At 62.0% G+C, this 54,215-nt stretch carries 60 protein-coding genes and 1 pseudogene (2 of these 61 cut by a window edge); 29 read left to right on the top strand and 32 right to left on the bottom strand.

The annotated features are described in order from the left end of the window. The 6 genes from K3759_RS01945 to lpxK form a co-directional block, all read left to right on the top strand. Nucleotides 1–445, top strand: the end of a protein-coding gene (locus K3759_RS01945; protein ID WP_259984038.1) for a DUF2125 domain-containing protein. Its footprint begins 1,085 nt before the window's first position; 445 of the gene's 1,530 nt are visible here — the last part of the coding sequence; the start codon falls outside the window, past its left edge; its stop codon occupies nt 443–445. 111 nt (nt 446–556) lie between these two features. Then, on the top strand, nt 557–1,903 hold the full coding sequence (locus K3759_RS01940; RefSeq protein ID WP_259984036.1) for a TldD/PmbA family protein: 1,347 nt from the start codon (nt 557–559) through the stop codon (nt 1,901–1,903). Next, on the top strand, nt 1,896–2,672 hold the full coding sequence (locus K3759_RS01935; protein ID WP_259985536.1) for a 3'(2'),5'-bisphosphate nucleotidase CysQ: 777 nt from the start codon (nt 1,896–1,898) through the stop codon (nt 2,670–2,672). Before K3759_RS01940 ends, K3759_RS01935 begins: the two co-directional genes overlap by 8 nt. Before the next feature lie 63 nt (nt 2,673–2,735). Next, nucleotides 2,736–2,978: a DUF4170 domain-containing protein gene (locus tag K3759_RS01930; protein ID WP_067262181.1), complete on the top strand. Its 243-nt coding sequence runs from the start codon at nt 2,736–2,738 to the stop codon at nt 2,976–2,978. Between the two features lie 6 nt (nt 2,979–2,984). Then, the gene (locus K3759_RS01925) at nt 2,985–4,229 is read left to right on the top strand and encodes a 3-deoxy-D-manno-octulosonic acid transferase (RefSeq protein WP_259984033.1); all 1,245 of its coding nucleotides are present in this window, start codon (nt 2,985–2,987) and stop codon (nt 4,227–4,229) included. Beyond that, nucleotides 4,216–5,202, top strand: coding sequence for a tetraacyldisaccharide 4'-kinase (gene lpxK, locus K3759_RS01920; RefSeq protein WP_259984031.1), 987 nt, complete (start codon nt 4,216–4,218; stop codon nt 5,200–5,202). Before K3759_RS01925 ends, lpxK begins: the two co-directional genes overlap by 14 nt. Here lpxK and K3759_RS01915 read toward each other — a convergent pair. The 3 genes from K3759_RS01915 to K3759_RS01905 are packed head-to-tail and all read right to left on the bottom strand — an operon-like array spanning nt 5,199 to nt 7,551. Next, nucleotides 5,199–6,317, bottom strand: a complete 1,119-nt coding sequence (locus K3759_RS01915) for a CaiB/BaiF CoA-transferase family protein (protein ID WP_259984029.1) — start codon at nt 6,315–6,317, stop codon at nt 5,199–5,201. The two genes, lpxK and K3759_RS01915, sit on opposite strands and share 4 nt — an antisense overlap. Continuing rightward, nucleotides 6,317–7,003, bottom strand: a complete 687-nt coding sequence (locus K3759_RS01910; protein ID WP_259984028.1) for a DsbA family protein — start codon at nt 7,001–7,003, stop codon at nt 6,317–6,319. Before K3759_RS01910 ends, K3759_RS01915 begins: the two co-directional genes overlap by 1 nt. Nucleotides 7,004–7,041: 38 nt before the next feature. After that, nucleotides 7,042–7,551, bottom strand: a complete 510-nt coding sequence (locus tag K3759_RS01905; protein WP_259984026.1) for a DUF721 domain-containing protein — start codon at nt 7,549–7,551, stop codon at nt 7,042–7,044. Between the two features lie 82 nt (nt 7,552–7,633). Here K3759_RS01905 and mutY point away from each other — a divergent pair, with 82 nt between their 5' ends. From mutY to K3759_RS01890, 3 genes are all read left to right on the top strand, one after another. Next, complete coding sequence (gene mutY, locus K3759_RS01900) at nt 7,634–8,698, top strand: A/G-specific adenine glycosylase (protein WP_259984025.1); 1,065 nt, start codon at nt 7,634–7,636, stop codon at nt 8,696–8,698. A 66-nt stretch (nt 8,699–8,764) separates the two neighbouring features. After that, nucleotides 8,765–9,913, top strand: coding sequence for an alkane 1-monooxygenase (locus K3759_RS01895; protein ID WP_259984023.1), 1,149 nt, complete (start codon nt 8,765–8,767; stop codon nt 9,911–9,913). 68 nt (nt 9,914–9,981) lie between these two features. Then, nucleotides 9,982–10,407 (top strand): response regulator, encoded by a 426-nt coding sequence (locus K3759_RS01890; RefSeq protein WP_259984021.1) that lies wholly within the window; start codon nt 9,982–9,984, stop codon nt 10,405–10,407. Between the two features lie 113 nt (nt 10,408–10,520). Here K3759_RS01890 and K3759_RS01885 read toward each other — a convergent pair whose 3' ends face one another. From K3759_RS01885 to K3759_RS01875, 3 genes are all read right to left on the bottom strand, one after another. Then, nucleotides 10,521–11,621, bottom strand: a complete 1,101-nt coding sequence (locus K3759_RS01885; protein ID WP_259984019.1) for a site-specific DNA-methyltransferase — start codon at nt 11,619–11,621, stop codon at nt 10,521–10,523. An 88-nt stretch (nt 11,622–11,709) separates the two neighbouring features. Further along, nucleotides 11,710–12,339, bottom strand: coding sequence for a ribonuclease HII (locus K3759_RS01880; protein WP_259984017.1), 630 nt, complete (start codon nt 12,337–12,339; stop codon nt 11,710–11,712). Between the two features lie 124 nt (nt 12,340–12,463). Beyond that, a complete protein-coding gene (locus tag K3759_RS01875; protein WP_259984015.1) occupies nt 12,464–13,021 on the bottom strand; it encodes a hypothetical protein in 558 nt (185 codons plus the stop codon). A 216-nt stretch (nt 13,022–13,237) separates the two neighbouring features. On the opposite strand from K3759_RS01875, the gene K3759_RS01870 reads away from it, so the two are divergent. The 3 genes from K3759_RS01870 to K3759_RS01860 all read left to right on the top strand — a co-directional run bounded on the left by K3759_RS01870 (nt 13,238) and on the right by K3759_RS01860 (nt 15,338). Continuing rightward, complete coding sequence (locus tag K3759_RS01870; RefSeq protein ID WP_259984013.1) at nt 13,238–13,531, top strand: hypothetical protein; 294 nt, start codon at nt 13,238–13,240, stop codon at nt 13,529–13,531. A gap of 1 nt (nt 13,532) precedes the next feature. Next, entirely contained in the window at nt 13,533–14,207 is a 675-nt protein-coding gene (locus tag K3759_RS01865) for a hypothetical protein (protein ID WP_259985535.1), read from the top strand. A 108-nt stretch (nt 14,208–14,315) separates the two neighbouring features. Further along, complete coding sequence (locus tag K3759_RS01860; protein WP_259984011.1) at nt 14,316–15,338, top strand: aspartate-semialdehyde dehydrogenase; 1,023 nt, start codon at nt 14,316–14,318, stop codon at nt 15,336–15,338. 78 nt (nt 15,339–15,416) lie between these two features. On the opposite strand, the gene K3759_RS01855 is transcribed toward K3759_RS01860, so the two are convergent. After that, nucleotides 15,417–16,067, bottom strand: a complete 651-nt coding sequence (locus K3759_RS01855) for a carbonic anhydrase (RefSeq protein ID WP_259984009.1) — start codon at nt 16,065–16,067, stop codon at nt 15,417–15,419. Between the two features lie 155 nt (nt 16,068–16,222). Between K3759_RS01855 and K3759_RS01850 the strand changes: the two genes are divergently transcribed. The 3 genes from K3759_RS01850 (at nt 16,223) to K3759_RS01840 (ending at nt 18,825) form a co-directional block, all read left to right on the top strand. Next, the gene (locus K3759_RS01850) at nt 16,223–16,600 is read left to right on the top strand and encodes a hypothetical protein (protein ID WP_259984007.1); all 378 of its coding nucleotides are present in this window, start codon (nt 16,223–16,225) and stop codon (nt 16,598–16,600) included. A 63-nt stretch (nt 16,601–16,663) separates the two neighbouring features. Next, entirely contained in the window at nt 16,664–18,046 is a 1,383-nt protein-coding gene (locus tag K3759_RS01845) for a M17 family metallopeptidase (RefSeq protein ID WP_259984006.1), read from the top strand. Next, nucleotides 18,043–18,825: a C40 family peptidase gene (locus K3759_RS01840; protein WP_259984004.1), complete on the top strand. Its 783-nt coding sequence runs from the start codon at nt 18,043–18,045 to the stop codon at nt 18,823–18,825. The genes K3759_RS01845 and K3759_RS01840 overlap by 4 nt, the downstream gene beginning before the upstream one ends. Here the strand turns inward: K3759_RS01840 and K3759_RS01835 are convergent. After that, the gene (locus K3759_RS01835; RefSeq protein WP_259984003.1) at nt 18,822–19,169 is read right to left on the bottom strand and encodes a DUF2794 domain-containing protein; all 348 of its coding nucleotides are present in this window, start codon (nt 19,167–19,169) and stop codon (nt 18,822–18,824) included. The genes K3759_RS01840 and K3759_RS01835 overlap by 4 nt on opposite strands. 130 nt (nt 19,170–19,299) lie before the next feature. Here K3759_RS01835 and paaI point away from each other — a divergent pair, with 130 nt between their 5' ends. Next, nucleotides 19,300–19,737 carry a hydroxyphenylacetyl-CoA thioesterase PaaI gene (paaI, locus tag K3759_RS01830; protein WP_259984002.1) on the top strand — a complete coding sequence of 146 codons (438 nt, stop codon included), beginning with the start codon at nt 19,300–19,302 and terminating at the stop codon, nt 19,735–19,737. Beyond that, nucleotides 19,737–21,047, top strand: a complete 1,311-nt coding sequence (gene paaK / locus K3759_RS01825) for a phenylacetate--CoA ligase PaaK (RefSeq protein WP_259984000.1) — start codon at nt 19,737–19,739, stop codon at nt 21,045–21,047. Before paaI ends, paaK begins: the two co-directional genes overlap by 1 nt. Nucleotides 21,048–21,057: 10 nt before the next feature. Here paaK and K3759_RS01820 read toward each other — a convergent pair whose 3' ends face one another. Beyond that, nucleotides 21,058–21,537, bottom strand: a complete 480-nt coding sequence (locus K3759_RS01820; protein ID WP_259983999.1) for an I78 family peptidase inhibitor — start codon at nt 21,535–21,537, stop codon at nt 21,058–21,060. Between the two features lie 154 nt (nt 21,538–21,691). Between K3759_RS01820 and mbfA the strand changes: the two genes are divergently transcribed. The 6 genes from mbfA to K3759_RS01790 are packed head-to-tail and all read left to right on the top strand — an operon-like array spanning nt 21,692 to nt 26,531. Then, nucleotides 21,692–22,666, top strand: coding sequence for an iron exporter MbfA (gene mbfA / locus K3759_RS01815; RefSeq protein WP_259983998.1), 975 nt, complete (start codon nt 21,692–21,694; stop codon nt 22,664–22,666). A 54-nt stretch (nt 22,667–22,720) separates the two neighbouring features. Further along, nucleotides 22,721–23,650 carry an AEC family transporter gene (locus K3759_RS01810; protein WP_243262095.1) on the top strand — a complete coding sequence of 310 codons (930 nt, stop codon included), beginning with the start codon at nt 22,721–22,723 and terminating at the stop codon, nt 23,648–23,650. 28 nt (nt 23,651–23,678) lie between these two features. After that, a complete protein-coding gene (gene fghA, locus K3759_RS01805; RefSeq protein ID WP_259983996.1) occupies nt 23,679–24,512 on the top strand; it encodes an S-formylglutathione hydrolase in 834 nt (277 codons plus the stop codon). Between the two features lie 3 nt (nt 24,513–24,515). After that, nucleotides 24,516–24,968 carry a YaiI/YqxD family protein gene (locus K3759_RS01800; RefSeq protein WP_259983994.1) on the top strand — a complete coding sequence of 151 codons (453 nt, stop codon included), beginning with the start codon at nt 24,516–24,518 and terminating at the stop codon, nt 24,966–24,968. Between the two features lie 31 nt (nt 24,969–24,999). Beyond that, a complete protein-coding gene (locus K3759_RS01795) occupies nt 25,000–25,620 on the top strand; it encodes an HAD family phosphatase (protein WP_259983993.1) in 621 nt (206 codons plus the stop codon). Next, the gene (locus K3759_RS01790) at nt 25,617–26,531 is read left to right on the top strand and encodes an ornithine cyclodeaminase family protein (protein ID WP_259983991.1); all 915 of its coding nucleotides are present in this window, start codon (nt 25,617–25,619) and stop codon (nt 26,529–26,531) included. Before K3759_RS01795 ends, K3759_RS01790 begins: the two co-directional genes overlap by 4 nt. Here the strand turns inward: K3759_RS01790 and K3759_RS01785 are convergent. Further along, on the bottom strand, nt 26,528–27,769 hold the full coding sequence (locus tag K3759_RS01785; RefSeq protein WP_243262087.1) for an MFS transporter: 1,242 nt from the start codon (nt 27,767–27,769) through the stop codon (nt 26,528–26,530). The genes K3759_RS01790 and K3759_RS01785 overlap by 4 nt on opposite strands. Nucleotides 27,770–27,898: 129 nt before the next feature. On the opposite strand from K3759_RS01785, the gene K3759_RS01780 reads away from it, so the two are divergent. Then, nucleotides 27,899–28,330 (top strand): Lrp/AsnC family transcriptional regulator, encoded by a 432-nt coding sequence (locus tag K3759_RS01780; protein ID WP_243262086.1) that lies wholly within the window; start codon nt 27,899–27,901, stop codon nt 28,328–28,330. Between the two features lies 1 nt (nt 28,331). Here the strand turns inward: K3759_RS01780 and K3759_RS01775 are convergent, their stop codons facing one another. Genes K3759_RS01775 through K3759_RS01760 form a run of 4 tightly spaced genes read right to left on the bottom strand, consistent with a single transcriptional unit; the run spans nt 28,332 to nt 31,295 of the window. Next, nucleotides 28,332–29,285 (bottom strand): OmpA family protein, encoded by a 954-nt coding sequence (locus K3759_RS01775; protein ID WP_259983988.1) that lies wholly within the window; start codon nt 29,283–29,285, stop codon nt 28,332–28,334. Further along, a complete protein-coding gene (locus tag K3759_RS01770; RefSeq protein WP_259983987.1) occupies nt 29,282–29,851 on the bottom strand; it encodes a peroxidase-related enzyme in 570 nt (189 codons plus the stop codon). The genes K3759_RS01775 and K3759_RS01770 overlap by 4 nt, the downstream gene beginning before the upstream one ends. Before the next feature lie 11 nt (nt 29,852–29,862). After that, nucleotides 29,863–30,579, bottom strand: a complete 717-nt coding sequence (locus tag K3759_RS01765; protein ID WP_259983985.1) for a GNAT family N-acetyltransferase — start codon at nt 30,577–30,579, stop codon at nt 29,863–29,865. Continuing rightward, complete coding sequence (locus tag K3759_RS01760; RefSeq protein WP_259983983.1) at nt 30,576–31,295, bottom strand: molybdopterin-binding protein; 720 nt, start codon at nt 31,293–31,295, stop codon at nt 30,576–30,578. Before K3759_RS01760 ends, K3759_RS01765 begins: the two co-directional genes overlap by 4 nt. A 47-nt stretch (nt 31,296–31,342) precedes the next feature. Between K3759_RS01760 and sfsA the strand changes: the two genes are divergently transcribed. Together sfsA and map are read left to right on the top strand one after the other, a co-directional pair. Beyond that, entirely contained in the window at nt 31,343–32,050 is a 708-nt protein-coding gene (gene sfsA, locus K3759_RS01755; protein WP_259983981.1) for a DNA/RNA nuclease SfsA, read from the top strand. Between the two features lie 51 nt (nt 32,051–32,101). Continuing rightward, nucleotides 32,102–32,932, top strand: coding sequence for a type I methionyl aminopeptidase (gene map / locus K3759_RS01750; RefSeq protein ID WP_259983979.1), 831 nt, complete (start codon nt 32,102–32,104; stop codon nt 32,930–32,932). 29 nt (nt 32,933–32,961) lie between these two features. Here the strand turns inward: map and K3759_RS01745 are convergent, their stop codons facing one another. The 6 genes from K3759_RS01745 to K3759_RS01720 all read right to left on the bottom strand — a co-directional run bounded on the left by K3759_RS01745 (nt 32,962) and on the right by K3759_RS01720 (nt 39,817). After that, complete coding sequence (locus K3759_RS01745) at nt 32,962–34,038, bottom strand: DUF1513 domain-containing protein (protein ID WP_259983977.1); 1,077 nt, start codon at nt 34,036–34,038, stop codon at nt 32,962–32,964. Then, entirely contained in the window at nt 34,038–35,024 is a 987-nt protein-coding gene (locus tag K3759_RS01740) for an imelysin family protein (protein ID WP_259983975.1), read from the bottom strand. Before K3759_RS01740 ends, K3759_RS01745 begins: the two co-directional genes overlap by 1 nt. After that, entirely contained in the window at nt 35,024–36,565 is a 1,542-nt protein-coding gene (locus K3759_RS01735; protein ID WP_259983974.1) for a di-heme oxidoredictase family protein, read from the bottom strand. The genes K3759_RS01740 and K3759_RS01735 overlap by 1 nt, the downstream gene beginning before the upstream one ends. A 99-nt stretch (nt 36,566–36,664) precedes the next feature. Further along, a complete protein-coding gene (locus K3759_RS01730) occupies nt 36,665–37,927 on the bottom strand; it encodes an imelysin family protein (protein WP_259983972.1) in 1,263 nt (420 codons plus the stop codon). A gap of 130 nt (nt 37,928–38,057) precedes the next feature. Next, nucleotides 38,058–38,615: a 16S rRNA (guanine(966)-N(2))-methyltransferase RsmD gene (gene rsmD, locus K3759_RS01725; RefSeq protein ID WP_259983971.1), complete on the bottom strand. Its 558-nt coding sequence runs from the start codon at nt 38,613–38,615 to the stop codon at nt 38,058–38,060. After that, complete coding sequence (locus tag K3759_RS01720; RefSeq protein WP_259983969.1) at nt 38,612–39,817, bottom strand: NAD(P)/FAD-dependent oxidoreductase; 1,206 nt, start codon at nt 39,815–39,817, stop codon at nt 38,612–38,614. Before K3759_RS01720 ends, rsmD begins: the two co-directional genes overlap by 4 nt. Nucleotides 39,818–39,905: 88 nt before the next feature. Between K3759_RS01720 and K3759_RS01715 the strand changes: the two genes are divergently transcribed. Beyond that, entirely contained in the window at nt 39,906–40,394 is a 489-nt protein-coding gene (locus K3759_RS01715) for a peroxiredoxin (RefSeq protein WP_259983968.1), read from the top strand. 135 nt (nt 40,395–40,529) lie between these two features. On the opposite strand, the gene K3759_RS01710 is transcribed toward K3759_RS01715, so the two are convergent. From K3759_RS01710 to K3759_RS01685, 6 genes are all read right to left on the bottom strand, one after another. Next, a complete protein-coding gene (locus tag K3759_RS01710) occupies nt 40,530–41,375 on the bottom strand; it encodes a mechanosensitive ion channel family protein (protein WP_259983965.1) in 846 nt (281 codons plus the stop codon). 12 nt (nt 41,376–41,387) lie between these two features. Then, nucleotides 41,388–41,696: a 4a-hydroxytetrahydrobiopterin dehydratase gene (locus tag K3759_RS01705; protein ID WP_259983964.1), complete on the bottom strand. Its 309-nt coding sequence runs from the start codon at nt 41,694–41,696 to the stop codon at nt 41,388–41,390. After that, nucleotides 41,693–42,880, bottom strand: a complete 1,188-nt coding sequence (locus K3759_RS01700; RefSeq protein ID WP_259983963.1) for a GNAT family N-acetyltransferase — start codon at nt 42,878–42,880, stop codon at nt 41,693–41,695. Before K3759_RS01700 ends, K3759_RS01705 begins: the two co-directional genes overlap by 4 nt. 48 nt (nt 42,881–42,928) lie before the next feature. Further along, entirely contained in the window at nt 42,929–43,690 is a 762-nt protein-coding gene (locus K3759_RS01695) for a glycerophosphodiester phosphodiesterase family protein (protein ID WP_259983962.1), read from the bottom strand. Further along, nucleotides 43,687–44,145, bottom strand: coding sequence for a RidA family protein (locus K3759_RS01690; RefSeq protein WP_259983961.1), 459 nt, complete (start codon nt 44,143–44,145; stop codon nt 43,687–43,689). The genes K3759_RS01695 and K3759_RS01690 overlap by 4 nt, the downstream gene beginning before the upstream one ends. Nucleotides 44,146–44,393: 248 nt before the next feature. Beyond that, nucleotides 44,394–46,646, bottom strand: coding sequence for a transglycosylase domain-containing protein (locus K3759_RS01685; RefSeq protein WP_259983960.1), 2,253 nt, complete (start codon nt 46,644–46,646; stop codon nt 44,394–44,396). A 271-nt stretch (nt 46,647–46,917) separates the two neighbouring features. Here K3759_RS01685 and amt point away from each other — a divergent pair, with 271 nt between their 5' ends. After that, nucleotides 46,918–48,225: an ammonium transporter gene (amt, locus tag K3759_RS01680; RefSeq protein ID WP_259983959.1), complete on the top strand. Its 1,308-nt coding sequence runs from the start codon at nt 46,918–46,920 to the stop codon at nt 48,223–48,225. Between the two features lie 59 nt (nt 48,226–48,284). On the opposite strand, the gene K3759_RS20270 is transcribed toward amt, so the two are convergent. From K3759_RS20270 to K3759_RS01655, 6 genes and pseudogenes are all read right to left on the bottom strand, one after another. Continuing rightward, on the bottom strand, nt 48,285–48,620 hold the full coding sequence (locus tag K3759_RS20270; RefSeq protein ID WP_409202499.1) for a sensor histidine kinase: 336 nt from the start codon (nt 48,618–48,620) through the stop codon (nt 48,285–48,287). A 208-nt stretch (nt 48,621–48,828) separates the two neighbouring features. After that, nucleotides 48,829–50,124, bottom strand: a pseudogene (locus K3759_RS01675) (histidine kinase N-terminal 7TM domain-containing protein); the annotation flags it as partial. 84 nt (nt 50,125–50,208) lie between these two features. Beyond that, nucleotides 50,209–51,390: an amino acid aminotransferase gene (locus K3759_RS01670; protein ID WP_259983955.1), complete on the bottom strand. Its 1,182-nt coding sequence runs from the start codon at nt 51,388–51,390 to the stop codon at nt 50,209–50,211. A gap of 33 nt (nt 51,391–51,423) precedes the next feature. Further along, nucleotides 51,424–52,278: a 3-mercaptopyruvate sulfurtransferase gene (gene sseA / locus K3759_RS01665; RefSeq protein WP_243262064.1), complete on the bottom strand. Its 855-nt coding sequence runs from the start codon at nt 52,276–52,278 to the stop codon at nt 51,424–51,426. A 251-nt stretch (nt 52,279–52,529) separates the two neighbouring features. Beyond that, complete coding sequence (gene smpB, locus K3759_RS01660; protein WP_243262063.1) at nt 52,530–53,018, bottom strand: SsrA-binding protein SmpB; 489 nt, start codon at nt 53,016–53,018, stop codon at nt 52,530–52,532. A gap of 47 nt (nt 53,019–53,065) precedes the next feature. After that, nucleotides 53,066–53,884, bottom strand: coding sequence for a sulfotransferase family protein (locus K3759_RS01655; protein ID WP_243262061.1), 819 nt, complete (start codon nt 53,882–53,884; stop codon nt 53,066–53,068). Between the two features lie 170 nt (nt 53,885–54,054). Here K3759_RS01655 and K3759_RS01650 point away from each other — a divergent pair, with 170 nt between their 5' ends. Beyond that, nucleotides 54,055–54,215: the start of a beta-1,6-N-acetylglucosaminyltransferase gene (locus K3759_RS01650; RefSeq protein WP_259983951.1), read on the top strand. It continues 1,417 nt past the right edge of the window; only the first 161 of its 1,578 coding nucleotides appear in the window; it begins with the start codon at nt 54,055–54,057; the stop codon falls past the right edge of the window.

Below are 54,215 nucleotides of genomic sequence, written 5' to 3'. Positions count from 1 at the left end.
GTTGGCCCGCGACCCTGCCACCTTGGTTGTGGACCTGTCGGGCAAGGCCAAACTGCTATTTGAACTGATGGACCCCGAAGTCGCCGCCACCATGGGCGAGGAGGTACCGGGCGAAATTCATCAGTTGAACGTGAATGAAGTTACGCTCGACGTGGCGGGTGCCGAGTTCGATGCCACAGGCGCGATCACCTTCGACAACGACGATCTGGAAACCGTGCCCGGCATGCCGAAACCTGTCGGCGCGCTGGACCTGTCGCTGATCGGTGGCGTGGCCCTCCTCGACAAATTGGTGACGATGGGTCTGGTCCCGCAAGAACAGGCATTGGGTGCCCGGATGATGATGGGTCTCTTTACCGTGCCGGGCGAGGGCGAAGACTCCCTGACCTCCAAAATCGAGTTCACCGAAGAGGGCGGCATCCTCGCCAACGGTCAGCAGATCAAATAACAATTCGCGCGGCCCTGTTCCGCGCCCTCACAACTGGGAAAATACAGTGTTGCCCTTGCCCCTTTCGGGGCGGGGGATTACCCCTTTCCCGACCCCAACCGGAGCCAGACCATGCCAGAAGCCCTTGATGCATTGACCAAGTCCCTCCTTCATGCGGCTGCCAAGGCCGGTGCGGATGCGGCCGATGCCATGGCGATCAAGGCAAGCTCTGTCTCTATCGAAGTGCGCGGCGGGGCGTTGGAACAGGCCGAACGCTCGGAAGGGACGGACATCGGCTTACGGGTTTTCGTCGGCCAGCGCGCGGCCAATGTCTCGGCCTCCGACACGTCATCGCGCACGATTGAAGAGATGGCCGAACGCGCCGTTGCCATGGCCCGCGAAGCGCCCGAAGACCCCTATTCGGGGCTGGCCGATTCGGATCAACTCTCTGCCCGCCGCGATGCGGAAGGGCTCGAGCTTTATGACGCAACGCCCGAGCCCTCCCCCGAAACCCTGCAAGATGACGCTGCCCGCGCCGAAGCTGCTGCACTTGCCGTGAAAGGCGTCAGTCAGGTGCAATCGGCGGGCGCTGGCTATGGGGCGCAGAAAATCTACCTCGCCGCGACCAACGGCTTTGAGGGCGGCTATGCCCGCAGTGAACGCGGGCTGTCCTGCGTCGCCATCGCCGGTAGCGGCACAGGGATGGAGCGCGACTACGACGGCGACAGCCGCATCTTTCAGGCTGATCTGCGGGATGCCGGGGACATCGGTACACGTGCAGGCGAACGCGCGCTGGCGCGGCTGGATGCGCGCAAACCGCCCACCGGCAGCTATCCGGTGTTGTTTGACGAACGCATCGCTGCCTCGCTGATCGGCCATCTGCTGGGCGCGATCAACGGTCAGGCGATTTCGCGCGGGGCGTCTTTCTTGCGCGATGCGATGGGGGAGCAGGTGCTGCCCGAAGGCCTTTCGCTGATCGAAGACCCAACCCGCATCCGCGCAACCGGCTCCCGTCCCTTCGACGCCGAAGGGCTGCCGACCCAGCAGCGTGCCATCGTCGACAAGGGCATTCTGCAAGGTTGGACGCTCGACTTGGCGACAGCCCGCAAGCTGGCGCTTGCCCCCACCGGCAACGCCGCGCGCGGTCCAAGCTCCGGCCCACAGCCGTCGAACTGGAACATCGCGCTGACTCAGGGGGAGGCCAGCCGCGACGATCTGATCCGTGAGATGGGCACCGGGCTGTTGGTGACTTCGATGATCGGCAGCACGATCAACCCCAACACGGGCGACTATTCGCGGGGGGCCTCGGGCCTCTGGGTCGAGAATGGGGAGATCACCCATGCGATCAACGAATGCACCATCGCGGGCAACCTGCGCGACATGCTGCGGGCGATGATCCCCGCCAATGACGCGCGCACTCATCTCAGCCGGGTTGTGCCCTCGCTGCTGGTGCCGGGAATGACCCTTGCCGGTGCCTGAGGAGGACCTCGCCCTTTTGATCGACGCGGCCCGCAAGGCGGGTGCTGTGGCGCGCGGCTTTGTCGGGGCCACGGCAAAACGCTGGGACAAGCCCGATAACGCCGGTCCGGTAACCGAGGCCGATCTGGCGGTGAACGATCTGCTGCTGTCGGACCTGCGCGGCGCGCGGCCCGGCTATGGCTGGCTGTCCGAGGAAACCGAGGACAACACTGACCGGCTGGGGCATGACAAGGTCTTCATCATTGACCCGATCGACGGCACCCGCAGCTTTGTCGAAGGCTCCGACACATGGGCGCATTCACTGGCCGTGGCTGAGCACGGTGAAGTGACAGCGGCGGTGGTCTATCTGCCGATGCGCAATATGCTCTATGCCGCGAGCCGGGGCGCTGGCGCCACGCTGAATGGCGCGCCGATCCGCACATCTAAGATCAGCGATCTGGCCGAGGCGACTGTGCTCGCCGCGCGGCCCGCGCTGGTGGCCGAACGCTGGCACGGAGGCGCACCGCCCGTCTTCAAACGCAGCTACCGCCCCTCGCTTGCCTACCGCATGGCGCTTGTGGCCGATGCGTCTTTTGACGCCATGATCACCCTGCGCCGTACATGGGAATGGGACATCGCCGCAGGGACGCTGATCGTGGCTGAAGCGGGCGGCACCTGCGCCACCACCAAGGGCGCGCCGCTCAGGTTCAACAACCCCGACCCGCGTGTCGATGGCATCGTTGCGGGTGGTTCTATGGTGCAGCGCGCGCTGATTGACGCCCTTGCGTGACCGGCCCCATCTGCTAGGCACTATGCGCAGCACCGCAGCTTTGACAGATCAAAGGACAGCTCCATGACCCAACGCCTGCACCTTGTTTTCGGTGGCGAACTTGTCGACCCGACCAAGAACGCGTTCAAGAATGTCGACGACATCCATATCGTCGGGATCTTCCCCAACTACGCCAGCGCCTATGACGCATGGAAATCCGAAGCGCACCGAACCGTGGATAACGCCCATATGCGCTATTACATCGCCCATCTGCACCGCCTGCGCGATGAGGAGACCTCGGCCTCGCCCACCGAAGAGCTGGAATAAACCACCATGGCGGCGCGGTCGCTGGGGCTTGCAGCCTATCGCGCCCTTGTGCGCCGGGGCGGGGCCGAAGAGGCACCGCCCTACGCCCCGCGCCCCGAAGGTGAACTGGTCTGGATGCATGCCGCCGAGGCGGGCAATGTCTTGGCCGTGCTCGACCTTGCCAAGCGGCTCATGGCCATGCGCGATCGTGTCGCGGTTCTGGTGACCCTGCCCGAAGCCGCAGCCGCCCATGACATTCCGACGACAGAGACCCGCGATCTTTTCGTCGTCCAAGCCCCCAGCGAGCATCCCGAGAATGTAGAGCGGTTTCTTGGCCACTGGCGGCCCAGCTTTTGCCTGTGGACCTGGGGCGCGCTGCGGCCGAACCTTGTGCTGGAAACCTCTGCCCGGGGCTGCCCCATGATGATGATCGACGCCGAGAGCGCCGGTTTCGATGGCCGCCGGGACCGCTGGCTGCCCGATGTGACCCGGCAGTTGCTTGCGACCTTCGAGCTTGTCCTCACCCGTTCCCCTACCGCGCTGCGCCGCCTTGTGCAGCTTGGTCTGCCCCGCAGTAGGGGCGAGGCGACATCGCCGTTGATGGCAGGGGGCCAAGCGCTGCGCTGCGCGGATTCGGACCTGGCGGATATGTCGGCTTGCCTTGTCGGTCGCCCGGTCTGGTATGCCACGCAGATCCTGCCTGAAGAGATTCCCGTCGTGCTGACCGCTCACCGCCAAGCGCTGCGCCTGTCGCACCGCTTGCTGCTGATCCTGCACACCCATGACTACCCTACCGCCGATATTGCTTATGAACGCGCCCGCGCGCGTGGGTTCACCGCGATGCGGTGGGGAGATGACCCCTACCCCGATGAAACCACTCAAGTCATGGTGGCCGATGACCCCGGCGACCGGGGGCTGTTTTTCCGCGTGGCGCCGGTGTCGTTCCTCGGCTCTTCGCTGGTCTCTGGTCATGGTGGCTGCGATCCCTTCGAGGCGTCAGCGCTTGGGTCTGCCGTGCTCTATGGCCCCAAGGTACGGAACTTCCTCCCCTCCTACGGGCGGCTGGCGACAGCAGGCGCGGCGCGGATCGTCAATGACGCGGGTGCGCTTGGCAATGCGGTGTCGCGGCTCATCGCGCCGGATCAGGCAGCGACGATGGCCCACGCGGGCTGGGACGTGATTAGCGAAGGGGCCGAATTGGCTGACCGGGTGATTGAATTGATCCAAGACCGGCTCGACCAACAAGCAGGAGCATCCGATGCGCGCGCCTGACTTTTGGCATCTTCCCCGACCCGACTGGCGCGCCCGCCTGTTGCAGCCACTGGGCGCGCTTTATGCTGCGGCCACTGCACGGCGGCTGGCCGGCATCACGCCCCTGAGACTGGGGGTGCCGGTGATATGCGTTGGCAACATCAACGCAGGCGGCACCGGCAAGACGCCCACGGTGATGGCGGTGTTGCATTATCTGCTGGAACGCGGTCATCGTCCGCATGTCGTTTCACGCGGCTATGGCGGCACGCTGGAAGGGCCGGTGCGGGTCGATCCCGCGCAGCACAGTGCGAATGAAGTGGGCGACGAGCCGCTGCTGCTCGCCGCATTCGCCGATGTTTGGGTGGCCCGTGATCGTGCAGCCGGTGCGCGGGCGGCAGAGGCGGCGGGGGCCAGTGTCGTGGTGCTGGATGACGGCTTTCAGAACCCCGCATTGGCGCAGGATCTGAGCATTGTGGTGGTGGACGCCGTGAAGGGATTTGGCAACGGCCTTTGCCTGCCCGCCGGGCCGCTGCGTGAGCCTGTTGCAACGGGGCTGGCGCGGGCTGACTTACTGTTGTCGATTGGGGCTGACGCAGCGCAGGCAGCTTTCGCGGCAGGGCTGCCAAAGACCGATCTCCCCCACGCGCGGGCCGAACTTGCGCCACTGCAAACAGGGATGGATTGGTCCGACTCTCAAGTGCTTGCCTTTGCAGGCATCGGCCATCCTGAGAAGTTCTTTGCCACGCTGCGCGGCCTTGGTGCCACGATCCTGCATGCCGAAGCATTAGAAGATCACCAGCCGCTCACTTCACGGCTGATGCTGCGGCTCGAGACTGAAGCCGCGATGCGCGGTGCCCAACTTGTAACCACCGAGAAAGACGCCGTGCGCCTGCCGATGGAGTTCCGCGCCAAGGTGCTGACCCTGCCGGTGCGCCTGTCCCTGCCCGAAGGCAATGCGCTGCACGCGGCGCTGGACAGGCTGCCACCGCCCTAGGCCTTGTTGTCTTCGCCCAGCTTCGGCGCCGGCCGGTGCAATGAAAGCTCGGCCCCCGAAAAGGTGAAGGGCGACCGCAGCCCCGGCACACCGTCGAGTTCGATCTGCATGCCCCGCGCCACGACCTGCGGATCGGCCATGACATCGGCCATGTCATTGATCGGCCCGGCAGGCACGCCATGCGCCTCACAAGCGGCCAGTAGATCATCCCGGCTGCGCAAACGGGTGGCCCCGGTCAGGCGGCGGATCATCTCGGGCCGGTTGGCGACACGGTCGGCATTCTTGAGGTACTCGGGCGCGGTGGCCATGTCCTCCAGCCCCAGCAACTGACACAGGCGCTGATATTGCCCGTCATTTCCGGTGGCGATGATGAGATGCCCGTCGGAACACTCAAACACCTCATAGGGCGTCAGATTAGGATGCGCGTTGCCCATCCGTGTCGGCGCCTTGCCAGTGGTAAGATAGTTCATCGCCTGATTGCCGGTGATCGCCACGGCGCAGTCAAGCAGTGCCATGTCGATATGCTGGCCGACGCCGGTTTGGTGACGCTGGTGCACGGCGGCCAAAATCGCAGTGCTGGCATAGACCCCGGTGAAGATATCGGTGATCGCCATGCCGGATTTCTGCGGCTGGCCGTCCGGCTCGCCGGTGATCGACATCAGGCCAGACATGCCTTGGATGATGAAATCATAGCCCGCGCGATGAGCGTAAGGGCCAGTTTGGCCGAAACCCGTGATCGAACAATAGATCAGCTTGGGAAATTGCGCAGACAGGCTGGCATAATCCAACCCGTATTTCGCTAATCCCCCGGTCTTGAAATTCTCGATCAGAATATCCGCATCGACCAAAAGTTCTTTGACCTGCGCCTGACCTTCCTCGGTGCGGAAATCGACGGTGACGGAGGCTTTGCCCCGGTTCGTCGAATGGAAATAGGAGGCGGTAACATCCTCGTCACGGGTGACGAAGGGCGGTCCCCATTGACGGGTGTCATCTCCCGCCGGGCTTTCCACCTTGATCACCTCGCACCCGAGGTCAGACAGTGTCTGACCAGCCCAAGGGCCGGCCAGAACACGTGCGAGTTCAACGACTTTCAGTCCTGCAAGCGGCGCGGTCATTAGCCAGCCAGCGCGTCGTCGAGGAGTTCCTTCATGTCCGCATAGGACATGTTCGAATGTTTCTTGCCGTCGATGACAAAGCTCGGGGTGCTTGAGATGTCATCCTTCTCTGCGTTTTCGGTGTACCACGCCACCAGTGCTTCGGCCTTTTCGCCGTCTTTCAGGCATTCATCCAGCATCTCATTGTCGAGCCCAGCCAGACGACCAATTTTGCGCAACTCTTCGACGATGGCCGCAGGCTCACCCGCACGGGTCCATTCGCTTTGCGATTTGTAGATCAGATCGGCGATGCCAAAGAACTTCTCCTGACCGCCGCAGCGCGCCACCATGGAGGCCCAAAGACCGTAGCGGTCGAAAAAGACTTCGCGGTAGATGAACTTGACCTTGCCGCTGTCGATGTAGTCGGCCTTCAGCTTTTTGAAGGTGTCATTGTGGAAGGTCGCACAGTGCGGGCAGGTGAAGGAAGCGTATTCGATCATCGTGACCGGCGCATTTTCATCGCCCATGACCATCTCGGTGATGCCTGAGGTATCCACATCCCCTTCGGTCGTCTGCGCGTTCGCGGCCCCAACGAAAGGTGTCAGCGCGGTGCTGCCAAGGGGGGAAGAGCCGAAGCTGCTTGCGGCAAACCAGCCACCGACGCCGAGTGTGGCGAGACCGCCAAGGATTACGTTTCTGCGATTCATGAGGTGTTCCTTTGTCTGTTACGTCAGCTTTAGGTTGGTCAGCTTTGGTTCTTGTTCAATATGTTCTCGCCCAGACGTGCAAGGGCTGCGCGCAGCCCTTCGTCGGCGACAGGCTTGGCAGCTTCGGCTGCTTTGCGTTGCAACGCCGGGCTCGGAGCGGTCTTTTCGGCCTTGGGTTTATGGTCAAACGCCACTTGCCCTTCGGCAAAGCCTGTCGCCGCCGTCTGGGTGATCCGCACCCGCGCGATGGCGTTATAGCCATAGACCGCGTTGACCCGCGCGCGCAGTTGCTCTTTTTGCATCTCCAGCATGGGCGCATTGGCCCCGGTGGTCAGCAGGGTCAGCGTGGCACCGATGCCTTCTTTCCGGCCATAGCTTACCTCAACCGGGCGTGAGATGGCGGCTGTCGCTTCGCCCACGATCTCGGGCCAATGGGTCAACAGACGCGATTGCGCAAAGCCACGGGTCTCGCTTGCCTTGCGAATCTGCTGCGAGAGCAGGCTGTCGGTGCGTTTAAACCCTTTTGTACTCGTACGACGTGGCGGCATGGCTTTGTTTCCCGAATGTGCTGACATACATAACCATTTGCCCCAGCGTCACCAGCCCCTGCCCCCTCGAAAGGCCTAAACATTGCGTGAGAAGACATCCGTCAGCAAGCTGCCGCCGATCCTGCTGGAATGGTACGACACCCATGCCCGCGCCCTGCCGTGGCGGGTGCCGCCGCACGACCGGATGGCAGGTGTCACGCCCGATCCCTACCGCATCTGGCTAAGCGAGGTCATGTTGCAGCAGACGACCGTGGCCACGGTAAAGGACTACTTCGCGCGCTTTACCACCCGCTGGCCGGATGTTGGCGCGCTTGCGGCGGCGGAAGACGCGGATGTCATGGCCGAATGGGCGGGCCTTGGCTATTACGCCCGTGCCCGCAACCTGTTGAAATGCGCGCGTGTGGTGGTGGCAGAGCATGGCGGCAATTTCCCCGCCGACCATGACGCGCTGCTGAAACTGCCGGGGATCGGGCCTTATACGGCGGCGGCGATCGCCTCCATCGCCTTTGACCTGCCTCACGCGGTGCTTGACGGCAATGTGGAGCGGGTGATGGCGCGGGTTTATGATATTCACACGCCGCTGCCTGCAGCGAAGCCCGAGTTGATGGCACGGGCCGTCGCGCTGACCCCGCAGGACCGGCCCGGAGACTACGCCCAAGCGGTGATGGACCTCGGCGCAACGATCTGCACGCCAAAGTCCCCGGCCTGCGGCATTTGCCCTTGGCGCGATCCTTGCGCCGCGCGGGCGGAAGGCACGGCGGCGCTTTTGCCTAAAAAAACCCCGAAAAAGCCGAAACCGGTGCGGCACGGGACCGTCTACCTCGCCCAGCGTGAAGACGGCGCTTGGTTGTTGGAGACACGTCCCGACAAAGGGCTGCTTGGCGGCATGCTCGGCTGGCCCGGTTCCGACTGGGTCGACACGTCTCAGCCACGCCCTGAAGGGACGCCGCCGCTAACCGCCGATTGGCAGCCCCTGCCCGGTGAGGTGCGCCATACCTTCACCCATTTTCACCTTATGCTGACCGTGCAGCACGCGCAGGTCGGCCATGATACCGCGCCCCGAAACGGCGAGTTCATCGGCCAAAATCAATTCAGCCCCAGTGATCTGCCTACCGTAATGCGCAAAGCCTTCGACCTGACGCGCTAGCGCCGCGTCAGGCTTTGAGCGCCGACTGAACTGCGGTATATCTGGCGCGAAACAGCAAGGTGACCCATGGCAAACCGGATTATCTCTCCACAAGACCTCGCTCGCCTGTCGCGGGCGCTGCCATTCTGGATGTCGCTGTTGCTGATCCCGCTGGCGTGGTTCTGTGCCATGCAGGGCGGCTGGACCATTGCGCTCCTGCCGCTGGTCACGTGGTATCTGTTTTCAATGCTCGACGCGGTGCTGGGGCTGAACCTCGACAACGCGGACCTAGAGGCCACCGAAGATGACCTCTATTGGTACCGCCTTGTCACGCTGATCTGGACTCCACTGCAATTCCTGACCGTCTTTGGCCTGATCTATTACGCCACCCGGGCCGGGCATCTGGGCACGGCGGAACGAATTTTCCTGTTCTTCGGCGTTGGCGTCATCACCGGCACCAATGGCATCAACTACAGCCACGAGCTGATGCACCAGCGGAACAAGACCGAACGGCGGCTGGCGGATATCCTGCTGGCCATGGTGCTCTATTCTCACTTCCGGTCGGAACATCTGCTGGTGCATCACCGCCATGTCGGCACCCCGCGCGACACGGTGACGGCGCGCTATAATGAAGGGTTCCACCGCTTCTACCCCCGCGTGCTGCGCGAGTCGCTGACTTCGGCCTTTCATGCGGAAAAGAACATGCTGGCGCGCAAGGGGCTGCCGTGGACCGATCCAGGCAATCCGTTCTTCAAATACTGGGCGCTGCAGGCCGCCTTCTTGTTGCTGGCGCTGGTGCTGGGCGGATGGAGTGGCTTGGGCCTGTTCCTCGTGCAGGCCGGGGTCGCGATCTGGCAGTTGGAACTGGTGAATTACATCGAGCACTACGGGCTCACACGCAAGCATCTGGGCGGCGGGAAATATGAGCACGTCCAGCCACGCCACTCGTGGAACGCCGCGCATAAAGCGTCAAACTGGCTGCTGATTAACCTGCAACGCCATTCCGATCACCACTACAAACCCGACCGACGTTTCCCGGTCTTGCAGACCTATGGCACCGGCGACGCGCCGCAGCTGCCCTATGGCTATCCAGTAATGACCATGGCCGCGATGCTGCCGCCACTCTGGCGGCGCATCATGAACCCCCGCGTGCGCAAATGGCGCGAGATGTATTACCCCGAGATTACCGACTGGAAAGCCTACAACGAGGCCAACAATCCACTGCCCCGTCTTTGATTACGGCAACGCAAACTTAAACTTTGCCTGTCAGAAAGGCTGCAACCGTTACCTGTGGAGTGGTATTGATGCAGCAACAAACAACGCCCCCAGGGGCGGCGTATGATGGCACCTGCCTGATTGTTGAAGACAGTGAGTTTGACAGGGAAAGACTGCGCCGTGTTCTGACGCGCAGCTATGGCGGGATGCGGGTGGAGTTTGCTCCCAGCATCGAAGCCGCGCGAAGGGCGCTGAGCGCCGGAGACAAGGCGCTCATCCTGCTCGACAACAACCTGCCCGACGGGTTGGGCGCGAATTTCGCGCTGGAACTGGCCTGCGATAACCGCCATGCACAGACGCCCGTCATTATGCTGAGCGATTGGCCCTCCCCCGTCATGTGGGAAAAGGCAGCCTCTGCCGGGGTGCTCTATGTCGTGAATAAATCGGAGTTCGACGCCCGCTACCTGACCGCCGCACTGCGGGAGTTTCAGGCGCGCAAAGGGCGCATGCATTAGGCCCGGACACAAAAAAACCCCGCCGAGCGGCGGGGTCAAGGTAGGCACCCGTGTGGCTGCCCCTCACGCAGAGAGGCCACGGGTGCCGGCGGTGTTCGATTGTTCGGAGTGGATCAGTTGGCCATCTCAGCTCTGATCTGCTGACGCAGGATGTCGATGGGGACATTCTTGCCGTCTTTCTTGTAGCACCAATAGGTCCAGCCGTTGCAGCTTGGCGCTTTCTCATAGGCCGCGCCCACCTGATGGATCGACCCTTTGACATCGCTGCCGATCAGGGTGCCATCGGCACGGACCTTGGCCTTGTGACGGCCATTCATGGAATAGAGGTTCTCGCCCGGGCGCAGCATGCCACGCTCGACCAACTGGCCGAAAGGTACACGCGGCTCTGCGCGTTTGGAGGTGGTGGTTTGCAGCGCTTCGTTGTCGAATTTGCGGACCATCGAGATCCGCTTTTCCGCGACTTTACGGTAGGCAGCCTCACGCTCGATCCCGATGAAATCGCGGCCCAGCATCTTGGCGACAGCGCCGGTGGTGCCAGTGCCAAAGAACGGATCAAGGATCACATCGCCGGGGTTGGTCGAACCGACCAGAACCCGGTGCAGCAGGCTTTCCGGTTTTTGCGTCGGATGCGCCTTGTCGCCCGCCTCATCCTTCAGACGCTCATGGCCCGTGCAGATCGGCAGCACCCAATCGCTGCGCATCTGGATGCCTTCGTTCAACGCCTTCAGTGCTTCGTAGTTAAAGGTGTATTTGCTGTTCTCGCTCTTGCCGGCCCAGATCATCGTTTCATGGGCGTTGGTAAAGCGTTTGCCACGGAAGTTCGGCATGGGATTGGACTTGCGCCAAACCACATCATTAAGGATCCAGAAACCTTGGTCCTGCAGAGCCGCGCCGACACGGAAGATGTTGTGATAGCTGCCGATCACCCAGATCGCGCCATCGGGTTTCAGCAAACGCCGCGCGGCTTTGAGCCAAGCGCGGGTAAAATCGTCATAGGCTTTGAAGCTGGCGAATTGGTCCCATTCGTCATCAACTGCATCGACCTTGGAGTTGTCCGGGCGATGCAAATCACCCCGCAACTGCAAGTTGTAGGGCGGATCCGCGAAGATCAGATCCACCGACTCTGCTGGGAGGGCGTTCATTGCCTCAATGCAATCGCCCGCAACAATAGTGTTCAAGGGAAGCGCCGCAGCGCCCTTTGTCATCGTTTTCATATCTCTGCCTCATTACCCGGCGCTTAAGCGCTCATTGGTTGTGGATAAAATGGGGCATCAACGATTCGTGGTCAATTTCTTTTTTGAATCAATCGGTTAACAAATTGGCTTGATACAAGATATTGTGTACGGGTTTGAACAAACGTCTATGGTGTGGGGTCACACCAAGATCCCGGAGGGCAGCCATGTGGCTTTTCGATCCGTAGCCCATATTGGTTTCCCAGCCATAGCCGGGATGCTGTTGCGCTAAATCCACCATGAGGTTATCGCGCACGGTTTTGGCAACGATAGAGGCGGCTGAGATCGACAGACAGCGGGCGTCACCCTTCACCACAGGTTGCGCCGGAAGGCTCAGATCGCGCGGAAGCATATTACCGTCGATCAATGCGTAGTCCGCCACGCAGGCCAATCCGGCGAGTGCGCGGGTCATCGCCAGATGGCTGGCACGCAAGATGTTGTGTTCTTCGATCTCTTCGACGGTAGCATGGGCCACGCAAACCACGGCCACCGACATGATCTCATTATAGAGCCGCTCTCGGGCGCGGGCGGTCAGCTTTTTAGAATCGTTCAGCCCCTCGGGGATCTGCCCTTCGGTAAAGACCACGGCAGCGGCTGTGACGGGACCGGCCAGCGGGCCGCGACCTACTTCGTCCACCCCGGCGATGGTGCGAAAGCCGCGGGCAGCCGCGCCGCGTTCAAATTCAAAGTCTGGTATCATGGAGGCGGTGAAACCGCATGTGCCGAAAAGGTGCAACAAAAAAGAGAAAGGGGAGGCGCCCGAACACCCCCCCTTTCAACACCCGAGCGACAGGGACGTGCCGCTCGGTCAAGGCACGCCGGTGTTACCGACGGGCCAAGCTGTAACCCGAGTCGCGCAGACAGCGGGCGTCATAGCCGTAGCGCGCGCCTTCAGTCGTACTGACGCGTTTGGCGCAGTAGCTGGGCAGGCGATCGGCATAGGAGTAATTCTGTTCAAGGCAGGGTTCGCCAAACATCATGACCTTACCCTCTTTGCCCTCATAGCTGCGGAAGCACTGCTGCGGCAGCAGTTTACGGTCCACCCGCTCAGGAAGGGGGCGCACTTCGCGCTCAGGGTAGGTCCGGGCCGTGCGGCGCGGTTCGGGGCGTGGATCGATATAGGGGCGCTGACGGGGCCGCTCGGAAACGGTTGGGTAATAACGTGGCGCTTCATAGACCGGCGCGGCGCGGCGGCGGGTCACGGTCTCGCGTTCTTTGCGCTCTTTGTTATTGTCGTAGATCATCTTGCCCACGATCGCGACGCCCGCAATCGCGGCGAGCGTGCGAAGCACTTCCTTTTCATCGGCAGCGGCAGGACGGGCACCAAAAGCGGTGATGGCAACCGACAAAGCGGCGATGGTAGCAATGAACTTGCGGTACATGGGTCTGGTCCCTTCTCGTTATTGGCGCGTTCGCTGCGCCCTTGATCCTCTGCGGCCATAACTCGGGGGCCGTGTATGAGTTCGTGTGTCTGTTGGTGCCACCAAATTGGGGTGAGGGCCAAAGACAGGCAATAACAGGGGGTCGTTATCCAATAACAAGGCGCTCAAAACGCCTTGGTTATTGAATATCAGCGGGCGAAAGCGCATTAAAATCATATGAAAAACCCATGTCTCCCCCTGCTGACCGCGCTGACGGTCATTCTGGCCCTGCCCGCTGCGGCAACCGCTGGATGCTTTGCCGATTACAAGGCCAAGCAAGACAATCCGCTGCGCCTCCATTACGGGGTGGCGCAGATTTCCGAGGCCTGCGAGCCAGCTTCCGCCGAAACCGAACTCACGCCGCGTCTTGCGGCGGAGGGCTGGACATTGTTGAATGTACTGTCCGTATTCGGTGACGAAGGCCTGGATCAAAGGAAAGACAGTGCAGGAACATTCTACCTCCGCTTCTGACATGCGCAGATTTGGCGGACGTTTCGTAATCGGTGGCATCGCCGCCGTTGTCGCCGTGCTTTTGGCCGGGGCGCTTTTGCTGCTCTGGGCGCTGCCAGATGCGAACGTCTTTAATGCGCGGGTTGAGCGGATCTTTATCGAGAATGACGATCTAACCACCCAAGCCGAGATCAAACTGCTCGAAATCCTCGCCCAATCCGGCACTGCATTCTCAGAGACTTTGGCCAGCTACCGTGTCGTGATCGTCGTGCTGCTGATCTTTGCCAGCGCCATGCTGGTCGCAGCGATGGTGTTTTTGTTCATGCTCGTCGGCTTCAACCGCCGTATGGCGCAGATTGAGCGGACGGGCATTCAGGTGAACTCACTGCTCATCAGCCGCGAAGAAAACACCGTTTACCTTAATAACCTCGGCTTCAAACTGACCGCAGCGGCGATGGAGACGATGTCGGTTCTCGCCGAAGCGCGGATGGATGACGACGTACTGTCAGGCTCCGAGATCGAGGGCATGATCTCTGGCCGCAGCCCCGCCGATTGCGATGAGGCCGCCGGGGCCACGCGGATCAAACGTTTGCGCGACACATTAGGCAATCAATTGGTGTCGGAACTGCTGGTCAAAAACATCGCCCGGCGTGGCTATATGCTGGCGATCAACAAGGACGTCATCAAGGTTCTTTAACCCCGGCAGAGCGGCGCCCTGCCCGGTCTGCGCGCGGCTGGCCCTAGCCAATGCCCCGCAGGCACGTTAAATGGCGTCAAATTTAATTGGACAGACTGGAGTAATCAGATGGGTTATCGCGTCGCCGTCGTCGGTGCCACAGGCAATGTGGGCCGTGAAATGTTGAACATCCTCGCGGAACGTCAGTTCCCCGTGGACGAGATCGTGGCCCTGGCCAGCCGCCGTTCGCTGGGCTCGGAAATCAGCTTTGGGGATAAAACCCTTAAGTCCAAAGACCTCGACACTTTCGATTTCACTGGCTGGGACATCGCACTTTTCGCCGTGGGTTCCGAAGCGACCAAGAAATACGCCCCCGCCGCTGCCAAGGCTGGCTGCGTGGTGATCGATAACTCTTCGCTCTACCGCTATGATCAAGACGTGCCGTTGATCGTGCCGGAAGTGAACCCCGAGGCTGTGCACGGCTATTCCAAGAAGAACATCATCGCCAACCCCAACTGCTCGACCGCGCAGATGGTTGTGGCGCTGAAACCACTGCACGACCGCGCCAAGATCAAACGCGTTGTCGTTTCGACTTACCAGTCGGTTTCCGGCGCGGGCAAAGAGGGCATTGATGAGCTTTGGGACCAGACCAAGAGCATCTACAACCCGACAGACGACAAGCCCGCCACCAAGTTCACCAAGCAGATCGCCTTCAACGTGATTCCGCATATCGATGTCTTCCTTGAGGACGGTTCGACCAAGGAAGAATGGAAGATGGTCGCTGAGACCAAGAAGATCATCGACACCAGCATCAAGGTCACCGCGACCTGCGTGCGCGTTCCGGTTTTCGTAGGCCACGCCGAAGCCATCAACATCGAGTTTGAAGATCACCTTGATGAAGCCGAAGCCCGCGACATCCTGCGCGAAGCACCGGGCATCATGGTGATCGACAAGCGCGAAGACGGTGGCTACGTCACGCCCGTTGAGTGCGTGGGTGATTTTGCCACATTCATCAGCCGCATTCGTCAGGACAGCACCATCGACAACGGTCTGAACCTGTGGTGCGTCAGCGACAACCTGCGCAAGGGTGCCGCCCTGAACGCCGTTCAGATCGCCGAACTGCTGGGCCGCGAAGTGCTGAAAAAGGGCTGAGGTTCTGCTGCAGTTCTGGAATAGGAAAGGGGGCCAAGCGGCCCCCTTTTTCGTGCCTACGGTTTCGGCCCGACTAACTTAAACCGGCTCAAACTTTTGCGCCTTCGCGTCGTAATATTCCAAGCTGCCCTCGCCGATATCGGTCCAAAGCCCGTGCAAGCTCAGCGTGCCGGCATCAACCTTGTCCTTGATCCAAGGAAAGGTCATCAGGTTTTCCAGCGAGGTCATGACCGCCTCCCGCTCCAGCAACAACTGCTGTTCGGCGGGGTCTTCGACCTTCTCGACCACCTCATATTTCGGGCGCAGCAGGTCCATCCAGCGGCCCACGAAACTGTCTTGGTTCTCAAGCTCGGGCGCTTTGCCCTGACACATCTGGATACAGCCCGCGACGCCGCCGCAGCTGGAATGACCCAACACGATGAGATGCGCGACCTTGAGCGCATTGACGGCATATTCCACCGCCGCCGATGTACCGTGCTGCTTGCCATCCGGCTCATAGGGCGGGACGAGGTTGGCGATATTGCGGTGAATGAAGAACTCGCCCTGATCGGCCCCGAAGATCGAGGTGACATGCACGCGGCTGTCACAACAGGAAATCACCATCGCGCGCGGGCGCTGCCCCTCAGCGGCCAATCGACGGTACCAGGTTTGGTTCTCGGCATAGCCGGTCGCCTTCCACCCTTGATAGCGTTGCAACAGATACGACGGCAGAGCCTTGGCCTTGTCCATGTGTAAACGTCCCTTAATGCATGATGCGGTTTTAGCGCAGATAGCGCAAATGCCATACGAATTCGAGAGAAAAGGCACTGCCATCGCAACCCTTTGCACACCTTCACGCGCCATATTGTCTCAAGGCCGTGGGGGCTGATTGAAGGATGACAAGAATGCAACTTATGCAAATACGCCCGACTGAGCAGGTCTGCGTCGATCAAGAGCGGCTTGGCCTGCTTTACACACAACTCGGTGAAGTGGGCGCCGAAGACGTGGTCTGCCGCGCGATGGAGGAATTGGCCCTGCGCCTGTCGCATTGCAAAAAGCTGCACAAGGCGCAGGACCGCGCCGGGTTGCGCAAAAGCGTGCACCGCCTGATCGCCATTGCCGAACAGATTGGCATGGCGCTGGTGGCCCGGGTGGCGGCAGATGTTATGGGCTGTATTGACACCGGGGATGACATCGGGACGGCGGCCACCCTGTCGCGGTTGATCCGCAGCGGCGAACGGTCGCTGAGCGCGATCTGGGACTTGCCCGAGATCACGATCTGACCGCTTGCGGGTGGCGATGGAAAAGGTAGGCTGCGCGCAAATCCAGATTTGCAAAGGTTTGTCATGTCCGCCGAATTCGCCGCCCCCTCCGCCGCCGCCCTATCGCTCCATGTATTGAGCGAAGCCGCTCTTGAGGGTTGGCTTGCCGAGCAGCCCGGCCCTGTGCAGGCTTGGGTGAACGCCAGCGGCTTTGCCGGGGGTCTTGGTCAGGCGCTTGTTGTGCCGGGGGCAGAGGGCACGCCGGTGATGGCATTGGCGGGCTATGGCAATGCCGCGGCACTCTGCCGGGGGCGGTTCCACCTTGCCGCCGCTGCGGCAAAGCTGCCTGCGGGCGACTACCGAATTGAAAGCGGTCTGCCGGAGGACCAAGCGGCGAATGAGGCGCTCGGCTGGCTGCTGGCAGGATACCGCTTTGACCGCTACCGCGACCAGACCCCGCTGGCGGCCCGGCTTGTCGCGCCGGAAGGGATCGACGCCGATCAGGTCGTCGCACTTGCCACGGGTGAAATGCTGACCCGCGACCTGATCAACACCCCCGCCTCCGACATGGGGCCGCCCGATCTCGAAGCCGCCGCGCGCAAATTGGCCGAACAGCATGGCGCGAAGATCGAAGTTACCACCGGCGATGCGCTTTTGGAAAACAATCTACCGATGATCCACACCGTGGGCCGCGCCGCCGACCGCGCGCCGCGCCTGATCGATATGGCGTGGGGCGACAAAGGGCCAAAGCTGACGCTTGTCGGCAAGGGCGTCTGCTTCGACACCGGCGGGTTGAACCTGAAACCCGGCGCGTCGATGGCGCTGATGAAAAAGGACATGGGCGGGGCCGCCGCCGTGCTGGGCCTTGCGCATATGATCATGGCCACCGGCATGGCTGTGCAGCTGCGCGTGCTGATCCCGGCGGTGGAGAACTCCGTCTCCGGCAATGCCTTCCGCCCCGGCGACATCCTGACCTCGCGCAAGGGGCTGACGGTTGAGATCAACAACACCGACGCCGAAGGCCGTCTGGTTTTGGCTGACGCGCTGGCCTTGGCGGATGAGGGAAAACCGGATCAGATCATCTCTATGGCAACGCTCACTGGGGCCGCGCGAGTGGCCGTAGGGCCGGACCTTGCGCCCTATTACAGCGATGACGCGGGTTTCGTCTCTGCCTTAGAAGACGCCGCTGCGGGGTCTGCCGATCCGGTCTGGCGGATGCCTTTCCATGATGCCTATGAAGCACTTATCGAGCCCGGCATCGCCGACCTCGACAACGCGCCCAAGGGCGGCTTTGCCGGGTCGATCACCGCGGCACTTTTCCTGCGCCGCTTTGTGACCGAAAGCAAATACGCGCATTTTGATATCTACGGCTGGCAGCCTGCCGATGCCCCTGCCCGCCCCAAAGGCGGCACTGGCCAGGGCACCCGTGCTCTCTTTGCCGCGCTGCCAGCACTTCTGAAACTATGAGCGATCCGCGGCTCACCCCTGACCCTGCACTGATGACTCAAAACCGTGCCGCGCAGGTTGCGGTGCCGGTGACCAATCTCTGCCGTCGCCCCGACGGGCCGCGCGACCGGCAGCTGTTGTTCGGCGAGCAGGTCTCCGTGCTGTATGAGGCGTCGGGCTGGGCCTATGTGGAGGCCGCCAAGGATGGCTATTGCGGCCATGTTCTGGAAAGCACCCTCGGCACGCCGCGCAACGCCACCCACCGTGTCTGTGTCCCCGCCTCCCATGCCTATCGCAACGCCGATCTGAAATCACCCGATCTGCTTAGCCTCAGCTTCGGCAGTCTGGTGACGGTCACCGGGGAAACCAAAAATTTCGCCGAAACACCGCAGGGACATATCCCGAAGGGGCACCTCGCCCCGCTGGACCAGCATCACGACGAGCCGGCCTCAGTGGCGGCGCTGTTCCTCGGCACGCCCTACCTCTGGGGCGGCAACAGCCGCTGGGGGATCGACTGTTCGGGCCTTGTCCAAGCGGCGCTGCTGGCCTGCGGCATCCCCTGCCCCGGTGACAGCGACCAGCAGGAGAGCACCGTAGGTGCGTCGGTCAGCGGAGACTATCAACGCAACGATCTACTGTTCTGGAAGGGCCATGTCGCGCTGGTGGTGGATGGGGAAACGATGATCCACGCCAATGCCCATGCCATGGCGGTGAGTTATGAAAATATCGCCGACGCCATCGCCCGGATCAAAGCGGGCGGTGATGGCCCGGTAACGGCACATCGCCGCCCCGGCGTTTAGTCCACCGCGCGGATCAGCTTACGCTCCAACACGCGCAGCACCGCTTTAAGGTCATGGCCCCGGCGCAGCACCTGCCCGCCGGTGCCCACCACCGCATACATCCCCTGCCGATTGCGCAGCTTGGGCCGCTTTTCGATCCGGTAGAGCGGTATCTCCGCCGTGCGCCGAAAGACTGAAAAAACCGCCACTTCCCGCAAATGAGAAATTCCATAATCGCGCCACTCTCCGGCAGCGACCATGCGCCCGTAGAGCGATAGGATCAGCGACAGTTCCGTACGGTGAAAGGCGACCTGTTCGGGGGTGCGTTCAAAAGCCGATATCGGCGGTGGTGGCTCAATGCTCATAGTTTGACAGTTGACCCTGACGGGGGCCAAATCAAGCCCTGACATGGTCGAATGCGCCGCTCAAATTTTCTTGAAAGCGTTACAGAATTGTGCAACCAATCTGAAAAATGAAACACAAAGGCATGATGGAATGACCCCAGAAGCCCGCGCCCGCAAATGTGCCGAGGTGATGTTCGCCCAAGATTCCGCCTCTGCCGGATTGGGCATGACCATCGACGATGTGACCCCCGGCGGCGCGGTTTTGTCGATGTCGGTGCGCGCGGACATGTTGAACGGACATGGTATTTGTCACGGTGGTTTCATCTTTACCCTTGCCGACAGCGCCTTTGCCTTTGCCTGCAACAGCTACAACCAGACCACTGTCGCCCAGCAAAACCAGATCACATATCTCAGCCCCGGTCAGCCAGAGGAGCGGCTGACCGCCACCGCACGCGAAGTGTCGCGCAGCGGTCGGTCGGGCATCTATGATGTGACCGTCACGGGCGAGGATGACCGTGTCGTGGCCCTGTTTCGCGGGCTCTCCCGCAGCATCAAGGGCCAGCTATTTACCGAGGAGGAGCCGACCTGATGAAAGACCTGACCCCCGCGAAGGACACGCTCGACCCGATTGAGATCGCCAGCCGGGACGAGATCAGCGCCCTGCAATTGGACCGTCTGAAATGGTCCCTGCGCCACGCCTATGACAACGTCCCCTTCTATAAGCAAAGCTTTGACGATGCAGGCATGCACCCCGACGATCTGAAACAGCTTTCCGATCTCTCGCGCTTCCCTTTCACGGTAAAGACCGACCTGCGCGACAATTACCCCTTTGGCATGTTCGCCGTGCCGCGCGATCAGGTGGCGCGCATTCACGCATCATCTGGCACCACCGGGCAGCCGACGGTGGTGGGCTATACCAAGGATGATCTGGCGAACTGGGGCCAAGTCGTCGCCCGCTCCCTACGCGCGGCAGGGATGCGCCCGGGCGACATGCTGCACAACGCCTATGGCTACGGGCTGTTTACTGGCGGCTTGGGCATTCACCTTGGCGCTGACGCGCTTGGCCTCTCGACCGTGCCGATCTCGGGCGGGATGACCCCACGCCAAGTGCGGCTGATCGAGGATTTCCAGCCCAAGGGCATCACAGTCACCCCGTCCTATGCGCTGTCGATCGTGGATGAATACGCCAAACAAGGCATCGACCCGCGCCAATCCTCGCTAGAGGTCGGCATCTTCGGCGCAGAGCCCTGGACCAACGCCATGCGGCTGGAAATTGAACAGGCCTTTGACATGCATGCCGTCGATATCTACGGCCTCAGCGAAGTCATGGGGCCGGGCGTGTCGATGGAATGTGTGGAGACCAAAGACGGGCTGCACATCTGGGAGGATCACTTCTACCCCGAGATTATTGACCCCGAAACGGGTGCTCCGGTCGAAGATGGCGAGATGGGCGAGCTGGTGTTCACCTCCCTCACCAAACAAGCCTTTCCGATCATCCGCTACCGCACCCGCGATCTGACACGCCTGCTGGCTGGCACCGCCCGCTCCATGCGGCGGATGGAGAAGGTGACGGGCCGCAGCGACGACATGATTATCCTGCGCGGCGTCAATGTCTTCCCCACCCAGATCGAAGAGGCGCTGATGGCCACGCCGGGCCTTGCGCCGCATTTTCAGATCGAACTCACACGGCCCGACCGGATGGATCAGATGCGTGTGCTATGCGAATGCGCGGATGCCAGCATCAGCACCGACGCCCGGCAAGCGGCGATCAAAGCGCTCTCGGCACAGATCAAGCAGACGATCGGCATCTCGGTCAAGGTTGAGGTCATGGATGTCGGCGGCGTTGCCCGGTCAGAGGGCAAAGCCGTGCGCATTCTCGACAAGCGGCCAAAGGGCTAGGGGGTCGAGCCTAGCCGCAGGTGACCTTGGCGATCTTCCCTTCCGCGTCCAACACAATGTTGGTGCGGTTGGGATTGGCATCCATGGTCACCGGGTCGCCTTCGGTATAGACGCGCTTGGGCTCGGACACGATGTTTGCCGCCGCGCGGGGACGGCCAATCAGACCCCACCAGCTGCCTTCTTTGCAGGATTCCGCCAAGGGCTTGGCAGGCGTGGGCGCGGTAGGCGTGCTGGAACTGCTGGAGTTACTAGACGGCTCATTCACCGCGTCGATCACCGAATTGGGCAAGGGCTTGGGCTTGGTCGTGGAGGCGCGCGCTTCTACCCGTGACGGACGGGGCGCTGTGCGGGCGGGCGGTGTCGCCGTGGCACTCGGTGGGGTGATCTGCCCGGTCGGCACCGTAGGGGCCGGAATGGGGTTTTGCACCGGTGCAGTCGCCACTTCGGCGCAGCCTGCCACCAATAGGGGTGCCAAGAAAACTAATCTCATGTTCCAAACCTCGTTATTCGCGTGGCGTCGGAGCAAGGGCCGACCATCTCGCAACAGGTAGGTCCATCCCGCGCGTCGCCAAGGGCAAGGCGCTTTGCATTTGCTGGAACCCGCCGATGGCACTACGGTAAGCGCCAGATTACGGAGTTCTCCCATGCGATTTTCGTTCAACCGCAAACGTTTCAAAGACCTCAGCGAACAAGAGGTGCTGGCGCTTGCTATTTCCTCCGAAGAGGACGACGCGCGCATCTATCGTGACTATGCCGAACGGCTGCGTGACGAATACCCCGACAGCGCCGCAATCTTTGACGGGATGGCCGAGGAGGAAAATGAACACCGCCGCCGCCTCATTGATCTGCACCGCAGCCGTTTTGGAGAGGTCATCCCCCTCATCCGGCGCGAGCATGTTTCTGGCTATTACGCCCGGCGCCCGGTCTGGCTGATCGAAAACCTGTCGCTGGAGCGCATCCGGCAAGAGGCCGCCGCAATGGAGCAGGATGCCGAGAAGTTCTACCTCGCCGCCGCGGCCCGCACCAGCGACGCCGCGACCCGGCAGCTTTTGGGTGATCTGGCCGCAGCCGAGGCAGGCCACCAAGGCAACGCACAGGATCTGACAGAACGGCACCTTGATGACGACAGCCGCAGCGACGAGGACAGCCGTGCGCATCGGCAATTCCTGCTGACTTGGGTGCAACCGGGTCTGGCGGGGCTGATGGACGGCTCTGTCTCTACCCTCGCCCCAATCTTCGCCACGGCCTTTGCCACCCATAACACTTGGACGACCTTCCTTGTGGGCCTTGCCGCCAGTGTGGGCGCCGGCATCTCGATGGGGTTTACTGAGGCCGCGTCGGATGACGGCGAGTTGTCGGGTCGTGGCTCCCCCATAAAACGCGGGTTGGCGTCGGGCGTGATGACCACTGTGGGTGGGCTGGGCCACGCCCTGCCCTACCTCATCACCGATTTCTGGACCGCCACCGTGGTCGCGATCATCGTCGTCTTTGTTGAGCTTTGGGCGATTGCATGGATCCAGAACAAGTTCATGGAAACACCCTTTTTCCGCGCCGCTTTCCAAGTGGTGCTGGGCGGCGCGCTGGTCTTTGCTGCCGGGGTGCTGATCGGCTCGGGCTAAGCAATGCTCCCTGCCCCATTGCACCCCGCGAGCGGGCTGGATAATGCTTGACCCATGGTCGCGATCTTCCTGAAAACCCTGCCGTTCTTTGCGCTGATCGGCCTTGGCTACTGGGCCGGGCGCACGCGGTTTTTCTCAGCCGAAGCGACGGCCTATCTCACCAAATTCGTCTTCTACTTCGCCCTTTCGGCGATGCTGTTTCGCTTTTCTGCCAACCTGTCACTGGCCGAGGTTTGGGACAGCCGCCTTGTCGCTGCCTACCTTTGGGGGACGGCTTTCGTCTATGCCATCGCGAGCCTCATTGGCTTCCTGCGCGGGCTCGACGTGGCGACCAACGGGATCGAGGCGCAATGTGCCGTGATCGGCAACACCGGGTTTCTGGGCGTGCCGATGCTGACGCTGCTCTTGGGGCCAGAGGCGATTGGCCCGGTGCTGCTGGCGCTGACCGTCGACATGATCATTTTCTCCAGCCTGATCGTGATCCTCATCACCGGCTCCCGCGAGGGGCAGTTGCGGCTGGCGACCTTCAAGATCGTCGGGCTCGGCCTGCTGAAAAACCCAATGATCGTCGCCATCACACTGGGGTTCCTTTGGTCCGGCTTCGGCATCCCGATCCCGGTGCCGCTGAACGAATTTCTGGCCATCCTAGGCGGGGCCGCCACCCCCGGGGCGCTCTTTGCCATTGGTGCCTCGCTTGCCTCTAAATCCGCCGAACGGATCGAGATCGCGGGCTGGCTGACCTTTTGCAAGCTCGTGCTGCACCCGCTGTTCGTGGCCTTTGGCGCGCTGTTCCTCTTCGGCGTCGACCCGTACAAAGCCGGGGTTATCATCGCCACGGCCTCTCTCCCGGTCGCGGGCAATGTCTATATGCTTGCCCAACACTACGGCGTCGCCCCTCAGCGGGTCTCTGCCGCCATTCTCGTCTCAACCACAGTCAGTATCGTTACCGTCAGCCTTGTCGTAGGCTGGGTCTCGGCCCTGTGACATACCCAATTTCGAAAGGAACGCTGCCATGAAGACCATCTCGGAAAACGCCTGTTTCGGTGGCACGCAGGGGGTCTATTCTCATGCGTCCGACGCCTGCGGCTGCGACATGACCTTTGGCCTCTTCCTCCCCGCCGAGGCGCAGGATGGCCCGGTGCCGGTGCTGTGGTATCTCTCGGGCCTGACCTGCACCCATGAGAACGCCATGACCAAAGCGGGCGCGCAGCTTTGGGCAGCCGAGCACGGCATCGCGGTGGTCTTCCCTGACACCTCCCCACGCGGCGAGGATGTGGCGGATGATGAGGCCTACGACCTCGGCAAGGGCGCGGGGTTCTATGTGAACGCGACGCAGCAGCCGTGGGCGAAAAACTATCAGATGTGGGACTACCTCGCCGATGAACTGCCCGGCCTGATCGGCGAAAACTTCGCCATTGATATGGAGCGGCAGGGCATCACCGGGCACTCCATGGGCGGCCACGGCGCGTTGACCTTGGCGATGAACCTACCGGGGCGCTTCCTGTCGGTCTCCGCCTTCGCGCCGATCACCCATCCGACGTCGAGCGATTGGGGCAAGAAACAACTCAGCGCCTATCTCGGCACGGATGAAACCACATGGGCCAAGCATGACAGCACTCTGCTGATGCGCGAAAAAGGCTTCGATGGCCCGATCCTGATCGACCAAGGCAGCAGCGATCAGTTCCTTGATCTGCTGAAACCCGAAGCACTGGCCGAAGCCATGACCGCCAAGCGGCAACAAGGCACCTTCCGGATGCAACCGGGCTATGACCACAGCTACTTCTTCGTGGCGAGCTTCATGGAAGACCACATCGCCTTCCACGCCGATGCGCTCTATGCGGGCTAAACGATGACCGCACTTTATATCGACGCCGACGCCTGCCCGGTCAAAGCCGAGGCCGAGCGGGTCGCAACGCGTCACAAGGTCAAGATGTACCTCGTCTCCAACGGCGGCTTGCGCATGTCGCAGAACCCGCTGGTGGAAGTGGTGATCGTGCCTGACGGGCCCGACATTGCCGACATGTGGATCGCCGACCGCTGCGGCAAGGGCGATGTGGTGGTGACCGGGGACATCCCACTGGCCGCGAAATGCGTCGAGGCGGGGGCGCGGGTGCTGAAACACAACGGCGAAGCGCTGACGCAGGCCAATATCGGCAATGTGCTGGCGACCCGTGATCTGATGACAGACCTGCGTGCCGCCGACCCTTTCCGCCAAGGCGGCGGCAAGGGGTTTACAAAGGCCGACCGCTCCCGCTTTCTCGAGGCATTGGAGCGGGAGTTGCGCGCAGCGGCGCGGGGTTAGCCTGCGTTAAAGAATTGTTAGGGCAAGTGATATGACACCACAGGCAGTCGTTTTCGACATCGGCAATGTGCTGATCGAATGGCAACCGGAACGCTTTTACGACAGCGTCATCGGCCCCGACCGCCGCCGCGCCATGTTCGACGCGGTGGACCTGCACGGCATGAACGACCGCGTCGACAGCGGCGAAAACTTCCGCGACACGATCTATGCCACGGCTGAGGAATACGCCGATTGGCGAGATGAAATCCGCCTCTGGCACGACCGCTGGATTGAGATGGCCGCCCCGGTGATCGACCACTCCTTGCGGCTGATGAAAGCGCTTCAGGCGCGTGGCGTGCCGGTCTTCTCGCTCACTAATTTTGGCATCCAGAGCTATGACCACGCGGCGACGCACTATCCTTTCCTGCGCGAATTTGACCGCGATTTCATCTCGGGCCATCTGGGCATGATCAAGCCAGGGCCTGCCATCTACGAGGCGGTGGAGCAGGGCAGCGGCCTGCCGCCCGAAGCGCTCATCTTCACCGATGACCGCGCCGACAACATCGCCGCCGCCGCCGCACGCGGCTGGCAGACGCATCACTTCACCGGGCCGCAGGGCTGGGCCGACCGGCTCGTTCACGCCGGGCTACTGAGCCGGGAGGAAGCCGCATGACCGTGATCCCCAATATCTCTTTCGACGAAGGCGAAGCGCTACTGGACTGGATCGCGCTCACCGACGCATTGGCGGCGGGCCATGACCTGCCAAAGGCCGAGATTGGTGATACCTTCCTCTATCGCGGCAAGGACACGCTTCTCAGCCGCGCGGCATGGATCGACGGGCTGGGCATTGCGGTGAAATCCGCCACGATCTTCCCCGGCAATCCCGACCGCGAAGTGCCGATGGTCAATGGTGGCGTGTCCCTCTTTGATGACGAGACCGGCACGCTTGCCGCCATTGTCGACTTCCACCTCGTCACCAAATGGAAAACCGCCGGAGACAGCCTGCTCGCCGCCCGCCGACTGGCGCGCCCCAACAGTGAAAACATCCTGATCGTCGGTGCGGGCACCCAAGGCCGTGCGCTGCACGCCGCCTATTCCGCAGCCTTCCCAAAGGCGCGTTTCACCGTCTGGAACCGGACGCCCAAGAACGCAGAAGCCATGGCGGCCGAGCTTAAGATCAACGTGGCCACCGACCTCGAACAAGCTGTACGCGCCGCCGATATCGTCACCTCTGCTACCATGTCGACTGACCCGCTGATCATGGGCGACTGGCTGCAACCTGGCCAGCACATCGACCTCATCGGTGCCTACCGCCCCGACATGCGTGAGGTGGACGACACGGCGCTGCTGCGCGCGCGGGTCTTCGTCGATAGTTTCGACACCACGATCGGCCATATCGGTGAAATCAACATCCCGCTGGAGGCAGGCACCATCCCCCGCGACCACCTGATCGCGGATTACTACGACCTCGGGGTCTTCACCCGCCAAAGCGATGACGAAATCACCCTGTTCAAAAACGGCGGCGGCGCGCATCTGGACCTGATGACCGCGCGGCACATCCTCGAACGCTGGCGCGCGCGCTAAGCGGTCACCAGCCCCTCAAGCCGTTTCTCGCGGATCGGCAGATGCACCACGGCGCTGAACGCCCCCACGGCCACGCCGACCCACCAGACGCCGGTGTAGCTGCCATAGATGTCATACATCCGCCCGCCCAGCCACACGCCGAGGAAGCTGCCCAACTGGTGGCTGAAAAAGACGATCCCATAAAGCGTGCCCATGTAGCGCAGCCCGTAGATATGCGCGACCAATCCGCTGGTCAGCGGCACTGTGGCAAGCCAAAGCGCCCCCATACCGACAGAGAATAAGATCACCGTCATCGGCGTGATCGGAAACATGATAAAGGCCGCTGCGATCACCGTGCGCCCCACGTAAATCCCCGCCAGCAGGTATTTCTTGGAATAACGTTTGCCCGCCCACCCGGCGAGCAAAGTGCCCGCAATATTTGCGAGGCCAATCAGCGAAATCGCCACCGCACCGAGCGCCGAGGTGGTCGTGATTCCGATGTTATGCAGCACGCCACCGGCCAAAATCGGACCGCACATCTCGGTCACGAAAGCCGGGAAATGCGCGGTGATAAAGGCAAGCTGGTAGCCGCAGGAGAAGAAGCCAAGAAAGATCAGCGTATAGGACGGATCGCGGAAGGCTTTGCCGAGGATCTGGCCCATCGACTCTTCCAGCTCTGCCCGGCTGGCCATCGCAGGCGCGCGCATCATCGGCAGGGTCAGCAGCATCGCAAGGATCACACCCGCGAAACTGACAAAGGTCATCTGCCAAGACATGAAGCTGAGCATCCACTCCGCCACCGGCGCGCCAAAGACCTGTCCCGCACTCCCCGCCGCCGTGGCAATCGCCAGCGACATGGAGCGATTGTCATCCGACGCGGCGCGGCCCACCACGGCCAAGATCACGCCGAACCCGGTCCCCGCGATGCCAAAACCCACCAGCCACGCATAGGTCTGATGCTCAATCGGTGTGGCGGAATTGGCCGAGAGCAGCAGACCCACGGCATAGACGACCGCTCCGATGATGATCGCCTTTCGGTCGCCAATCTTTTCCGCCAGCGCCCCAAAGATCGGCTGGCCGATGCCCCAGGCAAGGTTCTGGATCGCGATGGCGAGGGAGAATTCGCTCCGCGCCCATGCGAATTCCTCGGCAATCGGGATTTGGAAAACACCGAAGGAGGCCCGCACGGCAAAGCTGACCATGATGATGATACATCCGACCATCAGGACCGGGGTGAACAGGGGCGCGCGGCTTTGCATGGAGGAAATCCTTTCCGCGGCAGATTATGAGTTTCCCCGCCGCCGTCAATTGCGCATCCGTAAGGCCAAAGACTGGCCAGCCCGCCCGCGCTGACGTAAACCCTGCCTAACAAAGCAAACGGGATCCCCATGGACGAGATCGACAACAAGATCATCGCAGAACTGCGCCGCGACGCACGCATGTCCTATTCCGCGCTGGCGGCCACCACCGGTCTGTCGCGGGTGACGGTGCGGGCGCGGGTGGAGCGGCTGGTCAGTTCCGGTGCAATTTTGGGCTTCACGCTGATCCTGAAAGAAGACATGCGCCACAGCCCAATCCGGGGTCATACCCTCTTGGCCATCGAAGGGGCGGGCACCGACCGGATCAAACGCATCCTTGCGGGCATGCCCGCGGTACAGGCGATCCATTCGACCAATGGTAAATGGGATTTGATTGTCGAGACGGGGACCGAGACCGTCGAAGAGTTGGACAGCGTGCTGGGACAAATTCGGCGCATTCAGGGGGTAAGCTCAAGCGAGACGAACTTGCTCTTGGCCACGCAGATGACGGTCACGAAATAACCTATTCGGCAGATAGCACCACCACTTCGACCCGCCGGTTTCGTTCGCGGCCTGCTTCGGTCAGGTTGCTACCGCGGGGCGCGAGATAGCCGGCCCCCCGCGCCTCCAGCCGGTCAGGGTCGACATCATAGCTCTGCACCAACCGTTCCCGCACCGCCTCTGCGCGCTTGCGCGAGAGGACGGTGTTCGCCTCCAAACTACCCACCGCATCGGTATGCCCCACCAGCGCCACGCGCAGGCCGGGGTCTGCCTTTAGCAGCTCGGCCAAACGCTCCAAGGTGGCAAAGGGGCCGGGACCAAGCGCCGAGGTGCCGGTTTCGAACTCCAGCCGGGTGAGCACCACATGCCCCTCAGCCTTTAGCGTCGCCGCGAGGTCGCCCGTTGCCGTGGCAAGTGGCACCTCAGCGGTTGCTTCGGGCGCAATCGGCGTGCTCTCTTCCTCCGACGCTTCACCGCTTCGGGCTTGGATGATCTGGACATAGGCCGAGGTCGCAGCCGTGCTGGCAACGATGCTGATCGCCTCGGTCGGCGTTCCATCGTCCGCCCTGCGCAGGGCGGTGATGAAGTGGAAAGCGCGCAGGTTGACGTACATGTTCGGCCCCGGCAGCACCTCCACTGCAAAGCGGAAATCAAAGCCGCCGCATTCCCGCGCAGCACAGTCGAGCACGATGTCAAAGCCCGCTTCATTAAGCTGCCGCCGCAGCGGGCGCATCACCTGCAAGGCGGTCAGCCCCGGCGTGTCCATCCGCCAAGCGGCGCGGCGCACGGGGCCGTCCACATTGACCCGCGCTACCTGCCCCTCGGCATAGACCCCGACCGGTGCCGCATAGCGATCCGGCGCGGTGTTACGCTCTGCCGTCAGGCGCGCGGTGCTGGGCAGCACCAGGTCAAGCGCCGCAGCCGGGGCCGCCAGCAGCAACCCAAGCAAAGCCGCAGCGACGCCCGCCCGGCTCATCGCGCCTGCGCGTGGTAATCGTCGTTTGGCCGCATGTCAGTGGCGCTGGCCACCCGGTTGGTCATATTGAAGAACCCTGCCACGCTGGCGATGTCAAAGATATCCCGGTCGGTGAAACCTGCATTGCGCAGTGCCTGACGGTCGGCCTCCTCGACCTTGGCGCTGGCCTCGGTCAGCTTGACCGCGAAATCCAGCATGGCGCGTTGTTTGGCACTGATCTTGGCCACGCGGTAGTTCATTACCAGCGCTTCGCCCAATTGCGGATCACCGGAAAGCTCGCGCACCGCCGCGCCATGGGCCACGAGGCAGTAGTAGCATTTGTTGACCGAGGACACCGCTACCGCGATCATCTCACGCTCAAGTTTGGCCAGCGCGCTATCGCCCAGCATCAGATCGTTATACATGCCCGCAAAAGCGTTCAGCTTGTCGATGTCAAAGGCATAGGCCCGCAGGACATTCGGCACCATTCCGAGCTTTTCCTGACAGACGTCGAAATACTTCTGCGTCGCCTCGGGCAGCGGATCGACCATCGGCAGATCAAGGGCGGTGGGCATGTCGTTGGCCATGGTCTTGTCCTTTACTCAGTGCTTTGACGGTAATGATAGTGCCCGACCGGGGCAAAGCCCAGTTTGGCGTAAAGCGCCTGCGCGCGGGTGTTGGTATCGACGCAGAGCACCGACAGGCGCGTGGCCCCTTGCGCCTGCCCCCAATGGGCGGCGGCCCGCATGATCCAAGTGGCCACGCCTTGGCGCTGTTGATGCGGCAGCACTTCGACGGCGTGGACCATGCAGATGTCTTCGTGCACCCCGGCAAAGGCCACGCCCGCGGGTTTCTCGTTCCAGCGGGCAAGGATGCCTGTTTTGGTCGCGGCGCGGTCCATCACGGCAAGACGCGCAGGGCCGACCCCTCCGGCGGCCCAGACCTCGGCCATGATCGCCAGCGGCTCCCAAATGCAAAAGGCGGTGACCGGGGGCATTGGTATATCGGTGAGGCGGGTGATCGGCAGGCTCAGCACGATGACCGGGTCGACCACGTCGTAGCCCCGCGCGGCCAGCAGCGCGTCGAGGTCATCTTCCCCCGCGCGAACCATGAACAGCGGGCGCTGGTCCATCTCGCGCATCGCCGCTTCGGCAGCCGGAATGTCGGCATCGGAGATCGCCCCACGCGCTGTCGCCGCCGAGACGCGTTTGCCGCCACCCTGCCCTTCGCGCAGGGTCCATGGCCCATGATCAAACCGCCGCGCGGCGGGCCAAGTCGCGTCGCCCGCGTCGAAAAACGCCTGCGCTTCGCTCATGCGAAGGCGGCCTTGAGCTTGACCATCGCCGCTTCGACCATTCCCGGATCGCTGCCCCGGATCACCACATGCGCGCCATAGATACCGTCTTTTTGGAACGGGTAGCTGCCCATCGACAGGTGCGGGTATTCCTCGGCCAATGCGCCCAAGGGTCCGGCAATATCCCCCTCGCCCCGGTCGATGCGCAGGGTCTCACTGATCAGGGGTTGGCCGCCTGTCAGCCCCGGCAAAACGCTTGCGACCATCGCCTGAAAGACCGTGGGCACCCCGGCCATGACATGCACATTCTCAACCACGAAACCGGGCGCGGCAGAGACCGGGTTGTCGATCAGCGCGGCGCCCTCGGGGATACGCGCCATGCGCAGGCGGGCCTCGTTCATCTGAGTGCCCGCGCGGGTGTAGTGTTCGGCCAGTATCTCGCGGGCATCCTCGCGCACGTCGATGTCGCGGTTAAAGGCGGCGGCGATGCAGTCGGCAGTGATGTCATCATGGGTCGGCCCGATGCCGCCCGAGGTAAACACATGCGTATAAACCGCCGAAAGTGCCTGCACGGCGGCGATGATCGCACCATGATCATCCGACACCACGCGCACCTCTTTCAGATCAATCCCCACTTTCGTCAACTCCCCCGCAAGGTGATGCATATTGCTGTCGCGGGTCCGGCCCGAAAGGATTTCGTCGCCGATCACGATCATCGCGGCGGTGGGGTTTGACATGGGGCGGCTCCTTGAGGATGGCGTCCCTTCGGTATAGGCCGCGTGCCATGCGCTTTCAAACCCAACTTGTTCCCGCCCGGCTGATCCGCCGCTACAAACGCTTTCTGGCTGATTGCAGGCTAGAGGAGACGGGCGAGGAAGTGATCGCCCATTGCGCCAACCCCGGCTCTATGATGGGGCTGGCGGAACCGGGCAGCCGCATCTGGCTGGAGCCGAACGATGATCCGAAGAAAAAGCTGAACTATGGCTGGCGGCTAGTTGACCACGAGAATGGGCATTTCACGGGTGTCGACACCGCCCTGCCCAACCGCGCGATGAAGGCGGCGCTCATTGCGGGCGAAGTGGCTCCGCTCGCGGCTTACACCGAGGTGCGGCCCGAGATGAAATACGGCGAGAACTCCCGGATCGACTTCCTGCTGCGTGGCGATGGGCTGCCTGAAGCCTATGTTGAGGTGAAATCAGTCACCCTTTCGCGCCAAACGGGTCTGGCGGAGTTTCCCGACAGCGTGACCGCGCGCGGGGCGAAGCACCTTGGGGAATTGGCGAAGGTCGCACAAGCCGGGCACCGCGCCGTGCTGCTCTATCTGGTGCAACGCACCGATTGCACGCAGATGCAGCTTGCCGCAGATATCGACCCGACCTATGCCGCCGCATCTCAGGCTGCCCGTGCGGCGGGGCTGGAAATCTACGCCATCGGCACCCATATCACGCCCCAAGCCGTCACACTGGCGCAACCGATCCCCTTTGCGGGCTGAGCTGCACTGGCCCTTGCCGGAAAGCCACGCTAAATAGGAGCGAACACAAGGATGGAGAGAGCGGTGAACAACGCACACCGAGGCCGCCAGACGCGCGACGGCATTCGCATTTACGAGCCTTCGGATCACGCCGGGATGCAAGCGGCGGGCCGTCTGGCCGCCACGATCCTCGACGAGATTGCGGAACATGTCTTCCCCGGTCAAACCACCGGGGAACTGGACCGCATGATCGAAGAGAAGGTCAACGCCGCTGGCGCGAAATCCGCGACCATTGGCTATAAGGGCTACCAGCACGCCAGCTGCATCTCGGTGAACCATGTGGTTTGCCACGGCATCCCGAGCGACAAGAAATTAAAAGACGGCGACATCCTGAACATCGACGTGACCGTGATCGTCGATGGCTGGTTCGGCGACACCAGCCGCATGTATGTGGCAGGCAAGCTTTCACGCAAGGCCGAGCGTTTGATCAACGTGACCCACGACAGCCTGATGCGCGGTATCGAGGCGGTGAAACCGGGCAATACCTTTGGCGATATCGGCCATGCCATCCAGACATTTGTCGAAGGCCACCGCATGTCGGTCGTGACCGACTTCTGCGGTCACGGGTTGGGGCAGGTCTTTCACGCGCCGCCTAACGTGTTGCACTATGGCCGCCCCGGTACGGGTGCTGTGCTTGAGCCGGGCATGTTCTTTACCATTGAGCCGATGGTGAACCTTGGCCGGGCGGAGACCAAGACCTTGGCCGACGATTGGACAGCGGTGACCCGCGACAAATCCCTCTCGGCGCAGTTCGAACATTCGGTCGGCGTGACAGAAGATGGGGTTGAGATCTTCACCCTATCGCCCGGCGGATTGTTCCACCCGACGTACAAGACCGACTAAAATGCGGTGGGGGCAGTGCCCCCGCCCGCCTATGCGTCGATGGCAACCAGATGATTGTCCCACGCCCGCGCGGCGGTAGTGAGCCGTGACAGCGCGGCCTCTTGCAGCGACAGAATACCGCCCAGCCCATCCGTTGCGACGAACCCGCCCCGGCCCGGCGCCAGCCCGCAGACATCGGCGCGGCGGTGGCTGGCGAGGAAACCACCTTCATTGTCAAACAGATGCAGCCGCCCGCCGCGCGGTGACGTGATGCCGACCGACCCGCCATCTGCGGAAAATGCCACGCTGCCTGCGTAGCCTTCCATGGCGATTTGCTCGGCCAGATCGGCCTCCGCTAGGATCGCTGACTGCCCGCGCCGGTGCAGCCCCAATAACGGCACGCCATCGCCCGGCTCCCCCTGCCATTGCATGGCAAAAGCCACCTGCCCGTCAGGGGCCAGCGCCAGATGGCGGATCGAATTGAGGTGCAGGTCATCGGGCAGTTCGACCTGCTCCAGCATCTCGCCCGAGAGGGTGACATAGGACAGGTTAGGCCGCATATCGTCGATGTTCAGCTTTTCCCGCCCGCTGTCGGGATGGGTGTGGATGCCGCCATTCGCCACCACCAGCACATCCTCGGCCCAGCGGCGGATTTCATGCGGGCCGATCCCGCCTGAGGCGATCTCTCCGATCCGGGCATAGCCCTCTGCGCGGGACCACAGTCCGATGCGCCCTTCGCCCGTGTCGATGTCATTTTCGCTGGTGACGAGGATGGCCCCGCCCTTAAGATACGCCCCATGTCCGTAGAAATGTCGCCCCTCCGGCGCGTCGAGCCGATGGGACACACGGCCCTGCACACAGTCAATCACCAGCGCGAAACGCCCCGGTCGGCGGGCAAAGGCGACCGCTTCGGGCGCGGTGGGATGGGCGGCGGCGGCATGGCCCCGGTCGGGCAGCGGAATGCGAAAGATGTCATGGCCGGTCCAGTCCAATCCGAAAAGCGCATAGGCCCCGGAAGGTTCGCGCGCGGCGGCAAGGTAGGCAGGGCTACCAGCGGCGGCCCAGCCCATACGCGGCAGGCCAGTGGCAGCGGCCAAACCGGCGAGGAAATGGCGGCGCGAGGGCATCAATCGCCATCCGCCGAGTTGAATCCGACCGTGACGCCAAGCGCCGGGGCGATCTCAGCGCTCACGGCCTCGGCAATGGCAAGCACGTCATTTTGCAGAGCCTCGACCCGGATACGGCTTATCGGGTCGGCCACTCCGGCTAGAACCGGGTCTTCCAAGGCGCGGGCGGCGGTGAGCGCGCGGTTAAAGGCGGCATCGGTTTCAGGCGTGGGCTGGTCCGACAGGGCGCGCGCAAATTCCTGCAATGCTTCAAGCGACAGCACCACGTTGCGCAGGCTGCGGCCCGAGCGGCGCGCCTCGGCCACCTGCGGTTTGGGGGCGTCAAAGCTGCCCATCGGACGGTCCAAACGCTGGTCGGCGATGAACTCCAACCCGGTTGCGAGGGCGGTGTAAAGCGCCTGTGACGCCTCGCGCGGGCTGAGGAAACGGCTGTTCCCCGCCGCCCCGGCGCTGCTGAGCGTCGTGGCGAAATCCTCACGCCATGCGGTGTCGACCTCGCGCCCCAGCCCGGCCAGATCGGCCGCCATCGCTTGGGCCAATGCGCAGCTATAGCTATCGGCCCCGTAGCCTGCGAAGTCTTCGTCATAAAGCAGCCGTTCCAGCGCAAAGAGCCCGCGCGCGGCGATGGAGACCTCGGCGTACTTCCCGCTTGTCGCAATCGGGTCTTCCTCGGTCACCAGTCGCGCCACGCTGCGCCCCACCATGCCGCGCGTGTCAGGCCAAAAGGCGATGGCCAGCCCGCGCCCGTCTTCCTCCAACGGTCCAAGGGTCAGATGTGCGATGCCCATCCATGCGTCGAAAGCCTCTTGATAGGCCGGGCGCAAGGCCGTGTCGGTGCAATCGGCCTGCGCTGCAGCGTCGAGCGCCGCAGTGGCAGAGGCGAAACGCGCGGTGCCCGGGAGTGCGTGATCTTGGATCACGTCGTTTACCCCGGCGAGGGCGGGGGCGGCGGTCAGAAGGAAAGTGGCGGTCAGTAAGCTGCGCATCAAAGGCTCTCCAGATAGCGGATCAGGGCGTCACGGTCGGCTTTGGGCATGTCGACCACGGCATCGCGGGCGGGCTGGGCTTCGCCGCCGTGCCAGAGCACCGCTTCGAGCAGCGACCGCGCGCGTCCGTCGTGCAGGAATTGGGTATGGCCGTTGACCTGCTCGGTCAAGCCGATGCCCCAGAGCGGCGCGGTGCGCCATTCGCGCCCATTCGCGCGGCCCTCGGGACGGTTGTCGGCCAGCCCTTCGCCCATGTCATGGAGCAAAAGATCGGTCATCGGCCAGATCAGCTGGAAACTTTGCTCGGGCTGGTCCTCCAACCGTTCGGTCACGAATTTCGGCTGGTGACAGGAGGTGCAGCCAACCTCATGGAACACCGCCTTGCCGCGCAGCACCTCGGGCGCGCCGACATCGCGGCGGGCGGGCACGGCAAGGTTGCGGCTGTAGAAGGTCACCAGATCCAGCCCCTCGGCGTCAATCTCTGTCCCGCGCGCGTCACCGTCCCCATGCGGGGCCTCGCGGCAAGCGGTCTGTTCGGTTGTGCAATCGCCCCAAGCTGCGTCGAAGATGGGGGATGAAACGCCAATGTCCCCCGCAAAGGCGCTAGCGGATTGCTCGCGGATCGTCGGCGCGCCAGCTTTCCAACCGAAACGACCCAACATCGGGCGCGCGTGTTCAAAGGACCAGACGATTTGCACGCGGCCCGAGATACCGTCTCCATCAGCGTCTTCGGGGTCTGCGAGGGCCAATATGTCTGCCGCTGGGATCGCCTCAAGTAGGCCCAAGCCGATCATCGGCGACGCCACACGCGGGCTGAGCATCGCGCCCTCGGCCAAGGGGCCATAGCCGAGGTCTTCGGCGCGGTAGGTTGGGCGGCGCAGGCTAGCGGTTTCACCCTCCGACAGGCTGACTTCCACCTCTTCATAGCGCACATCCAGCCGATATTCCGCCGGATGCCCCGCCACGCCGAAATCCTGCAATTGGCCGCCATAGACCGGATCGGGCCGCGTGCGTGGGGTGCTATCGCCCACCGACAACAGAAACGCCTCGATCTCGCTCATCGCCTCTTCCGGCGGCATGGGGACAGAGATGCGTAGGAACATCGACACCGCGTCATCCTCCGGCCCTTCGGGGGGATGGCCACGCCCGTCTTTCAGGTGGCAGCGCTGACAAGAGCGCGCGTTGAAAAGCGGGCCCAAGCCGTCAGAGGCAAGGGTGGAGGACGGCGACGACACCCAGAGCTTTTTGAACAGCCCGTTGCCCACCTTGAAGTCCAACTCCCGCTCAAAGGGGATGTTGGCTGAAGGCAGCGAAAACGCATCGGCATTGCCGCGCGGGCTGACCGTAGCAGCGCCTGCGGGGTTCGTCTCGAAGGGTTCAGGTTTGTCGAATTCGGTCGCGGGGGCCGTCACTTTGGCAATCCGGGCGGCCTCTTCGGCGGTGCGGGGGATCACATTCAGATGCGGCGCATCAAGGTCCGACGGAGCGGCGAAGACAGTCGTGGCAGCGGTGGCCAAAAAGAGTTGGATTAAGTAACGCATGGCGGCAGCCTTGGATCTTGGAGCGACGGGCACGGCATCCGGCGCGCCCGTCGTTCCGTATCCCCTCGGCCCCAAATGCGGCGCGGGGGGCAGGTGGATTTATTGGAAAACCGCGTCCGGCGCGTCGAGGCTGTCGGACCCTTCGAAGGCGATCTGGTCACCGCCCAGAACGGTCACGGCGCGCTCGATCGCGCGGGTCTGGTTTACCAGCGCATCGACCGCGCCCATGATCAGCGCTTCGCCTTCGGCATTGCCGCGCTCAAGCATCATGTCATAGCTGAACCCCGCTTCGGCGGCGGTCTTGATCTGGCCTAGCTCCATCATGGAGGCGTTCAGCTTGGCGCGCAGGTCTTCGTCGACACCGGCATCGGCACTGGCCACCAGATCGGACAGCGACGCGCCCGAGACCACACGCCCATCAACGCGCAGATATTCGCCCAGATAGACGTTCCGCACGCCCAGACCGTCGTAGTAGTGGCTGTTGTGGGTATTGTCGGAAAAGCAATCATGCTCTTCCTCGGGGTCGTTCAGCATGACGCCCAGCTTCATCCGCTCCCCGGCCTGTTCGCCGTAGGAAAGCGAGCCCATGCCGGTCAGGATCGCGTCGATCCCGGCGTCTTCGTCGGCCAGCACGGCAGTGCGCGCCTCACCGCCTTCGGCCCATTGCCCGGCCATCCATTCCAGATCGCTGACCAAAAGATCGGTGGCGGCCTTGAGGTATTGCCCGCGGCGGTCGCAATTGCCGCCGGAGCAGTCGTCGCCCGCTGCGTAGTCGGTCCAAGGACGGTCGCCCGCGCCGTGGTCGGTGCCGTTCAGGTCTTGGCCCCAGAGCAGGAATTCGATGGCGTGGTAGCCGGTGGCGACATTGGCCTCGACCGCTCCCGCCTCATGCAACTGCCCTTCGAGCAGTTCGGGCGTGATCTCGGTGGCGTCCACCTCTTCCCCGCCGAGCGTGAAGGTTGGGTTGGCAATGACATTCAGCACCGCGAGCTGGTTCTCATCCGTCTCACCGCCATAGGAGGCGTCGACATAGTCGATCAGACCTTCGTCCAGCGGCCATGCGTTTACCTTGCCTTCCCAATCATCGACGATTGCATTGCCAAAGCGGAACACCTCGGTCTGCTGGTAGGGCACGCGAGCGGCCAGCCATGCGGTTTTCGCAGCCTGAAGCGCTTCGGCCGAGGGTGTGGCGATCAGCGTCTCGACGGCGGCTTGCAGCGTCTGCGCAGTAGCCAGGCTGTCTTCGTAGCCCGCCTGCGCGATGTTGGCATAGGTGCCAAGCACCTCGGCCTTGTCTTGTGCAAATGCCGGAGCGGCGGCGCATGTGATCAGCGCAATGGCCGTGGTCGCTTTGAGGCGCATCGAATGTCCTTCCTTGAAAATCACCATGGTCCCGACGCAGAGCGCGCCGGGCCTTCGGGCAATAGGTGACTTATTCTGTCGGAAAAGACAAGGATCAACCTGAGAGGGGATAGCGCTCGGCAAAAAGCGCTTAGCTTGCAGCCCTTTGCAGCAGCGTCACATGGGTATCGCCGTATTTGCGCGTGTCGATCCGGGCGAATCCCTCGGGCGCGTGCATGGGCGCGCTTTCCTCCCAAACGATCATCGCGCCGGGTGCAAACCAACCGCCTTCGGCTGCCGCAACAAGCGCCTTTTGCCCCATGGATTTGCCATAGGGCGGGTCAAGGAAGACCAGATCGAAAGGGTCCTGTGCGCATGGCCCCAGCCGCGTCGCGTCATTGCGCAGCAGCCGCGTTTCCGCCTCTGCCTCTAGTTTGCGCATGTTCTCTCCGATCAACTGTTGGCCTGTCCGGCCATTCTCAACAAAGCAGACCGACACGGCTCCGCGCGACAAGGCCTCAAACCCAAGCGCGCCGGTGCCTGCGAACAGGTCCAACACCCGCGCGCCCTCGATCACATCGTGATGGGTCAACATCGAAAAAAGGCTCTCGCGCACCCGGTCCGAGGTCGGGCGCAGATGCGCTCCGGCGTCGCCCTTGCCAAGCGCGGCAAGCGGTCGGCCACGGTATTTCCCGGCAATGATCCTCATGCTTTCAGCAGAGCCTTAAGGTCGGTATCAGGGTCCGCGACCAGCGCGGGATCAGGCGATTTCCCCGCCTCGATCAACCGTTTACCCACCATGTAACCACGTGGGTCGTTCGCAGCATCCACGGCCAGCAGGGTGTCACCAAGGTAGTACCAGAAGGAAGCGCTGCCTTCGCCAAGGCGGGTGACCACGCGGTCATAGCCTGCGTTCAGCCCGGCGATTTGCAGCTTCACATCATATTGGTCCGACCAGAACCACGGTTTGGCAATGTATTCCTTACCCGCGCCGAGGATGTTTTCAGCGACCACCTCGGCCTGATCGATGGCGTTGGGCACGCTTTCCAAACGGATACGCCCGCCGCGATAGGGGAAAGAGGTGCAATCCCCCGCCGCCCAGATGCCCGGCACAGTCGTGCGGCCCTGTGCGTCGACCTTGATGCCGTTGTCGATCTCGATCCCTGCTGCCTTGGCCAGCGCGATGTCGGGCTCAATGCCCACGCCGGTGATGACGAAATCGGCGGCGATCTCTGTCCCGTCGCTCAGCCGTGCGCCGGTAACGTGGCCTTCGCCCAACAGCCGTTCCAGCCCCACGCCTTCGCGCAGCGTGACACCGTGGCCTTCATGCAGGGCACGGAAATAGTCACTGGTCTCGGGCGCTGCGACGCGCTGCAGGATGCGGTCGGCCATCTCCACCAGCGTAACCTCAAGCCCCAGCTTGGCCGCCACCGCCGCTGCCTCCAGCCCGATGTAGCCGCCGCCGACGATCACCACTTTCGCGCCTTTCACGAAACGCGGGGCCATCGCATCGACATCGGCCAAATCGCGCACGGTAAAGACGCCATCCAGCGCGCCGCCTATCGCGGCGGGCAAGCGGCGCGGGGTTGAACCGGTGGCGAGCACCAGCGCGTCATAGGCGATCTCGCCATCTGTGGTCGTAAGAACGCGCGCTTCGGGGTCAATCGCCGTAACGCGGCAGTTGGTTTTCAGGGCGATCCCTTGGTCGACATAGAACGCCTCGGGCCGCAGAAACAGCCGCTCCAGTGTGATTTCCCCCAGCAGATACCCTTTGGAGAGAGGCGGACGTTGGTAGGGCGGGCAGGGCTCCGCGCCGATCAGGGTGATTTTCCCGTCAAACCCACCATTGCGCAGTTTCGCCACGCAAGAGGCTCCCGCCTGCCCGGCTCCAATCACCATAACATGCTGCATCTGCCCACCCCCGTTTGATCTGGTCTCAGTCGCGGTCAAAGCCTATATCTGGCCCCAAGACAACCGCAATGACAGGAGAGGCTATCCCATGACAATTTCTCAAGGTTCGACACTGCCGGACGCGAAACTGGTTCAGATGGGCGCCGATGGGCCCGAGCCGGTGCAGATGGCTGACAAGCTTAAAGGCCGTAAGGTTGTGATCTTTGCCGTACCGGGTGCCTTCACGCCCACCTGCCACTCTGCCCATGTGCCGAGCTTCGTGCGCACCAAGGATCAGTTCGACGCTAAAGGCGTGGATGAGGTGATCTGCATCTCCTGCAACGATCCCTTCGTGATGAAGGCGTGGGGCGAAGTGACTGGCGCGACCGAGGCCGGGATCACAATGCTTGCCGACGCCAGCAGCGAGTTCACCCGCGCCATCGGCATGGCATTCGACGCCGAGGGCGCAGGCTTGATGGGGCGCTCAATGCGCTACGCGATGCTGGCCGAGGACGGGGTGGTGACGCTCTGGCAGCCGGAAGAAGCGCGTGGCACATGCGAGACGTCCGGCGGCGAGGCGCTGCTGGCGAATATGTGAGCGAAGGGCCGGCGTCTGGCCAGTCTAGACGCTGTCCTTGCCGAGGGATCGTCCGGCGGGGCGCCGGGCATCGCCCTCCCCCACTAGGAGGGCGATGCCAATCATTTCAGCCGGTATCGTAGTTCGGAGGACAGGTTACTCCGCCGCCTGCACGATGGTGCGGGTTGGGAACGGGATATCCACGCCACCCTCGTCCAGCGCCTCTTTGACCTTGCGGGTCATATCGGCCTTGAAGGCAAAGTAATCGCCCGCGCTGCACCAGACCCGCACAAGGAAATCGACGGAACTGTCGTTCAGATTATTGACCTGAATGAAAGGCTCAGGGTCAGTATGCGCACGCTCATCCGCCATGATCGTGCTGCGGATGATGTCTTCGGCGGTCTTGAGGTTCGCGCCATAGCCTACGCCAAAGGTCCATTCCGCGCGGCGCGTCGGGTTGACGGAATAGTTGGTGATGACATTGCCCCAAACTTCGGAGTTCGGCACAATCACCTGCACGTTGCTAAGGTCAGCAAGCACCGTGTAGTTCAGGTTGATCTGCTTCACAGTGCCCATCTCACCCGCAATCTCAACGAAATCGCCGATTTTAATCGGGCGAAAGAGGATAAGCATGACCCCGGCGGCCACGTTCGACAGGGTGCCCTGCAGGGCCAGACCGATGGCCAGACCCGCCGCACCGATAACCGCCACGACCGAGGTCGTCTTGACCCCGAAAGTGTTAAGCACAAACAAAACCGTAAAGCCCAGCACCACATAGCGCACGATCGAGGCCAGAAATTCGAACAGCATTTCATCAAGATGTTTGTGCCGCTTGCCAAGGTTCTCGACCCGGTGCTGCAGCCAACTGGAGATGATCCACCCCAGCAGCAAAATGACAATCGCGCCGATCACCGAGCCTGCCGCGCTGGCAAGGAACTCCAGTGTCAGCAGATCGGCAATCGTCTTTCCCTGCCACAGTTCGGTTTCAAACAAATCTTGCATTCGGTCTCTCCGTCAGTCTTTCCCGGCCCCAAAGAGACCATCCATCTTGCGTGCCAATTTCGCGTCGAGCGAACTTAGCCCATCCACGTCATGGGTGATCAACGTCACCTCCACGCGGTTGTAAACATTGTTCCATTCGGGATGGTGATTCCATTTTTCCGCCCAAATGGCCACCCTTGTCATCCAGCCAAAGGCGTCGGCGAAATCCTTGAACTTGAACGTCTTGTGGATCGCATCCCGGCTTTCGACCATCTCCCAGCCGGTATTGAACAACGGCTGCAGCAGCGTCTTGCGGGTCTCGATGCTTAATCTCTCGGTCATTCTTGTTCCTCGATCGTCGTCTTTTTGAAGGGGCCGTAGTCGGTCAGCACGCTGATTTCCTGATCCACGGCGTCACGCTCGGCCTGCAGATATTCGCCCACGGCAGAAGCAAAGCCCGGATCGCGCATCCAATGCAGCGACCATGTGGGCGACGGCAGATACCCCCGCGCGAGCTTATGTTCGCCCTGTGCGCCCGCCTCGACACGGGAAAGCCCATGGGCGATGGCAAAATCCATGGCGCGATAATAGCACAGTTCGAAATGCAAAAAGGGATGATGCTCGGTACAGCCCCAGTAGCGGCCAAAGAGCGTCTCCGCCCCGATAAAGTTCAACGCCCCGGCAACCCAACGCCCGTTCCGTTCGGCCAACACCAGCGCAATATTATCGCGCAGGCCTTCCTGCGCAAAGTCGAAGAATTCCCGCGTGAGGTAGGGTGAGCCCCATTTCCGCGCGCCGGTGTCTTGGTAGAACTGCCAGAAGGCGTCCCAATGCTCGGTTGCGATCTGGTCGCCTGTAAAAGTGTGGATGGTGCCGCCGAAATCCTGCGCCTGCGCGCGTTCCTTTCGAATATTCTTACGCTTGCGCGAGGAGAGACTGGCGAGGAACCCGTCGAAATCGGCATAATCCCGGTTGTGCCAATGGAACTGCTGGCTTTTGCGGCTCATCAAACCCAGTGCTTCGGCCCGCGCGACCTCCTGCTCGGTGCAAAAGGTCACATGCAGCGACGACAGCGCGTTGTTATCGGTCAGCTGCACCGCGCCCTGAACCAGCGCGGCGGTGCCTGTCTCTTCAAACTCGGGCCGCACCAAAAAGCGCCGCCCGGTGGCGGGCGTATGTGGCACCGCGATCTGCAGTTTCGGGTAATAGCGCCCGCCCGCCCGCTCATAGGCATGGGCCCAGTTATGGTCGAAAATATATTCGCCTTGGCTGTGCGATTTGGCATACATCGGCGCCACGGCGATCACTTGGCCTGCGATCCGCGCCATCAGATATTGTGGCTGCCAGCCCGTGCCGGGGCCCACCGATCCGCTCCGCTCCAGTGCTGAAAGAAAACGGTAAGTCGTGAAAGGGTCACGCGGACGGCCCCCATCCGCAGCCTCGGGACAGGCGCAGGCGTCCCAATCCTCTTGGCCGATCTGTGCCAGTTTCGGCACCACGGTAATCTCGATTTCCTGCGCGTTCATCTGAGCCTTGCCTGCCTTGCGTTCTATGTGTGGCCTTGGCCTCGCAGATCAAGGGCGCGGGCGTGGCAGATAGCCCTCAAAGGTTACGTTCTGGGCCACCTGACGCGCGATGTCCTCTTCGGCTTGGCTGCGGACCGTCCAGCAGAGCACCGCTGCCCCTGCGGCCGTTAGTTCCGCCACGCGAGGGCGGTTCAGGTCATTGGCTTCATGGCTGATGAAACAGGAACCACTCTCGGCGTAATCGGGAATCCCGCGCAGCCGGTCGCAGGTCGCTGCGGGCAGCGGCCATTCGTCGGGGCGGTAAGCACTGGTGGTCAATCCGCGCGGCACGTCGGGCAGCAGGCGCGCGAGTTCGCGCACCGAATGCGGGTTGAAAGACATTACCGCCAGATCACCGCGATAACGGCCAAGCCTTTCGGCGGCGGCGGCCTCAAGCGGGCCCACGTCCGACCCCATGCCACCATCCTGATCCTTGAATTCCACCAGCAGCGGCACCCGTCCTGCAACGAGGTCAAGGATCTCCTCAAGCGACGGGATCCCCTCATCGCTGCCTTCCAGCGGGATAGCCGCAAGGGCACTGGCCTCGCGCAGCCGGACCGCGCCGCGCTCTGGTGTCAGCCGCTCCAACGCATAGTCATGAAACACCATCGCCTTGCCATCGGCACTGAGTTGCAGATCAATCTCGATCCCGACGCCCGCCTTAACAGCCGCCCGCACGGCGGCGCGGCTGTTTTCGGGCCGTCCAGCGGTTACATCGTGCAGTGCGCGATGCGCGAGCGGAACCTCTAGGAATGCGGCCGGAAGGGTCATTCGATCTCGAAAATGCCTTCGATCTCAACGGCGACTCCCAGTGGCAGCGAGGCGGCGGAAACCGCCGAGCGGGCATGACGGCCCGCGTCGCCCAGAGCCTCAACCATGAAATCGGATGCGCCGTTGATGACCTTAGGCTGCTCGGTGAAATCGGCGGTTGAGTTCACGAAGCCGGTCAGCTTCACCACCCGCTTGAGCCGATCCAGATCGCCGTCACAGGCTGCACGAACCTGCGCCAAAAGGCTCAGGGCACAACTGCGCGCAGCGGCGGCTCCGGCCTCGACATCCATGCCATCGCCCAAACGCCCGGTGATCAACCCATCAGGCCCATTAGAGATCTGGCCCGAGACATAGATAGTATTGCCGGTGACCACGAAGGGCACGTAGTTCGCGGCAGGTGCGGGCGCGTCGGGCAGGGTAATACCGAGATCGGCGAGGCGGGCAGTCAGGGACATGGCGGGCTTCCTTTGGTTGGAGTCAGTCGGACGCTAACGGCCCGCTGCACAGAGGAAAAGCCCCTTTGCCACCTCTTCCGAATTGGGAAGCGCAGCTTTGGCTATCCCATTCCGGGTTCAGTCACCCGGTGATACCAGCAGGTCAAAGCCGCCCATACACAACACGGCGCGCTTCCCGCTTATGGGGAATTGATAATGATTTTGATAACCTAGCGCCATTTTTTTCTCGGGCCGCCGCCCCGACCGCCTTAGCGGTCGAGAAAGGTTGGCGCAGGCGCGCTGGCGCCGCTGCCACTGCTGCTGCCGCCAAAGATGTCACGCAAAACGCGGTCGATCACGTTGTCTGCGCCGCCCCCTCGGTTGCCGCCGCCCTGCGGTTGCTGCGGCTGGGGCTGCGGTTCCGGCTGCGCTTCACCAAAATTGCTGGGCGGTGCTGGGGCCAGCATCGGCAGTTCGGTGAGGGGCATCCCCTCATGCACACGGCTCATGGTTTCTCGCCAAATTTCCGCAGGCAGGCCACCACCCGTGACCCCTGTGAGCGGCGTGTTGTCGTCATAGCCCATCCAGACGCCGGCCACATAATCTGCCGAGAAGCCGACGAACCATGCGTCCTTGTTGGCCGAGGTTGTGCCGGTCTTGCCTGCCAGTTGACGCCCGCCAAACTGAGCGCGCTGGCCGGTCCCTTCGGAGATCACCTTCTCCATCATATAGACCAATTGGCGCGCGGCGTCTTCTTGGATCACACGCTCGTTGATACCGCCGCCGGTGCCCATCAACGGCTCCGTCTCGCCCAGCAGGCGCAGATCGACCAGCCCGTAGGGCGTCACCGAAGAGCCGCCGTTCAGGATGCCCGCATAGGCACCGGTCATCTCAAGCAGGGTGCTTTCCGATGCGCCAAGTGCCAGCGCCGGGCCTGCGGCCAGATCGCTTTTGATGCCGAACTGCGTGGCGACCGCACTCACCGTCTCGCGACCTACGCTTTCCGAGACTTTGACCGCCGGGATGTTCAGCGAGTCTTTCAGCGCGCCTGTCAGAGTTACGGGCCCTTTGAAATTTTTGGTGTAGTTCTTGGGGCACCACTCACCCGAACCGGGGATATTAAGACAGTAGGGTTCGTCCACGATGATGTCTTCGGGCGAATAACCCAGATCAAGCGCCGCGGCATAGATGAAGGGTTTGAAGGCCGAGCCGGTCTGACGCATCGCTTGTGTGGCACGGTTGAATGCGCCCGCGACCTTGGTCTTGCGCCCCCCCACCAGCGCGCGCACTGCCCCATCAGAAGACATCACGACAATCGCCGCCTGCGCTTTGGAGGTGTCGCGGACCTTATTCTCGAAGATCCATTTCAGCCCGTCCTCAGCGGCGCGCTGGATGCGCTGGTCGAGGGTGGTTTTGATGATGACGTCTTCGGTGGTGTTGCGGGTAAAGAATTCTGGCCCCGAGGACATGACCCAATCGGCAAAGTAACCGCCCGCTTCGGCCTCTGCGGCCTCGGACAGTTGCGCAGGGTTGGCGATGGCCTGATCGGCCTCTGCGGCAGACAGATAACCCTGCTCTTCCATCAGCCGGATCACCGTAGCGGCGCGGCTTTGCGAGCGGTCAAGGTTGTTGGTGGGCGATAGCGTGGTAGGCGCTGTAAGCAAACCCGCCAGCATCGCCCCTTCAGAGGCGGAAAGCGCCGCCGAGGGTTTGCCGAAAAAGCGCTGCGCGGCAGCCTCTGCACCAAAGGCACCGCCGCCCATATAGGCGCGGTTGAGATAGATCGAAAGAATGTCGTTCTTGGAGTATTTTAACTCCATCGCCATGGCAAAGAGCGCTTCCTTGGCTTTCCGGCCCAAGGAGGAGCGACGGCAATCGGCTTCATACTCTTTTTCGGTCATGCCCGAGCTGGCGTCATAGGGTTCACCCAGACAGAGCAGCTTGGCCGTTTGTTGGGTGATGGTCGAACCGCCGTGGCCCTGCAACGGACCGCGCCCTTCGCTGAGGTTGATGCGCACCGCCGAGGCGATCCCGCGCGGGCTGACCCCAAAGTGACGGTAGAATCGCCGATCTTCGGTGGCGATGACCGCGTTCTTCAGGTGTTTGGAAACCGATTCCGCCGTGACCACGCCGCCAAACTGGTCCCCGCGCCAAGCAAAGACATCGCCTTCGCGGTCCAGCATGGTGACAGATCCGCGCGCACGGCCATCAAGCAGCGCCTCAAGGGGCGGGATCGTGGTGTAGATATAGCCAATAGCCAAGCCAAGCGCGAGGAAGGCCACAAGGCTCACGCGCCAGGTTATCGTCCAGATCAAGCGCCAAATCCAACGGGCGAGGCCAGCAAAGAAGCCGACGATCCCGCCGCGCCGGGGCCGTTTAGCGCGGGTCGCCTTGCGACGTGCAGGTGCCCCCTTACGCGCAACAGGTTTGGCCTGCGCGCTCGCTTTTGGCTTCGGCTTCGCTTTGCCAGAATACCGCTTGTCAGCCACCAAAGGGCGTTTGCGCTTGTTTTTGTCAGTCATATGATTGCCTGCCCGGCCTGATTTTTCGACACTCTAGCCTGCCTGCAGCGGATTGTTTAGCGCTGCAAGGCGCAATCGGCGTCAAATGTCTGATTAATTTATAAGCAGAATCCAGCCTGCGCCCGCTTTTTAGGCAGCACTGCCAGGCAATGGCGCAAATATGGCAGGCAAACCTGTCCAAGAGCGCCCGATATCCGGTTTTCTCATGCTGCACGGGCAGCCGCCCGCATCGGTAAGCACGCATTCGGACCCGCAGACAGGAAACGACCATATGAAACCCAACCTAATACTTCCCCTCGCAGCGGCGGTCATCGCCCTGCCCGGGCTGGCGCTGGCACAGGACGCGGAATACGCGACGCTGGCGGATACGACCTTCATCTTTAACACCCTGCTTTTCCTGATCGGCGGTTTCCTCGTCTTTTGGATGGCGGCGGGTTTCGCCATGCTGGAAGCCGGGCTTGTCCGCTCCAAGAACGTCACAACACAGTTGACCAAGAACATGGGCCTCTTTGCCATCGCGGCAGTCATGTATTGGCTGGTGGGCTACAACATCATGTACCCCGGTGACGGCAATTGGATCATGGAAGGCGTCTTTGGCACCTTCGCTACCAAAGACATCAAGACCGAGATTGACGCAGGCGGCTATTCCAACGCTTCCGACTTCTTCTTTCAGTTGATGTTCTGCGCCACCACCGCCTCCATCGTGTCCGGCGCGCTGGCCGAGCGGATCAAACTCTGGCCCTTCCTGATCTTCGTGGTCGTGCTGACCGGATTTATCTACCCGATCGAAGCATCTTGGCAGTGGGGCGGCGGTTTCCTTTCCGCAATGGGCTTTAGCGACTTTGCCGGGTCGACCCTCGTGCACGCTGCTGGTGGCTTTGCCGCACTCGCCGGGGCCATCGTACTGGGGCCGCGCTTGGGCAAATACGGCAAAGATGGCCGCGTTGTGCCAATGCCGGGTTCCAACCTTGCCCTTGCCACCTTGGGCACATTCATCCTGTGGATGGGCTGGTTCGGCTTCAATGGCGCCTCGCAGCTTGCCATGGGCACCATCGAAGACGTTGACGCCGTGGCGCAGATCTTTGCCAACACCAACATGGCCGCTGCCGCCGGTGCCGTTGCCGCGCTGATCCTGACACAGGTGCTCTATAAAAAGGTCGACCTGACCATGGTGCTCAACGGGGCGCTGGCGGGCCTCGTCTCGATCACCGCAGGTCCGCTTGACCCGACATTGTTCGGCGCGCTTTGGATCGGTGCCGTGGGTGGTATCATCGTGGTGCTGACCGTGCCGATGCTCGATAAGTTCAAGATCGACGACGTGGTCGGTGCGATCCCGGTTCACCTGATCGCCGGTTTCTGGGGCACGCTGGTCGTGCCGGTCTATACCGAGGGCACGTCCTTCGTCACACAGATCATCGGCTTTGCCGCTGTGGGCCTCTTTGTCTTCGTGGTCAGCTTCGTCGTCTGGCTGATCCTGAAAGCCGCTGGCGGCATCCGCGTCAGCGAAGAGGCTGAGATCACCGGTCTGGATATGTCCGAATTGGGTATGGAAGCCTACCCCGAGTTCGCCAAGGGCTAAGCCCTAGCGACATCGGCTCAAAATTGACCGCCCGGCCCGTAAAGGCCGGGCGGTTTGCGTTAGGCAACCAAGGGTAAAGAGATCGTAAAGGTCGTGCCGACACCGGGCGCGCTGACGTAGCGGATGCTGCCCCCGTGGCGGTCCAGTATCTGCCGGGTAATATGCAGACCCAAACCGCTGCCATAGGCGGTTTTCGTGTCTGAGCTATCAAGCTGCGAAAAGGGCGCGAAGACCTGCTCTTCGGCGCCCGGTGGAATGCCACAGCCGCTGTCGCTTACACTCACCAACGCCATGCCCTCTTCCTGCTGCAAACTGACGTCCACCATCCCGCCGGGCAAAGAGAATTTCACCGCGTTCGACAGCACATTGCAAAGCACTTGGTCCAACCTGGGCATCAGCCTCAACCATAAGCGCGTTGTCAGAAATATCGCAGGCAAAGCGGATGTGTTTATCGGGCTGTAGGCTTTCTGCACGCGCCACAGCACTTTGGACCATCGGAGCAAGGGCGCAGCGCTCTAGGTCTATACTGAACTCAGCACTACTCAGACTTTGGGTATCAATCAGATCGTTTACCAGCTTCGTCAGCGTTTCGGAGTTGCTGGTGGCCTTCGCGATAAGGCGGGCCTTTTGCGCGTCGTTCACCTTAGTGCCGCCTTGGGACAGCAGGCCAAGCGCGCCGTTGATGACCGTCAAAGGGGTGCGCAATTCGTGGCTGACCGTGACAAGGAACTGCTTTTGCATCTGCTCAGCGGCAATCGCTTTTTGGGCGGCGATCTTTTGCACCGTCACATCCACGAGCGCCACGGCCCAACCGACTTGCTTTTGCCCGACACCCAATGAAATCGCATGGGCGCGCACGGCAAAATGGCGGTGGCCCAATTGAATATCGGTCACATCCGGTAGGCTGCCTTGGGCTGCGAGATGGCGGATGATCGGTCCCATTTCGCCGAAATGGCGCAGGCGCGTTTCAGGCTTCGCCTCTAGGCGCAGCAGCTCTGCCGCTGCCGGGTTCGTCTCAATCGCTTCGCCATCGGGGTCGATGACAAACACCGGGTCTGTGCTGTTGTAAAACAACAGTTCCCGCGCGATCGCATTGACGTCGATCCAGCGGTTATCGGCGACCAGCCACACCACCAGCGTCAGCGAAAGCGCAAAAGAGAACGGCGTAGGGTCGGTATTAAACAGCGTGACCCCACCCAAGATATAGGCCAGATTGGCCACCATCGGGATGAGCGTCGCCGCAAAAAGTTTGAGAAAGAAACTGCGCACCGCCGGGTTGGCTGTCCCCACAGCGCGGCCCGCGACAACCGCCGCGGCCATGATGACCATATAGAGATAGGCGATGGCAATGTAGAACAGCGGCCCATGGTCTGACAGGACATAGGCGCCATCTTCGCCTAGAAGCCATTTGGTTTCCGGCCCGTAAAACTTCTCATGCCAACCACTTGTCACCGCCGCGAGGGTGATCAGCGCGGGCGCGACAAGCGCGCACACAGGTACCAACCGCCGCGGCACCTTGGCCCCAAGCGCGTATTCGTAAAGAAAGAAAGCCCAGAAGGTTGGCAGCAGCACGAAGCCGATCCAAGCCCAACGGCTCACCCCAAAGGCGCAGGCGGCGGAAATGGCAGAAAGCTCCACCCCTACTGAGAGAAGCCAGAGGTCCATCGCCACGATGGCGAGCAGAAACCAATGTTTGCCCGGCAGGCTGCTGTGTCCACGCACCCAATAGCCCAGCACGGTGACGAGCGAGGCTGTCACAATCACGAGCTGTACGGCTGGCGTGCCCACATCCAAACGAATGCACTGAAAAATTGATTCTAAAATTTGCCTGACCCTGAGTTTTTCACTCAAGGTACTCAATCCGGGCAATCCGACCAAGTTCTGTTTTAATATAGACATTACGGGGGCATAGCGGCCGTATGTCCTATCGATGCCCTGCGCGGCAGGGTGTTCGGGCCGCGCCAGGCGCGGCCCGAAACGGCGTTAAATGCCTACGTCAATGATCGCGCGGGCCAGAATTGGCACACTGTTCTGGTTCAACCCTGCGATGTTCATACGGCTGTCACCAACCATATAGATGCCATGCTTTTCGCGCAGCGCCTCTACCTTGTCCGGCGTGGTGCCAAGTCGCGAGAACATGCCACGGTGCTGGGCGAGAAAGCCAAAACGGTCCGAGCCAGACAGGCGCTGCAATTCACCGGCCAGTTGCTCGCGCAGGGCCAGCATGGCGTTACGGACGTCTTCCAACTCAGCCATCCAATCAGCCTTGAGTTCGTTATCGGTGAGGATGGTCGACACGATCCGGGCGCCGTGGTCAGGCGGGAAGCTGTAGTTCTGGCGATTGAGGAAGGCCAGCGTGGCTTGGTTCAGACCTTGGGCCGCCTCGGAGGCCACCATCATCAGGATGCCGGTCCGCTCACGGTAGATGCCGAAGTTCTTGGAACAGCTTGCCGCGATCAGGCATTCCGGCACCGAAGAGGCCACCTTGCGCGTCGCCGCGGCATCGGCTTCCAGCCCGTCGCCAAAGCCCTGATAGGCGATGTCGATCATCGGCACGGCACCGGTGCTTTGCAGCACTTCGATTACCGCGTCCCACTCGGCGCTGTTCAGGTTCGCGCCTGTCGGGTTGTGGCAGCAGCCATGCAGCAGCACCACATCGCCTTTCTTGGCGGTCTTGAGGTCTTCGATCATGCCATCGAAGTCCACGCCACCGGTGTCGCTGTCGAAATAGCGGTAGTTGACCACTTCCATGCCCAGATAGGACAGGATCGACAGGTGGTTCGGCCATGTCGGGTCAGAGACGAAAACGCGGGCTTTGGGATTGGCCATACGCACCAGTTCAAAGGCCTGACGCACCGCGCCTGTGCCCCCGGGGGTGGCGGCGGCTGCCACGGAACCGCGCGGCACGGCATCACCCAACACAAGGGCCGCCATAGCATCGGCATAGGCCGGATCACCCGCCAGACCGGTGTAGACCTTGGTATCTTGGCTTTCCCAGATGCGCTGCTCGGCGGCTTTCACGGCGCGCATTACCGGCGTGTTGCCGCTGGCGTCTTTGTAGACACCGACGCCGAGGTCGATCTTCGTGTCACGCGGGTCTTCGCGGTAGGCCTGTACAAGGGCGAGGATCTTGTCAGCGGGCTGGGCCTTGAGCGTCTCGAACATGGGGTTCTCCGGTTGGAAGGTAACTAAAAAGGGTTAAGCCGCGCCAGTGGCAACGGGTACGGTGGGGAACATGCCCCACTCCGCCCAAGAGCCATCATAGAGCGACCATTTGCGGTGCCCCATCCGTTCCAGCGCCAGAGCCAGCACGGCGGCGGTGATGCCAGAGCCGCAGGAGGTGATGACCGGTTTGGACAGGTCGACGCCCGCAGCTTCGAAAATCGCGCGGGTCTGATCGGGGGTCTTCATCGTCTTGTCGTCGTTCAGCAATTCGGTGAAGGGCACGTTACGCGCCCCGGGGATATGGCCCGCGCGCAGCCCCGCCCGCGGCTCGGGCGCATCACCACGGAAGCGGGCGGTGGCACGGGCGTCAACAATCTGCGGATCCCCGAGCTTGGAGGCATGGGCGACCTGCGTCACATCGCGCACCAGCTGGTTCTGGAAACGCACGGTCATATGCCGGTCACGGGGGACGGGCGGCATGTCTTCCGTCTCGCGCCCCTCGGCCTGCCATTTCGGCAGACCACCGTCGAGCACGGCGACGTTCTCTTGACCCATCAGGCGGAAGAGCCACCAGACACGCGCTGCCGACATCAGCCCCGCGCCGTCATAGACCACCACTTGATGCCCATCACCCACGCCCATCGCGCGCAGGCGCGACATGAATTTTTCAATCGGGGGGGCCATATGCGGCAGGTCCGACCGCGCGTCAGAGATGTCGTCAATATCAAAGAACCGTGCGCCGGGAATGTGCGCTGCGTCATACTCGGCCTTCGGATCGCGCCCGGCGTCGGGCAGATACCACGAAGCATCAAGGATGCGCAGATCGGGGTCTTTCAGGTGCTGAGCCAACCAGTCGGTTGAAACCAATGTCTTGGGATCGTCGGCCATTGGGGCCTCCTTCGTCGCGGGCGTTGCCTCTGACTATAACCGGCGAGGGATGCTGGCAAGTGGAAGGGGTAGTGGTGAGGGTCATCGCCTGGCCGCGGGTTGGCGATACGACGTTCCCTCGTGCCACTTTATGGTTCAGGTTTGATGTGCGCTCTCAAAGTTTAGCCCAGCCTCACCAGATCGCCTACCCGGTGGGGCGGGCTGGCGATGGCCCGGCGCCTGCGGCTTGATTCCGGGCACGGTCGGCAATCTTACCCGTGATCCTTCAACAGACGCTGCTTCTGACGCGACCAATCGCGCTTGGCCGCTGTCTCGCGCTTGTCGTGCAGCTTCTTACCCTTGGCCACACCGATCTTGATCTTCGCCATGCCGCGATGGTTGAAATACATTACCAGTGGCACCAACGTCATGCCCTTGCGCTGCGTCGCGTTCCACAGGTCGGCCAATTGCTTGCGGCTCACCAGCAGCTTACGACGGCGGCGTTCCTCATGCTGAAAGGTCTTGGCTTGCCGGTAGGGCGCCACATAGGAGTTCACCAGCCACAGCTCACCATCCTCCACGGCGGCGTAACTCTCGGCGATATTCGCCCCGCCTTCGCGCAGAGATTTCACCTCGGACCCTTCAAGGATGATGCCGCATTCGATGTCTTCTTCGATAGCATAATCAAACCGCGCGCGGCGGTTTTCGGCGATCACCTTATAGTTTGGATCGGATTTGGAGCTGGTTTTGACCTGTGACATGCCAAAGCATGTAGAGCGCGACCCGCCCCGGTGCAAGATGCTGCCGCTCAGTCACCCAGTTTGGCGTGTACCTCATCCAGATCGATCTCGCCCACAGGCTGCTTGTTCCCCGGATTGTCGAAGTCATATTTGAACAGATCGAAGTCGCGTTTGTAGATCTCGCGCATCAGATGCATCGACAGATCGTCAAAGTAATCTTCAACCGGATGCGCCCGCTTGGGGCCGTGACCTTCGCTTTCGTTAAAGCGCGGGATTGCTGCAAGATCGACCTTATGCGGCGTCTCCACCGCGTTGAGCACTTGTTGCATGCCCTCGTTAAACTGCTCGGTCCAAATGATATTATCGTAGGTGCCGCCATTGATGATGAAGGTGCTGACATGGCCCGACACCGCAGACCAGTGAATGTCCGGGTCCATCGGCCGCCGCCAACGAATGGTATCGCGCGCAAACAGCAAGAAGCGCCGGAAGCTGGCGATCTGGTCAAACTCCTGCTTGCCGTCATCGCCCCCCACGTCGATCCCGTATTTCTGCACCAGCAGCGGCACCAAATTGCCGCGATACCGCCGCCCATTGCGCTGGATGCCGCAAATCTTGTCAAAGAAGGACGATAGAACCCGCGTGTAGGGATTGCGCACGCAGGTAAAGGCATAGGACTTGCGCGCCGTGACATTCTCGGTGATCGGCCCCTGCGATGCATCCAAGGCCCATTTGTGAATGCCCGCCTTGGCATCATGGATGTCCCCGTCAAAGAATTCGCCATGATCGGAGTAATACATGATCTGGCCGATGGTCGAACAGGCGCATTTGGGCACCACCCGGTACACCATGCTCTCACTTTCCGTCATCCATGTTCCGGGAAAACCCATGCGCGTTCTGCCTCCTGCTGGCGCTGACTGTTTTGAGCAACAATCTGGCCTTGCTGCAAAAAAGCAAAGAAATGCTGTTTATTCAATCGGTCTTCACGATTAACTAGGTAAATGACCCACGACAAAAGGCCGATGCAAGCGGGCCGCGACAAGGACATTCGGTATCCTGCATGGCGAAAATTGCCTATATCCTGCTGTGCCACAAAGATCCGGAGGCCGTCATCCGGCAGGCGGAGCGGCTGACTGCGGCGGGCGATTATATGGCGATCCATTTTGACGCCTCAGCCAGTGCCGCCGATTACGCCCAAATCACTGCCGCCTTGGGCGACAA

This window comes from Sulfitobacter sp. W027, assembly GCF_025143985.1.
GTDB lineage: Bacteria > Pseudomonadota > Alphaproteobacteria > Rhodobacterales > Rhodobacteraceae > Sulfitobacter.
This window is presented reverse-complemented; position numbering and strand designations above follow the sequence as displayed.

What these genes read in the sequence shown, in the direction of transcription:
- K3759_RS01890 (WP_259984021.1), top strand. Translation starts at nt 9,982, where the DNA reads ATGCAGCAACAAACAACGCCCCCAGGGGCGGCGTATGATGGCACCTGC.
- paaI (WP_259984002.1), top strand. Translation starts at nt 19,300, where the DNA reads ATGACCCCAGAAGCCCGCGCCCGCAAATGTGCCGAGGTGATGTTCGCC.
- map (WP_259983979.1), top strand. Translation starts at nt 32,102, where the DNA reads ATGGAGAGAGCGGTGAACAACGCACACCGAGGCCGCCAGACGCGCGAC.
- K3759_RS01655 (WP_243262061.1), bottom strand. Translation starts at nt 53,884, where the DNA reads ATGGGTTTTCCCGGAACATGGATGACGGAAAGTGAGAGCATGGTGTAC.
- K3759_RS01745 (WP_259983977.1), bottom strand. Translation starts at nt 34,038, where the DNA reads ATGCCCTCGCGCCGCCATTTCCTCGCCGGTTTGGCCGCTGCCACTGGC.
- K3759_RS01705 (WP_259983964.1), bottom strand. Translation starts at nt 41,696, where the DNA reads ATGACCGAGAGATTAAGCATCGAGACCCGCAAGACGCTGCTGCAGCCG.
- K3759_RS01700 (WP_259983963.1), bottom strand. Translation starts at nt 42,880, where the DNA reads ATGAACGCGCAGGAAATCGAGATTACCGTGGTGCCGAAACTGGCACAG.
- K3759_RS01710 (WP_259983965.1), bottom strand. Translation starts at nt 41,375, where the DNA reads ATGCAAGATTTGTTTGAAACCGAACTGTGGCAGGGAAAGACGATTGCC.
- K3759_RS01910 (WP_259984028.1), bottom strand. Translation starts at nt 7,003, where the DNA reads ATGAATCGCAGAAACGTAATCCTTGGCGGTCTCGCCACACTCGGCGTC.
- smpB (WP_243262063.1), bottom strand. Translation starts at nt 53,018, where the DNA reads ATGTCACAGGTCAAAACCAGCTCCAAATCCGATCCAAACTATAAGGTG.
- lpxK (WP_259984031.1), top strand. Translation starts at nt 4,216, where the DNA reads ATGCGCGCGCCTGACTTTTGGCATCTTCCCCGACCCGACTGGCGCGCC.
- K3759_RS01695 (WP_259983962.1), bottom strand. Translation starts at nt 43,690, where the DNA reads ATGACCCTTCCGGCCGCATTCCTAGAGGTTCCGCTCGCGCATCGCGCA.
- K3759_RS01895 (WP_259984023.1), top strand. Translation starts at nt 8,765, where the DNA reads ATGGCAAACCGGATTATCTCTCCACAAGACCTCGCTCGCCTGTCGCGG.
- sfsA (WP_259983981.1), top strand. Translation starts at nt 31,343, where the DNA reads ATGCGCTTTCAAACCCAACTTGTTCCCGCCCGGCTGATCCGCCGCTAC.
- sseA (WP_243262064.1), bottom strand. Translation starts at nt 52,278, where the DNA reads ATGGCCGACGATCCCAAGACATTGGTTTCAACCGACTGGTTGGCTCAG.
- K3759_RS01720 (WP_259983969.1), bottom strand. Translation starts at nt 39,817, where the DNA reads ATGCAGCATGTTATGGTGATTGGAGCCGGGCAGGCGGGAGCCTCTTGC.
- K3759_RS01845 (WP_259984006.1), top strand. Translation starts at nt 16,664, where the DNA reads ATGTCCGCCGAATTCGCCGCCCCCTCCGCCGCCGCCCTATCGCTCCAT.
- K3759_RS01925 (WP_259984033.1), top strand. Translation starts at nt 2,985, where the DNA reads ATGGCGGCGCGGTCGCTGGGGCTTGCAGCCTATCGCGCCCTTGTGCGC.
- K3759_RS20270 (WP_409202499.1), bottom strand. Translation starts at nt 48,620, where the DNA reads ATGCCCAGGTTGGACCAAGTGCTTTGCAATGTGCTGTCGAACGCGGTG.
- K3759_RS01865 (WP_259985535.1), top strand. Translation starts at nt 13,533, where the DNA reads ATGCGCAGATTTGGCGGACGTTTCGTAATCGGTGGCATCGCCGCCGTT.
- K3759_RS01775 (WP_259983988.1), bottom strand. Translation starts at nt 29,285, where the DNA reads ATGAGCCGGGCGGGCGTCGCTGCGGCTTTGCTTGGGTTGCTGCTGGCG.
- K3759_RS01735 (WP_259983974.1), bottom strand. Translation starts at nt 36,565, where the DNA reads ATGCGTTACTTAATCCAACTCTTTTTGGCCACCGCTGCCACGACTGTC.
- K3759_RS01905 (WP_259984026.1), bottom strand. Translation starts at nt 7,551, where the DNA reads ATGCCGCCACGTCGTACGAGTACAAAAGGGTTTAAACGCACCGACAGC.
- K3759_RS01800 (WP_259983994.1), top strand. Translation starts at nt 24,516, where the DNA reads ATGACCGCACTTTATATCGACGCCGACGCCTGCCCGGTCAAAGCCGAG.
- K3759_RS01785 (WP_243262087.1), bottom strand. Translation starts at nt 27,769, where the DNA reads ATGCAAAGCCGCGCGCCCCTGTTCACCCCGGTCCTGATGGTCGGATGT.
- K3759_RS01855 (WP_259984009.1), bottom strand. Translation starts at nt 16,067, where the DNA reads ATGGACAAGGCCAAGGCTCTGCCGTCGTATCTGTTGCAACGCTATCAA.
- rsmD (WP_259983971.1), bottom strand. Translation starts at nt 38,615, where the DNA reads ATGAGGATCATTGCCGGGAAATACCGTGGCCGACCGCTTGCCGCGCTT.
- K3759_RS01730 (WP_259983972.1), bottom strand. Translation starts at nt 37,927, where the DNA reads ATGCGCCTCAAAGCGACCACGGCCATTGCGCTGATCACATGCGCCGCC.
- K3759_RS01840 (WP_259984004.1), top strand. Translation starts at nt 18,043, where the DNA reads ATGAGCGATCCGCGGCTCACCCCTGACCCTGCACTGATGACTCAAAAC.
- amt (WP_259983959.1), top strand. Translation starts at nt 46,918, where the DNA reads ATGAAACCCAACCTAATACTTCCCCTCGCAGCGGCGGTCATCGCCCTG.
- K3759_RS01780 (WP_243262086.1), top strand. Translation starts at nt 27,899, where the DNA reads ATGGACGAGATCGACAACAAGATCATCGCAGAACTGCGCCGCGACGCA.
- K3759_RS01885 (WP_259984019.1), bottom strand. Translation starts at nt 11,621, where the DNA reads ATGAAAACGATGACAAAGGGCGCTGCGGCGCTTCCCTTGAACACTATT.
- K3759_RS01740 (WP_259983975.1), bottom strand. Translation starts at nt 35,024, where the DNA reads ATGCGCAGCTTACTGACCGCCACTTTCCTTCTGACCGCCGCCCCCGCC.
- K3759_RS01685 (WP_259983960.1), bottom strand. Translation starts at nt 46,646, where the DNA reads ATGACTGACAAAAACAAGCGCAAACGCCCTTTGGTGGCTGACAAGCGG.
- K3759_RS01690 (WP_259983961.1), bottom strand. Translation starts at nt 44,145, where the DNA reads ATGTCCCTGACTGCCCGCCTCGCCGATCTCGGTATTACCCTGCCCGAC.
- mbfA (WP_259983998.1), top strand. Translation starts at nt 21,692, where the DNA reads ATGCGATTTTCGTTCAACCGCAAACGTTTCAAAGACCTCAGCGAACAA.
- paaK (WP_259984000.1), top strand. Translation starts at nt 19,737, where the DNA reads ATGAAAGACCTGACCCCCGCGAAGGACACGCTCGACCCGATTGAGATC.
- K3759_RS01850 (WP_259984007.1), top strand. Translation starts at nt 16,223, where the DNA reads ATGCAACTTATGCAAATACGCCCGACTGAGCAGGTCTGCGTCGATCAA.
- K3759_RS01940 (WP_259984036.1), top strand. Translation starts at nt 557, where the DNA reads ATGCCAGAAGCCCTTGATGCATTGACCAAGTCCCTCCTTCATGCGGCT.
- K3759_RS01820 (WP_259983999.1), bottom strand. Translation starts at nt 21,537, where the DNA reads ATGAGATTAGTTTTCTTGGCACCCCTATTGGTGGCAGGCTGCGCCGAA.
- K3759_RS01790 (WP_259983991.1), top strand. Translation starts at nt 25,617, where the DNA reads ATGACCGTGATCCCCAATATCTCTTTCGACGAAGGCGAAGCGCTACTG.
- K3759_RS01875 (WP_259984015.1), bottom strand. Translation starts at nt 13,021, where the DNA reads ATGTACCGCAAGTTCATTGCTACCATCGCCGCTTTGTCGGTTGCCATC.
- K3759_RS01870 (WP_259984013.1), top strand. Translation starts at nt 13,238, where the DNA reads ATGAAAAACCCATGTCTCCCCCTGCTGACCGCGCTGACGGTCATTCTG.
- fghA (WP_259983996.1), top strand. Translation starts at nt 23,679, where the DNA reads ATGAAGACCATCTCGGAAAACGCCTGTTTCGGTGGCACGCAGGGGGTC.
- K3759_RS01810 (WP_243262095.1), top strand. Translation starts at nt 22,721, where the DNA reads ATGGTCGCGATCTTCCTGAAAACCCTGCCGTTCTTTGCGCTGATCGGC.
- K3759_RS01770 (WP_259983987.1), bottom strand. Translation starts at nt 29,851, where the DNA reads ATGGCCAACGACATGCCCACCGCCCTTGATCTGCCGATGGTCGATCCG.
- K3759_RS01670 (WP_259983955.1), bottom strand. Translation starts at nt 51,390, where the DNA reads ATGTTCGAGACGCTCAAGGCCCAGCCCGCTGACAAGATCCTCGCCCTT.
- K3759_RS01760 (WP_259983983.1), bottom strand. Translation starts at nt 31,295, where the DNA reads ATGTCAAACCCCACCGCCGCGATGATCGTGATCGGCGACGAAATCCTT.
- K3759_RS01860 (WP_259984011.1), top strand. Translation starts at nt 14,316, where the DNA reads ATGGGTTATCGCGTCGCCGTCGTCGGTGCCACAGGCAATGTGGGCCGT.
- K3759_RS01715 (WP_259983968.1), top strand. Translation starts at nt 39,906, where the DNA reads ATGACAATTTCTCAAGGTTCGACACTGCCGGACGCGAAACTGGTTCAG.
- K3759_RS01835 (WP_259984003.1), bottom strand. Translation starts at nt 19,169, where the DNA reads ATGAGCATTGAGCCACCACCGCCGATATCGGCTTTTGAACGCACCCCC.
- K3759_RS01765 (WP_259983985.1), bottom strand. Translation starts at nt 30,579, where the DNA reads ATGAGCGAAGCGCAGGCGTTTTTCGACGCGGGCGACGCGACTTGGCCC.
- K3759_RS01795 (WP_259983993.1), top strand. Translation starts at nt 25,000, where the DNA reads ATGACACCACAGGCAGTCGTTTTCGACATCGGCAATGTGCTGATCGAA.
- K3759_RS01915 (WP_259984029.1), bottom strand. Translation starts at nt 6,317, where the DNA reads ATGACCGCGCCGCTTGCAGGACTGAAAGTCGTTGAACTCGCACGTGTT.
- K3759_RS01880 (WP_259984017.1), bottom strand. Translation starts at nt 12,339, where the DNA reads ATGATACCAGACTTTGAATTTGAACGCGGCGCGGCTGCCCGCGGCTTT.
- K3759_RS01930 (WP_067262181.1), top strand. Translation starts at nt 2,736, where the DNA reads ATGACCCAACGCCTGCACCTTGTTTTCGGTGGCGAACTTGTCGACCCG.